The following is a 57,671-nucleotide window of genomic DNA, read 5'->3' as shown; positions in this document are numbered from 1 at the left end:
AAGGTACGCGAAATCGTTAACTACTAATTTAAATCTAAATTAAACGATAAAAAACGATGTGGGAGACATCCTGCATTAGATGAAAGAAAGGAAGTTTTCCCATGGCTTATACGTTCAAACTCCCTGAGCTTGGTGAAGGAATGGCCGAAGGTGAAATTTCTTCATGGCTTGTTAAAGAAGGAGACACTGTTAAGGAAGACGACACGTTAGTCGAAATCCAAAACGATAAGTCTGTTTCAGAATTACCATCACCAGTTAATGGTACTATTTCACAAATTGTTGCACAAGAAGGGGACACCGTTGAAATTGGCGACCCACTGATTGTGATTGATGACGGTTCAGATACGCCACCTGACTTAGGCAAGGGTGGGGATGAAGCCGCTGCTACTACTCCAGCTGAAGAAGCTGCTCCAGAACCAGCTGCTGCCCCAGCACCTGCTGCCGCGCCAGCTCCAGCCGCTGCACCTACTGGTGTTCCAGCTGCTTCTGACCCGAATAAGTTAGTTTTGGCAATGCCTTCCGTTCGTCAATACGCACGGGACAAGGGCGTTGACATTACTTTGGTTGCCCCAACCGGGAACCACGGTCAAATCTTGAAGGCTGACATCGATAACTTTAACGGTGCCGCCGCACCTGCCGCAGCCGCTGCTCCAGCTGCTGCCGCTCCTGAAGGCAAAGCCGTTGCTGGCCAAGCTGTCAAGCCTTGGAAGTCTGACCAACCAGATCTGGAAACTCGTGAACCAATGTCAGCTATGCGGAAGATCATTGCCAAGAGCATGCGGACTTCCAAAGACATTGCGCCACATGTTACCTCATTCGATGAAGTTGAAGTTTCTGCTTTGATGGCTAACCGGAAGAAGTACAAGCAAGCCGCTGCTGACAAGGGCATCCATTTGACCTTCTTGCCATACATGGTTAAGGCTTTGGTTGCTGTTATGAAGGAATTCCCTGAATTGAACGCATCTATCGATGACACGACTCAGGAAATTGTCTACAAGCACTACTACAACATTGGTATCGCTACCAACACTGATGATGGTCTTTACGTACCAAACATCAAGGCTGCCGATTCCAAGGGTATGTTTGAAATCGCTAAGGAAATTAGTGAAAACACCCAAGCTGCATACGACAAGAAGTTGAGTCCTGCTTCCATGGCTGGTGGTTCAATCACTATCAGTAACGTCGGCTCGATTGGTGGTGGCTGGTTTACCCCAGTTATCAACCAACCTGAAGTTGCTATCTTAGGTGTTGGCCGGATTGAAAAGGCACCTTACGTGAACGATGATGGTGACATTGTTGTTGGCCGGATGCTGAAACTTTCCTTGAGTTACGACCACCGTTTGATCGATGGTGCCTTAGCTCAGAATGTTTTGAACAAGTTCAAGGCATTGCTTCACGATCCAGAATTACTGTTAATGGAAGGGTAGGAAAAATATGGCAGATGTTGAAAAAAAGGACACCGTCATCATCGGTGCCGGACCCGGCGGCTACGTTGCCGCAATTCGGGCTTCTGAATTAGGCCAAAAGGTCACTTTAGTCGAAAAATCCGATACGCTTGGTGGTGTCTGCTTAAACGTTGGCTGTGTTCCTTCTAAGGCCTTAATTCAAGCGGGTCACCGGTTGGAACAAGCCAAAGACGGTTCGACTTACGGAATTTCTACGGAATCAGCCGTTATTGACTTTAAGAAGACGCAAGACTGGAAGCAGACTAAGGTTGTTGATCGGATGACCAGTGGCGTTAAGATGCTGATGAAGAAGCACCACGTTGACGTTGTTAACGGGGAAGCTGTCTTCTTAAGTGACACCCAATTACGGGTCATGCCTACGGGCGAAAAGCAATTCATGTCCACCGATACCGGTCAGACCTTCGAATTCAATAATATTATTATTGCATCCGGGTCGCACCCAATCGAAATCCCTGGCTTTAAGTTTGAAGGCCGGGTCATCGATTCTACTGGTGGTTTGAGCTTACCTGAAATTCCTAAAGAATTCGTTGTTATTGGTGGGGGTTATGTTGGGACCGAATTAGCTGGTGCTTACGCTAGCTTAGGCGCTCACGTAACGATCATTGAAGGAACGAAGTCAATTCTGCCTAACTTCGAAAAGGACATGGTTTCCGTTGTCTTGAAGAAGTTGAAGAAGAAGGGCGTTGATGTGATTACCAACGCGATGGCTAAGGGTTCTACCCAAGACGACAAGAGTGTTAGTGTCACTTATGCCGTTGACGGTAAGGAAACTACGATTAAGGCTGACTACTGCATGGTCACCGTTGGTCGTCGGCCAAACACCGATGACTTAGGCTTGGAATACACCAAGGTTAAGTTGAACGACCATGGTCAAATCGAAGTTGATAACCAAGGCCGGACTGCTTCAGAACACATCTGGGCAGTTGGTGACGCTGTTCCTGGTGCTGCATTGGCTCACAAGGCCTTTGCCGAAGCTAAGACTGCAGCTGGTGCCATTGCTGGTAAGAAGACGGCTAACGACTGGTTAAGTGTTCCAGCGGTTTGCTTCTCCGATCCTGAAATTGCAACGGTTGGTTACAGTGAAGCTGCTGCCAAGGACAAGGGTATCAAGGTCAAGACTGCGAAGTTCCCATTTGCTGGGAATGCACGGGCCGTTTCATTGGATGCCGCTGATGGGTTTGTTCGGTTCATCTACACGGATGACGACAACAAGAACATCGTTGGTGCCGAAGCGGTTGGCCCTGAAGCCAGCACCATGGCTGGTGAACTCTCAATCATCGTTAACGACGGCTTGAACGTTGAAGACGTTGCCTTGACGATTCACCCACACCCAACGTTAAACGAACCAATTCAAGAAGCTGCAGACATTGCGATGGGCTTCCCAACGCATCTCTAAAGCGACTACTGAATTTAAAAAAGGATCTCCGCTTGCGGGGGTCCTTTTAGTTTGGGCGACGAAAATGGTATGAGCTGGCTATTTCGAATTTAGGGCTCTTTGGTGCGACAAGGATGAGGATGGGACGCTGGCTGACTTTCCAGTAGACAGATTAAGCACTTCAAGTAATTTTTATGTTTATTCACAAAAAGACAATGTAGGCTGGAGGCAGTTAGATGTGGACTGACCCGATGTAGCCGTGTCTGAGCCCATAATTGACGGCCAGTAAGGCGAATTGAAGCACCATATCGCAGAACTAGGACCGAACAGAACCTTAAAGATAACGGTTACGGCTTGCTATCCCCAACCGTTCACTTATAATGGAGCTATGACGGTATTCGCGTGGGATTGAAGAGCGCGACGCACGTGGATATGACGCGGTATTTCAGTACAATTGTCAGTGGCTGAGGGACCCTCATTGGGGGTGGCCGCTGGTAAATTGGTGTGGAAAAAACAGGCTTTGGCTTGAAAGAGGAGGTCATCATGATGCCAACGTTACTGATTCAGGGAAACTTTGATCAGGCAAATCAACTACTGCAACAACTATTGGTAGCGGATCTACCGCTTGATTGCGTTATCATGCCGAATACGACTGATGATACGCCTCGTTACCAACCGTTAGTGGTGGCAAGTGCGGTGTGCCCTCGGTTAACGATTCGGGTAGGGACAACGGCGGACTATGGTCAAGCAACTTGGCTGGTCGTCTTGGACCGTGATTCGGCTGAGACGCCAGCTAATGAACGTGTGGCGGAACTCCGACTCCTGATGAATAGAATCGTCGAGAACGGTTTTGGGGGCCAATTGATTTTCTGTGGTCGTCAAGATGAGATCTTGACGTATTTTGCGTGGAAATTTTCTGGTTTTCCCCGCCAACAGATCTGGGGACTGGGCACGTATCCGTTGGCGCGCTTGATCACGGCGCGGTTAGCGGAACGCCTGCACGTTGGTCATTCAACGGTCCAAGCAACCGTTGTGGGGACGGCGAGTGCGCCAATCGTGGCCTGGAGTCGGACGTATATTGGCCCAACACCACTCTTGATGTATTTGGCCAATGCCGATGCTAAATTTGGTGCGGATGACCTGTCTAAGATGGGGACTTGGTTAGCGCGTGAGGCAGGGGAACAACAAGTGACGCTCCGTTTCTTGGCGTTGATTCATTTACTCCAAGCGGCCGTGGATAATCAACCGGTAATTGCGGCGGTAACGCACGTTTATCCCGAGGCGCTTGGCTTTGCGGCGGCTGCACCGGTGCTGGTGGCGAAGACGGGGGTCAAGGACCTTATGCCATTGGCCCTGTCGGAAGATGAGCAACAGGATTATGCGGCGCAAACGGCGGAATTGCGAACGACGATTCAAACGATTGAAAATCAACAGACGGAGGGAAAATAGTGATGGCAGAAGAAGACTATGCGTACCCATTGCGTGCGGATTGGACAACCTCAGAAATTGTGACGGTCACGACGTTTTATCAGCTGGTAGAGGCGGCCTATGAACGGTCACAGGGCGTCCAAGCGGTAGAGCTGATTGCAGCCTATCGGGAATTTCAGACGATTGTGCCACAAAAATTTGAAGAAAAGAACATTGACCAGGAGTTTGAAGAGGCTTCGGGCTATAGCATTTATCGCACCATGAAGCAGGCACGCCAACAAGACGGTCAGGTCAAGATGAAAGGGACGACAAGGTCATGAGTTTGGATTGGCAACAGTTGAATCAAGACGTTACGGCACTGTTGAAGGAAGCCCGGCAGCGAGTCCTAGAAAAAATGCAGGATCCCTTGACCGTCGATGAAAAAACGGGACGTAAAGATCTAGTCACCAATGTCGATAAGGGCAATGAGCAGTTTTTGATTACGGGTATTCGCCGAATCGACCCCGACGCTAAGGTGTTGGGTGAAGAAGGTTTCGGGGATCAGTTGACAGATATTAAAGGTCGCGTTTGGATCGTGGACCCGATTGATGGAACCATGAATTTTGTTAAACAACAAGATAATTTCGCGATTATGATCGGTATTTACCAGGATGGCGTTGGTCAGTTAGGCTATATCTACGATGTGATGAATGATGTCTTGTATCATGGCGGCCCGCAATTGGGTGGCGTTTGGGCCAATCAAGACCCGATTAAGGCGCCGACTAACTTAGCTTTACGCGACGGCCTGATTGGTGCTAGCGGGCCGTTAGTCATTCATGACGTGGCCCACATGCAGGCCATTGTCCATGCCAGTGCGGGGATGAGAATCTACGGCAGTGCCGGGATTGAAATGATCAATGTGATGCGGGGCAAGACCCTCGGTTACATTTCTCATCTCAAGCCGTGGGACTTTGCCGCCGGACAAGTTTTGCTGAATACCTTGGGTGTTCGGGTCTCAACTATTGACGGCCAGCCGCTGAATATGCTATCATCTAACCTTGTACTAGTAGCGACGGAAAAAGCGCAACGTGATATTCTCCAAATTGAAGAAGATGACGTCTCACTGTGACACCTGTCACAGTTTTTTTATGCGGCTGGCTGGTACGGATGGACTTTACCAGCTAGAAAAGCTACAATAAGCGTACTTACTGAGGTAAGCATGCCGTGATCCATCTAATTTCACCAAGCACGAAAGGAAGAAATACACTTGAAAATCAGAGATGATATCCGCAACATTGCCATCATTGCCCACGTTGACCACGGGAAGACGACCCTAGTTAACGAAATGTTAAAACAATCCGATACGTTGGATGAGCACGCGTCAATCGAGGACCGTGCCATGGATACAAACGCTATCGAAAAGGAACGGGGCATCACAATCTTGTCCAAGAACACCGCTGTGCGGTACGGTGACAAGCAAATTAACATCTTGGATACCCCAGGACACGCCGACTTCGGTGGTGAAGTTGAACGGATCATGCGCATGGTTGACGGCGTTTTATTAGTTGTCGATGCCTACGAAGGTACGATGCCTCAGACCCGTTTCGTTTTGAAGAAAGCCTTAGACCAACACTTAACGCCAATCGTTGTGATCAACAAGGTTGACCGTGAAGGCGCACGCCCTAGCGAGGTTGTTGACGAAGTCTTGGACCTCTTCATCGAATTAGGTGCTGACGAAGACCAATTGGACTTCCCAGTGGTTTACGCTTCTGCTATGAACGGGACTTCTAGCTACGAGCCAGAACTCGACACGCAGGACCACACGATGAAGCCGATCTTTGACACCATCGTTAAGCACATTCCAGCACCAATTGACAACACTGACGAACCTTTACAATTCCAAGTTGCCATGCTGGACTACAACGATTTCGTTGGTCGGATTGGGATCGGCCGGATTTTCCGGGGTAAGATCAAAGTCGGCGACAGCGTTACTGTTATGAAGCTTGACGGTTCCAAGCAAAACTTCCGGGTTACCAAGTTATTTGGTTTCTTCGGTTTGAAGCGTTTGGAAATCAAGGAAGCCAAGGCTGGGGACTTGATCGCTGTTTCTGGGATGGAAGAAATCAACGTTGGGGAAACTGTTGTTGCTCCTGACACGTTGGAACCACTACCAGTTCTGCGGATCGACGAACCTACGCTGCAAATGACTTTCCGGACCAACGACTCACCATTTGCTGGTCGTGAAGGTAAGTTTGTAACGTCTCGTCAAATCGAAGAACGGTTGAAGCGTGAACTTCATACCGATGTTTCTTTACGGGTTGACGACACTGACAACCCTGGTGCCTGGATCGTTTCTGGTCGTGGTGAACTTCACTTGTCCATCTTGATCGAAACGATGCGTCGTGAAGGCTTTGAATTACAAGCTTCCCGTCCAGAAGTTATCTACAGAACGATCGATAACGTTCGTTGCGAACCATTCGAATCTGTTCAAATCGATACGCCTGACGAATACACCGGTTCAATCATTGACACGCTTTCTCAACGGAAGGGTGAAATGAAGAACATGGAGGCCGTTGGTAACGGTCAAACTCGTCTGACTTTCTTGGCCCCATCTCGTGGGTTGATTGGTTACTCAACTGAATTCTTGTCATTAACTCGTGGGTACGGGATCATGAACCATACGTTCTCCAAGTACATGCCAGTTATCAAGAACTGGAACCCAGGTCGTCACAACGGGACTCTGGTTTCTATCAACTCTGGTAAGGTAACCACTTACGCTATCATGGCCGTTCAAGACCGTGGGATCGTGTTTACTGACGCCGGGACTGAAGTTTACGAAGGGATGATTATTGGCCAAAACAGCCGTGACAACGACATTTCTGTCAACATCACGCGTGGCCGTAACCAAACCAACGTCCGTGCCGCTGGTTCTGAAGATATTGCTAAGGTTAAGACACCATTGAAGATGTCTCTGGAAGAATCACTTGAATTCATCAACGAAGATGAATACTGTGAAATCACCCCAGACCATGTTCGTCTGCGGAAGCAAATCTTGAACACGAGCGAACGGGAAAAGGCTGCCAAGAAGCGGAAGACCGCTGCTCGGAAGTAATCCTAAATTTTAAATGAATCTTTACCGGCAGGGTAAGTGGGTTAACCACGTGTCCTGCCGGTTTTTTTGTCGTAAAATAGCTAGGGAGCTATGATATAATGAAATCATTCGATTATCGCCGTTAACGCGGTAGGCTTGGGGCGACTGAAACGTATGCAAAAGTTAAAATATTTAGATTACTGGCTATTGGTACCGTACTTGGTACTCAGCCTCTTTGGAATTGTCATGGTGTACTCGGCTAGTGCCGATATTGGGAGTCAAAATGGGGGCAGTCCTGGTAGCTACTTGGTCAAGCAGGCCATTTATGTGCTACTAGGAATGGTCATTGTGACCTTCATGTTCAAAATGAACTTGAGTAAGTTACGAGACAAAACAATCTTAAGGTACGCCGGGTATTTGGCCCTGGCAGCATTATTGCTCCTGTTAGTACGGGGACAGACCATTAACGGGGCCGCTGGTTGGTTCCGCTTAGGTCCGATTGGGATTCAACCCGCCGAGTTTGTTAAATTTTACCTGATTGTTTGGCTGGCCAATGCCATCGACCAGCGACAAGACGAGCTCATGGAAGATGGCTGGTGGGCAACGATGCTCCGGCCGGTTGCTATCTGTGCCGGAATCGTTGGGCTGATCTTTCTGCAACCCGACTTAGGTGGGGCCACAATCAATGGGGCAATTATTTTTGTGATGCTTTTGGCGAGTGGTTTTAATTGGCATCGGGCGGTTGCCTTCTTTGGCGGTGCGTTCTTGCTGGTTGTCGCGGTGATTTTTCCCTTGGTGGTTAAGGTGTCTGAGATGGGGTTTGCCAAGAACGTCTATCAGCTACAACGAATCGTGGCGTTCATCAATCCATTCAAACACTCACAGACGGTCGGTCAACAGCTGGTCAACTCCTACTATGCGCTGAGCAATGGCGGTATCTTTGGGGTTGGTTGGGGAAACAGTATTCAAAAGACAGGTTACCTGCCAGAGCCCAACACGGACTTTATCATGGCGATTCTCGCCGAGGAGTTGGGACTGATCACGGCATTAGGTGTGATCACACTACTCTTTTTGATCATCGTGCGGACGGTCCTGATTGGTATCCGCAGTGGATCAGCCTATCAGTCCTTGATTTGTTACGGGGCTGCGACTTACTTGACGGTCCAGACCCTGTTTAACTTGGGTGGGGTCTTGGGCATGCTGCCAATTACTGGGGTAACCTTTCCCTTTATCAGTTACGGGGGGTCCAGTACCTGGACGCTTGCGCTGGTGATGGGCGTCATCCTAAATATCAGTGCCCGGCAGAAACATTATCGGGCGACACATTAGGCGAGTCAACAGAATTTATTGAGGAGGTCAGCAAATGGCATTTGAAATTCAACCACGGCAGAGTTTGATCGTGTATACCTATAGCTTGAAACAGACACGGCAACTGAAACGCTACGGCACAGTGATGTATGTCTCAAAGAAGATGCGTTATGTGGTCTTGTATGTCAACAGTGACGCCGTTGCAGACCTAACTGAACAATTGAATCACTTACGATTTGTGAAACGCGTGGTGGCGTCAAAACGCCCAGAAATTAGTGAAACGTTCAACGGGGTTGCCGAAGAATTCGCCCCGACAACGGCAGCAGAGGATGATGACGAATGAGAATTGTAGCGGGAGATTTTGGTGGCCGACGGTTAAAGGCGGTTCCCGGAATGGCAACGCGGCCAACGACGGATAAAGTCAAGGAAGCACTTTTTAATATTATTGGGCCGTACTTTGATGGTGGGCGGAGTCTGGACTTGTTTGCGGGTTCCGGTGGCCTTAGCATCGAAGCCGTCTCACGGGGAATCGATCAAGCCGTTTTGATTGATCGGCAGTACGCCGCAATTCAAACGATCAAGGATAACGTGGCCGTGACGAAGGCACCGGAACGCTTTGATATTTTAAAGCGGGACGCCAATCGAGCACTAGACGAATTGGCACAGCGGGGTGATCAGTTCAACCTGGTTTTCTTTGATCCACCCTATGCCCAGCAGAAAATCGTTGATCAGATGACTAAGCTACGTGAGCTGAATCTCTTAGCTGCGGACGCCCGAATCGTTTGCGAAACGGATCAGAAGGCCCAATTGCCCGATGACGTTCCCGGTTTTTCATTTGTTGAACGGCGGGACTATGGTATTACCGAATTAACTATTTATGCATTAGGAAGTGAAATGGCATGACAATTGCAGTGTTTCCAGGAAGCTTTGACCCGTTAACCAACGGACATTTGGATCTAATTGCGCGAGCGAGCCGCATGTTTGACCAATTGGTCATCGCGGTCGGTCAGAATACGTCTAAGCAAGGGGTCTTTTCACCGGCAGAACGTGTGGCCTTTATTGAAGCTAGCGTGGCGACACTGCCTAATGTGAGCGTCCAGATTGAAAGTGGTCTGACCGTTGCTTTTATGCAAGCGATTCACGCGACGGTGTTGGTACGGGGACTGCGCAATAGTGTTGACTTCGAGTACGAACAGGGCATTGCGGGGATGAATCGCGCCTTGGACGCCAATATTGATACGGTTTGCTTGATGGCGGACCCCCAGTATCAATTCGTTTCTTCCAGTCTATTAAGGGAAGTGGCCCGCTTCGGTGGTGATTTGACGAAACTCGTGCCGCCCGTGGTCGCTCGTGCCCTCAATGATCGTCTAGAAAGCGAGGGGTAGCCATGCGCAGATGGATCCAATGGTCTTGGCGAGAGATTATCCTGACCGCCGCTATTGTGGTTGCAATCCTGGCCTTTTTCTTTCTGCCCTTGCCGAAGTATATCGAGGGACCGGGAGAAGCCAATGATTTAAAAACATTTGTGACGATCAAGGACCATCCCGATAAGGACAAGGGGAAGTTCATGATTACGTCCGTGGCGCTATCGCAGGCCCGACCAGCGACGTATTTGTATGCTAAATTTAATTCCTACTATAGCGTTGAGAGTGTGGATAGCGTCACGGGTGGCGAGAGTAATGCCACCTATGACCGGGTTCAGGACTTTTACATGCAGAGTGCCATCAATGAAGCCATCTACACGGCCTATCGAGCAGCCAACAAGCCGGTCAAACGACAATACTTGGGTATCTACGTGCTGAGTGTTGATGCCAAGTCACCATTTGCGAAGAAGCTGAAGGTGGGCGATACGGTTACCAAGGTCGACGGCCATCACTTTAACTCGATGACCGGTTATCAACGCTATATTCAAAAGCAACGGGTTGGGAAAAAGACGACGATCACCTATCAGCGTAATGGTCATGACCACCAAGCAACGGCCAAGCTGATGCGGTTACCAACGAAGAAGGCGGGAATTGGCATTATCTTGACCGACAACGTCAAGGTGACCGCTAAGCCGAAGGTCAAAGTTGACCCCGGTGAGATTGGCGGCCCGTCCGGTGGGTTGATGTTTAGCCTGCAGATCTACAATCAGGTGACGGGCAAGAACTTACGTCACGGCCAAAAGATTGCTGGAACCGGGACCGTTGACGGGGATGGTAACGTTGGTGAGATCGGTGGTATCGACAAGAAAATTATTGCTGCCAAGCGGGCTGGTGCGACCGTGTTCTTTGCGCCGTACGTGAAGCCGTCAAAACTGCTACTCAAGTATGAGGAGCACCACATGACCAACTACCAGTTGGCTAAGGCAACGGCGAAAAAGTATGCGCCGAACATGAAGGTCGTTCCAGTGGAGACGTTTAGCGACGCCGTGAAGTACCTGGAGACCCATAAATAAATTATCAAGAGAGAGTGAGACAAAAGGCGGTTAGTCAATGAGCATTAACGTTGATAGACGACTAATCCCGGTTTTGGATTGTTGGTCTATCGGGGTTAAGCGGAGTTGACTGCCTGTTGTCACACGTTTCCGCAATATACGTTCGGAGCGTAAAGAGGGTTTGGGACTGTTGTCCCAGACCCTCTTTTGCGTAAATTTGAAAAAACTTCACCATTAAAAAAATATTCGCCCAACTTTTACGGAGTTAAGCGTAAAGGGGGCAAATTCGGATGGAACGACTTATGGAATGGTGGCAAGAATTTTCGTGGCGACAGCGCATTTTGGTAGTCAGTGTGGGACTGGTCATTCTGAGCTTGGGGTGGTGGCTAGCGGTTGCCCGAGCGAGTCCGGAACCGGCGCCGGCAGCAATTCCCCCGGCAACGACCGTCAGTGCGTCTGCGAAGGGTGAAAGTCGGCTAGCCAGCGAGGCAGTTGGGTCCAGTAGTCAAGTCAGTTCGCATGATAACCGGGTCTTCGTCGATGTCCAGGGTGCCGTGAAACACCCCGGGCTCTACGAATTTGGGCCAGAGATGCGGGTGGCGGATGCAGTGAAGGCCGCTGGTGGTCTCAATACACATGCTGACCGCCAACAGGTCAATTTGGCGACGCGGCTGACGGATCAACAACAACTTTACATCCCGGCAAAAGGGGAGAAAGCAACGGAAACAGCATCCCCAACGAGTTCGGCCAAGACCGCTGGCAGTCAGTCGGCAAGTCAGGCAGCGGCAGTCGTGAACCTAAATACGGCGACGGTAGCGGATCTCCAGCAACTAACGGGTATCGGTGAGAAAAAAGCTCAAAAAATCGTCGCCTTTCGCACCGAACACGGGGCGTTTAAGACGGTCAATGACCTAACACAGGTCCCAGAATTTGGCGAGAAAACGGTTGCTAATTTACAGGACCAACTGACGACATAAAGCCGTGGTATACTTGAAAATAAATTTAGAAATGAGGGCGTTAGCATGAAACGAGAGAGAATTCCTTGGGATCAATACTTTATGTTGCAGGCACTAGTGATTTCGACGCGGAGCACTTGTAACCGGTTATCGGTCGGGGCGACGATTGTGCGGGACAAGCGGATCATCGCGGCCGGCTACAATGGTTCTGTTTCCGGCGATGATCATTGTTTGGATGAGGGGTGCTATCTGGTGGATGGCCACTGTGTTCGGACCATTCATGCCGAGATGAACGCCGTCTTACAATGTGCTAAGTTTGGCGAGGCAACGGATGGTGCCGAAATTTACGTCACGGATTTTCCTTGCCTGCAATGCACGAAGATGTTGCTACAAGCCGGTATCCGTAAGATTACTTACTTACGCAATTACCATAATGATCCATACGCGCAAAAACTGATTGAATTGAAGCACATCGAATTAAATCAGGTCGAAGTTGATCCTAAGTTGCTAACGACACTGTCATTTGATCAACCGCAACACGATTAGTGGCAGCAAACCACTTTTTCTTTATTAGCCTTAGCATTGCGGCCGTTAGTGTCAGTGTGGGCGGCCATCTTTGGGGCGGTCTAGTACTGCTAGCGGTGATGATCATGCGCATCATGCGGTTAGGCAATCGGGTGACCTTGATGATTGCGCTCGGGTGCTTGCTGATTTTTGGCGTACATTTATGGGGCAATGAGCAACGACTTATTCATCGTCAGCTACCGTTATTGGCCCCCGCCCAGGCGACCGAGCTGGCCGTGCGGGTCCAACCGGATGCGGTTATGAGTCGTGGTGCCATGTACTATTTGACTGCCACTAAGGTGAGCAACGGCGAGCGGGTGACGATTCACGGTCGGTTGACATCGGCGGGCCAACTACGGGAGTTACAACGAATTTCGCGGGCTGAAATCTGGCAGATTACAGGCCAACAGCAGCGGTTGTTGCCTGCGACGAACTTCAATCAATTCGATTCGGCGGCCTATTGGCGGCATCGCCAGGTAGTGACCGAAATTAAGGTGACCACTTTGACCAGTCGTATGCCGGCACCGCATCATTGGTGGCAATGGTTTAGCGATTGGTGGCATGCACGGCGGGCCCAATTGATTCGCTATTGTGAACAGTTGCCGGGAGCGCTAAAAGTTTATGCATTAGGCCTGTTACCGGGCGCCAAAGCAGCGGAGTCAATGCTGGAATTGCAGGGGATGCAACGACTGGGATTGCTGCATTTGTTTGCGATTTCTGGGCTTCACGTGGCGTTGTTATTGACGGCCGTGGAATGGGTATTAGTCCACTTACGGTTACAACGGGAACATTGGGAGTGGTTACTCCTGCTCAGTTTGCCGGGGTACTGGATCTTAGCTGGTGCGAGTAGTGGCGTCCTGCGTGCTTGTCTGATGCGCGGCCTACAGTTGGCGGGCAAACGGTGTGCGTTTCACCTGAGTACGTTAGATACGTGGGCAGTGGCCCTGGTGGTCGGCTTGTGGCTGAATCCAGGCCTCCTGTTTGAACTAGGCGGTCAGTTGAGTTATGGCTTGTCTCTAGCGCTTATTTTGCTCCGTACGGAGACTTGGTGGTGGCGTCAGGCAGGTTTGACCCTCCTCGGCTTACCCAGCCTGTTAACGGGTGTTTTTCAGTGGCACAGTCTGACGTTACTGGCAAATTGGATTGTGGTCCCTTTATTTCCAGTGGTTATTTTACCGGTCACTCTAATTGGGACAATCAGTTTTGCTTGGTTACCAGCACTTAGCCGAGGGTGTGCGCAGGTACTAGGTGGTATTGATACGGGGCTGCAGTGGGTCGGGCAGTTGCCGGGAAATGTGTTATTTGGGCGGCCAATGTGGTGGGTCGCATGGTTTTGGGTTGGGGGAACGTGGTGGTTGTTTAGTCGACCAGCAGGAAAAAGACGTCGGTGGTTACGGCTACTTGCGGTCAGTTATATGGTGATGTACGGCGCGATTCATTATCCCTTGACGGGGGAAGTTGCCTATTTTGACGTCGGTCAGGGCGACAGTATTTTGATTCGAGAACCGTTTAACCGTCACATCTCGCTGATTGACACGGGTGGGCGACTGGCCTTCCCCCAGCCGAAATGGGCCGTCGCGCCACCGACGACCTATAATGCAGAACGGACGAGCATTAATTACTTAAAGAGTCGTGGTATTGACCACGTGGATGACGTGTACCTGACCCACCACGATGCAGACCACATTGGCGACCTGCCGGCATTCTTGCGGGATCTGCGCGTGAAACGGATATTGGTTCCAGCAGGGATGGAGCAGGAACCGGGATGGGCGCGACTGTTAGCAAATAGTGCGACGCCGGTGCATGTTCAGCCGATTCAGGTTGGGAGTCCAGTTGGTCTGCGCGTCTTGCATCCGTTTACAGCTGGGCCGGCGGATAATTCTGGCTCACTAGCTCTGCAGGGAGCTTTCGGTCGCCTGAATTTTATGTTTATGGGTGATTTGGACCGGGCAGGCGAACAGAAAATTATGTCGGCGGCCCCGCAACTACGGACTGACGTGTTAAAATTAGGACATCATGGTAGCAAGACAGCTACGGCGCCGGCATTTGTTGCGCAATTACGGCCCCGCCTAGCGATAATTTCGGCTGGCCGGCAGAACCGGTATGGTCATCCGAATCCGGAGACCTTGGCAACACTTCACCAAGCGGCTGTGCCGGCAATGAACACTCAGATGAGTGGGATGATTCGCTATGTGTATACCAGTGGTCGATCAGGGATTTGGCAAACAAAATTAATTTCGAAGGGGTATGCTCGTGACAATCAATGAACTTTTAAAAACGTTAGCGACGGGCGGACACTTGGCTAACGTCTATCTGATCTTAGGTCAGGCGGATTATTTACAACGGCGGCTCAAGACGGGCTTCAAGGCTAGTGTACCGGTCGATGAACAGACGATGAACTTTGCGAGCTATGACATGGATACCGTGCCATTAGCGGTGGCCTTGGATGATGCCATGGCGGCACCGTTCTTTGGTGAGCGCCGCGTCGTTTGTATTGATAACCCCCAGTTTTTAACGGGGGAGACGAAGAAACAGAAGGTCGAACACGATATCGACAGCTTGCAGACGTACCTGGGGGCACCAATGGACAGCACGGTGCTGGTCTTCTTTGCACCGTATGAAAAGTTAGACGGTCGTAAAAAAGTGGTCAAGCAGCTGAAAAAGGTGGCGACTGCCATTGAAATCGGCAATTTTTCGGAACGTGACGTCCGCCAGTTCATTAATGATCAACTGAAGCAGGATGGATACAGTATGGCACCAGCGGCTTTAAATGAGCTGATTCAGCGCACTGATGCGAATCTGACCCTAATGATGAGTGAGCTGCCTAAGTTGGAATTATTTACCCATCCCGAAAAGACAATCGATATGGCGGCAGTCGCCGGTCTGGTGACGCAGACGTTGACGCAAAATGTTTTTGACCTGGTGAATAAGGTGTTGGCTAAGGATACGGCCGGTGCGGTGACGCTCTACAGGGAGCTCCTGCAGGCCAAAGAGGAACCATTGAAGATCAATGCCATCTTGCAGGGGCAATTCCGTCTGCTGATCCAAACCAAGGTGTTAGCCAAGCAGGGGTTCAGTCAAGGTCGCTTAGCAAGTGAGTTAAAGGTTCACCCGTATCGAATCAAGTTGGCGCTGCAGATGCATCGTCGTTTCAAATTGACCGACTTGAATCGGGCATATCTAGGTTTATTTCAGGTTGAGCGCCAGATGAAATCGACGGCGATGGCGCCTGAAATACTCTTTTCGTTGTTCATGACGCAGTTTGCGGGCTACCGGGTCCCGGCTTAAATTTAAAATGAGACAAAAAAGGGGGTCGACCAAATTCATGGTCGACCCCCTGATTGCATCATCTAATCGAGTTGATTAATTGATTACTTAGCTAAACGTGCAGCCATCCGTGACTTGTCACGAGCAGCCTTGTTGCGCTTGATTAAGCCCTTTGAAGCGGCCTTGTCAACTGCAGCACTAGCAGCGCGGAATAATTCTTCTGCGTTGTCGGCGCCAGCCGTCTTGGCTTGTTCGAAACGCTTAACGGCAGTACGCATCGTACTCAGTTGAGCTGAGTTACGTTCGTTTGCCTTGACGTTCGTCTTTGCACGTTCGATTGCTGATTTGATAATTGGCATGAAAATTTCACCTCCGAATGAGAAATCCTAGTACCGGAAATCTTAATTTCAACGTATGTTATTATACAGAAGCCACGGGGTGAATGCAATAGGTTAGCACGATAAATGTAAAGTAATTTTACTTGATAGGCAATGTAGCGAAAACACTTGCTATTTAAACGTGACTCCCGTATGATAGATAACTGTGCTAAGCACAAACCCTTAACTTAGTTTATCTGGCGGCCACCGCCGACTTACTCAGTTTCGGGCACTTATATTGAAGGGTGGTATATTTACCATGGCTATTAGTCAAGCAAAGAAAAACGAAATCATCAAGCAATACGCACGTCACGAAGGCGACACGGGTTCTACTGAAGTCCAAGTTGCTGTTTTGACCGCTGATATCAACGAAATCAACGTTCATATGCAACAACACCGGAAGGACTTCCATTCCCAACGTGGTTTGATGAAGAAGATCGGTCACCGTCGTAACTTGTTAGCTTACTTACGGAAGACTGACATCCAACGTTACCGTGAATTAATTAAGAGCTTGGGTCTGCGTCGTTAATTCGCCGCGCCACTCGGTCCATTTCCTTTATTGGAGATGGGCTTTTTTGTTTACCTCAAGCAAGCTTGCCATCTTGGTTCTTTAAAATGACAAAGTATGGTAAAATAAGAGGAGTTTAATCATGGACGAATCTAGGCTATTTGGCCTACAAGAAAACGCTGATCGACTACTGGTCAGAGATTGAATTGAAACTATCAAAATATACTTGAGGTGAACTTATGAGTGCAAAGATCAAGATTATCCCGTTTGGCGGTGTTCGCGAAAACGGTAAAAACATGTATGCCGTTGATGTTAACGGTGGAATTTATATTTTAGATTGTGGGTTGAAGTACCCGGAAAATGAGTTGTTGGGAATTGACGTTGTCATCCCAGATTGGGCCTACTTACGTGAGAACAAGGACCGAATCGTTGCGGTCTTCTTAACCCATGGTCATGCCGATGCTATTGGGGCACTCCCTTACTTTTTAAGTGAGTTCAACGTCCCCGTGTTCGGCTCAGAAATGACGATTGCCTTAGCGAAGATCGACGTTGCTGCCGAACCTAAGGTGAAAGATTACGATGATTTCCACGTGATCGATGAAAAGACGGAAATTGACTTCGGCGACGTGGTCGTTTCCTTCTTCTCTACGACCCACTCGATTCCAGAATCACTGGGGATCGACTTAAAGACCGATGAAGGCCAGATTATTTATACCGGGGACTTCAAATTTGATCAAACGGCTAAACCCGGCTACCAGACCGACTATGCCCGTTTAGGATCAATTGGTCAGGCTGGCGTCTTGGCGGTGTTAAGTGACTCCGCTAACGCCGAAAATCCAGCGATGAACGCCTCAGAACAAACAATTGCGGAATCTATTGAAGAAACATTCCATTACCGGGATGGCCGTGTTGTCGTTGCCTGTGTGGCCTCGAACATTCTACGGATTCAACAGGTTTTTGATGCTGCGGCTAAGACCGGACGGAAGGTTTGCTTGACCGGGCAGGACCTCGAAGCCATTGTGAATACGGCAATGAAACTCGGGAAATTGTCCTTTGATGACGACCTGTTAGTGACTACGGAACAATTAGACCAGTTGTCACCATCTGAAATCGTCATTTTACAAACGGGTAAGATGGGCGAACCAATCAAGGCAATTCAGCGGATGGCCAACAAGCAAGAAAAAGACCTGAACATCCAAGAGGGCGATTTGGTCTACATCACCACGACACCTTCACACGCTATGGACACCACGGTTGCCCAGACGCGGGACATGATCTACCGGGCTGGTGGAGAAGTTAAGGCCATTTCTGATGAACTGAATTCATCAGGACACGCCTATAAGCGCGACCTTCAGTTAATGCTGAACCTTTTAAAGCCTAAGTACCTGGTTCCTATTCAGGGGGAATACCGGTTGTTAAATGCGCATGCCAATGCGGCCATGGAATTAGGCATGGCGGCTGACCACATCTTTATCCTGGCTAAAGGCGATGTTTTGACCTATGCCAATGGTGAAATGGGTCTCGGTGAAGGTATCGACGTGAGTGACACCATGATCGATGGTATCGGTGTCGGTGACATTGGGAACATCGTGTTACGTGATCGGAAAGTTTTGGCGGACGACGGGATCTTTATCGCCGTTGTGACGATTGATCGGAAGAAGAAACAAATCGTGGCCGACCCTAAGATTACTTCGCGCGGCTTCGTCTACGTTAAGGCTAACAAGGACTTGATGCAGGAAAGCGCCCAGATTATTCGCAAGGCCGTTCAAAACAATCTGGATAATAAGGAATTTGATTGGGGTCACTTGAAGCAGGATGTGCGGGAACATTTGAGCCATTACCTGTTCGAGCAAACTCACAGACGGCCAGTGATCTTGCCGGTCATCATGGAAGTGAACCAGCATCATCGCCGGACGACTGGTAAGGAAAAGACGCCGGCTGAACCAGCGGCACCAACTAAGGCAAAGACTAAAGCACCAAAGTCTAAAGACAAGCCAGCCCCGAAGAAGGACGCTACTGATAAGCCAGCACACAAGCCCCACCGGAACCGAAAGCGTCGGCGGACGCCTAAACCAGCAACACCTGAAACTGATAAAGCATAATTAAATTTGACGGACCGAAAGCCATTTAGGCCTCGGTCCGTTTTGAGTCAAAGAAAAGGGGAGACGGCATGTCAGAATTCACGAGTCCAGCAGCCCGCGAAAAGGCTCTTGCGGCTGCACAGGCGGATTTTAACGCAAAAAACTGGTCGGCAGCCGCCGCGGGCTTTGAACGGCTGTATCAGGACCAGCAAACGGCTGATGTGAACCAATATTTGGTTGCTAGCCTGTATCATGATCAGCAATATACGGCGGCCGAACAGGTGGCTGCTGAACAGGATGGCATTTATTTACAGTCCGGTAAAACTTTTCAGCTACGGCTAGACGTGGCGTTAAAGAACCAACAATTTATTTTTGCTCGAGAATTTTGTGAACTTCCGACTGCTCAGGCATGGCGTGCCGGGGGACTAGCACAAATTGCAGCGGCCGAAGCGGCCAGTCAGACAGAGTTAGGGACCACACAACGGGTGATTGCCAAACAATTTTATCATTTAGGAGACGTGTCGTTTGCCGAACAGCGGCAACGATTAGAACGGGCACGCCAATTGCCACTGGCGCAGTTCATGCAGGGCGTCCAGTACTTGCTGGTCGATCCGTTCCTACACCCCTTAATGCGGGCGACCTTGCTTGAAGAATTATTACGATTACGGACCACCCAGTCAGTTCAGTTGCATTGGTTGGACGATCAGGTTTACACTGTACAGACGAAGGATCTGCGACCAGTAAATGCGAGTCAGGCGGCTGCTGAGATCCAGCATTTCCTACAAGACGAGTTGGGACAAACTGACCCGGTATTGGCGGCCAATGTCCAACAGGTGGTGACACTTCAATTGATGATGCTCTTTCCGTTCATCGACAAAGTTGTCACGCAACCGGTCTTGTGGGTTCGAATTTTAGCAGGGTTACCTTTGCCTGCCGAAGCGTCGTCGACAGAGTTAAATCGAATTTCTGACTGGCAGGAACGATTAAATCACTATTCGGCGGAACTTTTTGGGGCAATTGGGGACGAAAAACACGAAAAACCGTAAATTCAGCGATTTTTTAGTTTACAAATAATTCTGCAGCATATATACTGGTCAAGGATTCTTTTTTGGGAGGGTTCCAGCTTTCCCTTTCCGAAAAGAAGTAGTATAATTTTACGCAAAGGGTGATTAATTTTCGTTAGAAGGTTAATTGCGCTTGCGATAAAATACAGGAGGGTTTCATTAATGGCTGAAAAAGAACATTATGAAAGAACTAAACCCCATGTAAATATTGGTACTATTGGCCATATTGACCATGGGAAAACGACGTTGACTGCTGCAATCACTAAGGTACTTGCTAGCAAAGGTTTAGCAAAAGCCGAAGATTACGCTGACATTGATGCTGCTCCAGAAGAACGTGAACGTGGTATCACGATCAACACTGCCCACGTTGAATACGAAACTGAAAAGCGTCACTATGCGCATATCGATGCCCCAGGGCATGCTGACTACATCAAGAACATGATTACTGGTGCTGCCCAAATGGACGGTGCTATCTTGGTTGTTGCCGCTACTGATGGCCCTATGCCACAAACGCGTGAACACATTTTGCTTGCTCGCCAAGTTGGTGTTGAATACATCGTTGTCTTCTTAAACAAGACTGACCTTGTTGACGATGACGAATTGGTTGACTTAGTTGAAATGGAAGTTCGTGAGCTGTTGTCTGAATACGATTACCCTGGTGACGATATTCCAGTTATTCGCGGTTCAGCTTTGAAGGCTCTCGAAGGCGACGAAGAACAAGAAAAGGTTATCCTTCACTTGATGGATGTTGTTGATGATTACATCCCAACTCCAGTTCGTGAAAACGACAAGCCTTTCTTGATGCCAGTTGAAGACGTCTTCACGATCACTGGTCGTGGGACTGTTGCTTCTGGTCGTATCGACCGTGGGACTGTTAAAGTCGGTGACGAAGTTGAAGTCGTTGGTTTACATGACGACGTTTTGAAGACTACTGTTACTGGTCTTGAAATGTTCCGTAAGACGTTGGACCTTGGTGAAGCCGGGGATAACGTTGGTGCTTTACTCCGTGGGATCAACCGTGAACAAGTTGTTCGTGGACAAGTTCTGGCACAACCAGGCTCAATCCAAACGCACAAGGAATTCAAGGGTGAAGTCTACATCTTGAGTAAAGAAGAAGGTGGCCGTCATACGCCATTCTTCTCAAACTACCGTCCACAATTCTACTTCCACACCACTGATATCACTGGTGTTATTGAATTGCCTGATGGCGTTGAAATGGTTATGCCTGGTGACAACGTGACGTTCACTGTTGAACTGATCCAACCAGCTGCCATTGAAAAGGGTACGAAGTTCACTGTCCGTGAAGGTGGCCACACTGTTGGTGCCGGTACCGTTACGGAAATTGACGACTAATTAATCTAATTAATTAATTGTACCGCGAGGCCCGAAAAGCTCATCTTTTCGGGCCTTTTTGTTTACCATGATTCAGTTGTGATAAACGGGCCAGAATTTCTGAAACCGGGGTCGCTTTCATTTTCAGTCCATTTTAACTGGAAATTCGAAACAATCCCCCGTCATTCACGGACTTTCGGCAAAAACCATTTTACAATTTGGATAGCATAAGGTACACTAATACAGTATGCAATTGATAGAATTGTAAATAGTAATATCTTTCATTTCGGAGGGAAAATAATGGCTGCAAAGTGGGAAAAAAAGGGCACTAATCAAGGCGAACTGACCTTTGAAATTGCTCCTGATAAGATCAAAGAAGGCTTGGACAAAGCTTTCCAACAGACCAAGAAGAACCTGGCTGTTCCAGGATTCCGTAAGGGCCGTGTACCGCGTCAAATTTTCAACCAAATGTACGGTGAAGAAGCACTCTACCAAGATGCTTTAAACATTGTTTTACCAGAAGCTTACGATGCTGCTATTAAAGAAGCCGGCATCGAACCCGTTGACCAACCCCAAGTGGATGTTGAATCCATGGACAAGGGTAAGGCTTGGGTTCTGAAGGCCGTTGTTACGGTTAAGCCAGAAGTTAAGTTAGGCGACTACAAGGGCTTGAGCGTGACTAAGCAAAACACTCGAGTTTACCAAAAGGACATTGACGCTGAATTAGAAAAGCAACGTCAACAACAAGCCGAATTAGTTTTGAAGGAAGACGAAGCTGCTGCTAAGGGCGACACTGTTGTGATCGACTTTGACGGTTACGTTGACGGCAAACAATTCGACGGTGGTAAGGCTGACAACTACTCCTTGGAATTAGGTTCTAACTCCTTCATCCCTGGCTTTGAAGACCAATTAGTTGGTCACAAGGCTGGTGAAGATGTTGACGTTAAGGTGACCTTCCCTAAGGATTACCAAGCCGAAGACTTACGTGACAAGGAAGCAACCTTTAAGGTTACCATCCACGAAGTTAAGGAAAAGCAATTGCCTGAATTGGACGATGAATTCGCTAAGGATGTTGACGAAGAAGTTGACAGCTTAGAAGAATTACAAGCCAAGACTAAGGATAGCTTGAAGGAACAAAAGACGACTGCTGCCCACGACGCAATCGAAGACGAAGCCATCAGTGAAGCTGTTGACAACGCCGAAATTGCTGAAGTTCCAGAAGCCATGATCAAGGAAGATATCGATCGTCAAATGGACCAATACCTGGCTAACATGCAACAACAAGGTATCGAACCTAAGATGTACTTCCAATTAACTGGGACGACTCAAGACGACTTGCGTAAGCAATTCACTGACGGTGCTGAAAAGCGGGTTAAGACTAACCTGGTTCTTGAAGCCGTTGTTGAAGCCGAAAAGATCGAACCAACGGAAGACGAAGTTAGTGCTGAAGTCAAGGACTTGGCTGGCCAATACGGTATGGAAGAAAGTGCCGTACGGAGTGCCCTTTCTGATGACATGTTGAAGCACGATATCGCTATCAAGAGCGCTGTTGACTTGATTGCTGATTCCGCTAAGCAAGACAAGAAGAAAGATGCCGAAGACGACGAGTAATCGTTAACTGACGACAACTTGACCGGGATGACAGACGCCTGTTGTCCCGGTTTTTGTATAAAAAAGTTCAGATTACTGGTGCCGAGGCTAAATAATTTTCTCATAGCGTCAACTGTGGTATAGTACACGATTGATAGGTAATCTGGTTAGTTCGACGAGTTTACTGACCAAAGTAATGTGTAATTAATTAGGCTTAAGCCTGGAGAGAAAGGGTGAGTTTATTGTTTGAAAACACCGAAACGAATGACCCAGTAACTTGTTCGTTCTGTGGTAAATCACAGGATCAAGTGCAAAAGATCGTTGCCGGACCGGGTGTTTACATCTGTAATGAATGTATTGATCTGTGTAAGGAAATTATTGACGAAGATGTCAGCCAAGATACCGCTCAAGAAACTTTAGAGGTACCCAAGCCAGCTGATATCGTTAAAACACTTAATCAATACGTAATTGGCCAAACTGAAGCCAAGCGGACCCTTTCCGTTGCGGTTTATAACCACTACAAGCGGGTCAACGAAATGGCCGATGCTGACGATGAAGGTCCTGAGTTACAGAAGAGTAACATCGCCGTGATTGGACCAACTGGTTCTGGGAAGACTTACCTGGCACAGAGCCTGGCAAAGATTCTTAACGTCCCATTTGCTATTGCGGATGCCACAACGTTAACTGAAGCCGGCTATGTCGGTGAAGACGTCGAAAATATTCTTTTGAAGCTGCTCCAAAGCGCCGATTATGACGTTGACCGGGCCGAAAAGGGTATTATCTACATCGACGAAATCGATAAAATTGCTAAGAAGTCCGAAAACGTGTCGATTACTCGTGACGTTTCCGGCGAAGGGGTTCAACAAGCCCTGCTGAAGATCTTGGAAGGAACCATTGCTAACGTGCCGCCTCAGGGTGGTCGTAAGCACCCCCAACAAGAATTCATTCAAATTGATACCACTAACATCCTCTTCATCGTGGGTGGGGCGTTTGATGGTATTGAAGGCATCGTTAAGCGGCGTTTGGGCGACCAGACGATTGGTTTTGGTGCCGACACCAAGGAACAAAATGTGTTGGCTTCCGGCGATAGCTTGATGCAACACATCATTCCAGAAGACCTTCTGCAATTTGGGTTGATTCCTGAATTTATCGGGCGGTTGCCAATCTTGACGGCTTTGGAAAAGTTGGACGAAAACGACTTGGTTCGCATCTTAACGGAACCTAAGAACGCTTTGGTCAAGCAATACGAGAAGCTGTTGTCCTTGGATGGCGTGGAGCTCCAATTCCAGCCCGCTGCCTTGCGTGAAATGGCCAAATTGGCGATCTCACGGAACACCGGTGCTCGTGGGTTACGGTCGATCATTGAAGACGTCATGCGTGACATCATGTTTGATCTGCCAAGCCGTAACGACGTGGAAAAGGTCATCATTACCGCGCAAACGGTCACGGATCATGCCGAACCAGAATTGGTCTTAAAGGATCAAAAGGCGTCATAATTTTAGTGACGAAAAAAGATCAGCTGCGGCTGGTCTTTTTTTATTCGCAAATCGCAATTGAAATTGGGACACCACCCCCTGACAGTCGTTTTAGTCAATCTGGCTTTAGCCCTTTACAATTAATTTAAAAGCAATCAAAAGGCCGGACACACTGCTTTTGAACCGTTTTCCCAGCAAGTCATGGTCAAGAACAAGCTGCTGTCACCGGAAATTCTGTGTTAGAATGGTGAAAGATATTTTGGAGAGGATGGCACAACTAATGGAAGTAAATCACGTGGAATTAGTCATGAGTGCGGTTGATCCCGCGCAATATCCAACGACGGGGTACCCAGAGATCGCCTTTGTCGGGCGGTCGAATGTGGGGAAGTCGTCACTGACCAACGTCCTCATCAACCGGCGTTCATATGCCCGGACCTCGAGTCAACCGGGGAAGACGCAAACCCTTAACTTTTACAACGTAGAGGATAAACTCTATTTTGTCGACGTTCCTGGCTACGGTTACGCAAAGGTTTCCAAGTCAGAACGTGAAAAGTGGGGGCAAATGATCGAAACGTACCTGACACAACGCGACCAGTTGCGTGGGGTAGTCTCGTTAGTTGATGCTCGTCACGCGCCAACTGCGGATGATATTCAAATGTACCAATGGCTGGCCTACTACGACTTGCCAACGCTGATCGTTGCCACTAAGAGTGACAAAATCGCGCGTGGTAAGTGGAACCAGGCTGTTAGCCAGATTAAGAAGTCCATGGGCTTGCAGAACACCAACAACATCATTATGTTCTCGGCACCCAAAAAGATCGGCAAGGACGCCGTCTGGAATTGGATTGAAGATCAAGCCTTTGGGGAGGAATAAACGTGGAATTTAATGATTATCAAAAAGCTGCTAACCGGACACTGTACGGTAATGAGCAGGTTCTAACGAATTGTGCACTAGGTCTAGCTGGGGAATCCGGCCAAGTCGTTGAGCTGGTCAAACGCTATACCTTTCATGGTAAGGACCTCGATCACGATGCACTCGTCAAGGAAATGGGCGATGTGTTGTGGTATCTGAGTCAAATCGCCCAATGGGCCGACATTGACTTCGATGAGGTGGCTCAAGATAACATTAAACGACTGAATGAACGGTATCCACACGGATTTCAACCAACCCGCTAATTGAAATTGGGCAACATGGTGGTTTCAGCGCCTTACCGGCCAACGGATATGGGCTGGAACGGGGCGAACACAAGTTGAAGCCTCGAAGACCACGAGTCTTCAAGATTGGTTTTCTACTAAGCCGGCGAGAAACGCCAACTAAGTAGAACGACGCGCCTGAGCCCATATCCGCTGGCCTCTCGGCTGACACGTGGGTCCTTTGGTAATGATGACGGATGCTTCTAAGAGCGGCTACTGAGGTCACTTTTAAAGTCGGCCATGTTAATGTTGGTGTGGACGGTATTTCTGGTAGCCATCGCATAACTAATTTGAATGTATCGTAAAATTAAAAGGGACCCACGGCTATATTGTCGTGAGTCCCCTTTATTTAATCTGTCGCGTGGTCTTTGTCGAGTTTGGTCTGGTCTGACTTGGTTAGGCCTTTGGGCCGCTTGTCGTCCTTGTGGGCGTCTTGACGCTTGAGAAACTTGTCGCGCTTGACGTCGGTGGGGTCCATTTGAGCAAATTTGCCGAACATGGAGTCCAAGTCATCTTGTCGTTTAACTTTAAGTGCCAATTCAGCCACCTCCTTGCTTGTTTGCAGTTATCATAGCAGAATTACGGTCGTTTGTCATTTTTCAGTTCGATTTCGAAAGGTGGCCGGTTAAATTTGCGGCCGGCGTGCAGCTAGGTAGGTTAGGGAGTGAATTGCTTGCACCAAACACGCATTCGGCTTATACTTTATAAGCTAATTAATGGACGAAACGGGAGGGATGCGCCTTGGCATCAGAGTATCTAGAACACAAGCTGGCATTATTGCCGGGACTTCCCGGCTGCTACCTCATGAAAAATATTAACAGTCAAATCATTTACGTGGGGAAGGCTAAAAATTTAAAGAACCGGGTACGCTCTTACTTTAAGAGTAGTCATACCGGGAAGACCGCTCAGTTGGTCAGTGAAATCGTGGACTTCGAGACGATCATTACGTCGACCGACAAGGAAGCCTTTTTACTTGAAATTACGCTGATTCAAAAGCACCAACCTTACTTTAATATCAAGCTGAAGCGAGGAACCGGGTACCCCTACATCAAGATTACCAACGAACGCGACCCCCAACTCATCTTGGTCAGCAACATCAAGAAGGACGGGGCATATTACTTTGGGCCCTATCCTAATGTGTATGCCGCCGAAGAAACGATTCACTTTCTCCAGAAGGTCTATCCCTTACGGCGGTGTACCGGCTATCAAGGTCGGCCCTGTTTGTACTATCACATGGGCCAGTGCTTGGGCGCCTGCTTCAAGGAAGTTCCGGAAGAGGACTACGCCAAGCAGATTCGGAAGATCAAGTCCTTCTTAAATGGAAACGTCGGGCGGGCCGAGAAAGAATTGACGACGCGGATGAACAAGGCCGCAGCCGATATGGAATATGAGCGGGCTGCGGACCTGCGCGACCAGATTCGCTACATTGAAGCCACGGTCGAAAAGCAGAAGATCATTTCTAATGACAGCACGCCGCGAGATATCTTTAATTTCTATCTGGACAAGGGCTGGTTGTCGATTCAAGTCTTCTTCATTCGTCAAGCACGGTTGATGAAGCGCGAAAAACGGCTCTTTCCCATCGTGAATACGGCCGAGGAAGAATTGGCCAGCTTTATCGTGCAATTCTATCAGCGTAAGAATACGGTCCTCCCGCGGGAGATTTTAGTGCCCAGCAGTATCGATGGGGATGTCATTGAAGAGATCCTGCACGTGCCAGTCCGGACGCCACAGCGGGGAACCAAGCGTGACTTGCTCGAAATGGCCGGGAAAAATTCGCGGCTCGTTTTGGAAGAGAAATTCCGCTTGCTTGAGTTAGATGAGAGCAAAACCACCGGGGCCATGAAAGAAATTACGGATGCCCTGGGAATTGCGCCCGGGCATAAGATTGAAGCCTTTGACCACTCACACATTCAAGGGGCTGATTTAGTCTCGGCAATGGTGGTCTTCGTGGATGGTCAACCCAATAAGAAGTTGTACCGTAAGTATAAATTGCGGACAGTCGACCATGCCGATGAAACAGCCAGCACCTTAGAGGTTATTCGTCGGCGGTATACCCGCTTACTGAAGGAACACGGCCAGATGCCAGACCTGATTTTGATGGATGGTGGGGACATTCAGATGAACGCGGTCAAGGAAGTGCTCGAAGACGAGTTGGATCTACACATTCCGGTCGCCGGGATGGTCAAGAATGATCACCATAAGACGGCCGACCTGTTATTTGGCCCAGACGATCACCATATTCAATTGGACCCTAAGAGTCAGGGCTTCTACCTGGTTCAACGGATTCAAGATGAGGTCCACCGGTTCGCGATTACCTTCCACCGGCAAGTTCATTCGAAGCATTCATTGAGCTCACGACTGGATCTGATCCCTGGCGTTGGGCCCAAGACCCGGAATAAATTGTTACGTAAGTTTGGTTCTACTAAGAAAATCAGTGAGGCCAGTATTGACGATTTACGGGGCCTGGGCATCAGTAAAGAGGTCGCGCAGACCATTCACATTACGTTAGCGGCGGAGACGGCGGAGATCAAAAGTCCGCGAACCCCATCCCAACTTTGACGTAACAGCCATTTGTCGGTATACTAGCAGGAGTCGAATTGAGAAAGCAGCGTAGGCTGGTTTAGAAAACGAGGAATAAAAAATATGTTTGTAGATCAAGTTAAAATTAGCGTTAAGGCCGGTAACGGTGGTGACGGAATGGTTGCCTTCCGCCGGGAAAAATTCGTGCCCAATGGTGGCCCAGCCGGTGGTGACGGTGGTCGCGGTGGGAACATCGTTTTCGCCGTTGATGAAGGCTTACGGACACTGATGGACTTTCGGTACCAACGGAAATTCAAAGCCAAGCACGGTGGCAACGGGGGCATCAAGCAGATGACCGGCCGTGGTGCCGAAGACACGATTATTCACGTGCCCCAAGGAACGACCATCATTAACGCCGAGACGGAACAGGTCATGGGTGACTTAGTTGCCCCCGACGACTCCGTAATCATCGCTCATGGTGGGCGTGGTGGCCGTGGGAATATCCACTTCGCCTCTCCAAAGAACCCCGCACCAGAAATTGCTGAAAACGGGGAACCGGGACAAGAGTTTGAAATTCGTTTGGAATTAAAGGTCTTGGCCGATGTTGGTCTGGTTGGGTTCCCATCCGTTGGGAAGTCAACGTTATTGGCAACGGTCACGAGTGCCAAACCAAAGATTGCGGAATACCACTTTACAACGTTGGTCCCTAACCTGGGGATGGTGCGTTTGCCAGATGGCCGCGACTTTGTGATGGCCGATCTCCCTGGATTGATCGAAGGAGCCGCTGCCGGTGTCGGATTGGGTTTCCAATTCTTACGACACGTTGAACGGACCCGGGTCATCCTCCATTTGATCGATATGAGTGGACTGGAAGGCCGAGATCCTTACGAAGACTTTGAAAAAATCAATCAAGAATTGATGACGTATGATCCAGATATCCTCAAGCGGCCCCAAATCGTGGTGGCGAATAAGATGGATATGCCGGATTCTGAAGATAATTTGGCCAAATTCAAGGAAGACTTGAAGCAAGACGACTTATTAGCTCAGGCACCAGAAATTTATGCCGTGTCAGCATTGACGCACAAGGGGTTGACTCCCTTGCTACAACGAACGGCCGACATGTTAGCCGAAACGCCACAATTCCCAGTTAAGCAGCCAGAAGTAGCTACGAAGGCTGAGTATGACTTTAAGCCAGAACCTGAATTTACCATTACGCAGGATGCGAATGGGACTTGGGTCTTGGGTGGCGAGAAGCTCTTGAAGCTGTTTAAGATGACCGATATCAACCATGATGAAAGTCTGCTGCGGTTCACGCGTCAGATGCGTGGTATGGGGATCGACAACAGCTTACGGGACCACGGTGCCAAGAACGGCGACCTGGTTCAAATCGACGACTTCACCTTCGAGTACATGGCTTAACACTTTATATGGCTGTTAGGCTGGTAGGGGCTGGTCGCACTGCGGCTGCCAGGGACTACGCCTGCTGTGGGGAACGGCTTCAGACGAAGGGCGGTCTTCCGCCTCGTTTTGCAGCCGTAAAGAACGCACGTCTTCAAAGTCGTCCCGTGCTGTAAGCTGACAAAAACGTCAGCTAACACCACTTTCACGGCTGGCTCCGTCCCTGGCCTCCTCCGGCTTAGACTGTTTTGTGCCAAAAGGGTAGCGGGAACCGTGCAGTCGGTGACTATCACACAGTGTATTGGTGCTGTGTTATCACGGCCGAGTGCTTAAAGATTATTGAATGATGCAACGAAAAAAGACGTTTCCAATCTGCCAGTTGGCAAAAGCGGAAACGTCTTTTTCTATGTGTGTGAAGTTTGATGGAAGTTATTTAGGCTAGTTAAGCTAAGAAACACGGTTGATCTCTTTGGTTGAGTGATCAATTTTATAACTTTCGAGAGCACAGGGTAAATTCAGATTATCATGAGGTAACTTGAAATTTACGGTCATGACGGTCTCGAATGGTTGTAATGGTAATGCACAATCGTAGTCGGAGGAGGCCAGGGATGCAGCCAGCTGTGGTAATATTGGTAGCTGGCCTAGGCTAGCTACCAATATGGGCGATTTTTAAGACACGTGAATTTCGTGGCTTAAAAACGAGCGAGAAGCCCGCTTCACAGGCTGAAGCGTCCCCACAGCAGGCGGAATCCCTGGAATCCGCAGTGCGGCAATTAAAGATTCAGTTTAAGCCAGCCAGTAGGTTTCACAATCTGCTTCTGGTTGGCGTAGGAGCCAGCGAAGGCAATCTTAACGCTACTGAAGGTAGGCTTGGCCTTTTCACTAGCCAATCCGGTGGCAAAGGTGGCGAGCTTGTCATTGGCGGGAATCGTCTTGCCGGCACTGGCATCGCTCAGCTGATTAGAGGCGTTCAGCTGCTGACTGGCCGATAAACGGATGGCTTTAATACCATCAGTGGTTAAAGCCTGTTTTCCCCGGTTATAAATGGTAAACTTAACTTGGATTGTGTAATAGGGACTGTCAAGGTGGGCTAAGTTCAGTGCCTGTGCGGCCATTCGTTTGGCAGCGGCAGTTTCGGCGGTATTCTTGATTACACGTACCGTGGTGACCTTATACGTCAGCTTACCGCTACGAATTGTGGTCTGGGGATGGGTGACTTGGTTCAAGGTGAGTTTGGTGCCGACCTTGTCATAGGTGTACTGGCCGTTACGGGTGAGGTTACCGGACTTGACGTAGCTGGCACTTCTGGTCTGTGCGGTGTCTGGACGATACGTCTGGGCTTCCTTTGAAGAGGAGGCGGCCGTCACCGCAGCATCGGGGTCAGCTGCCTTGTAGTGGCTGGATTGACTGCTACTATCCTTGAAGCTGGCCGTACTCTTTTGGGCGCCGGATTGACAACCGGTGAGTCCTAAGGTCAGTAAACTCAGTCCCAGAACGAATGAAATTTTAAATAATCGCATGAAAAACACTCCTTTTAACCGAGTAAAATTTTATGAGAAATCAGCCGGTAACCGTATAACCGCAAGGGCTCGGTATCGCCGGCCATAAATAAATTAGTTTGCGGATCTACTTGTTGGCAACGTGTGCGGAACTGGTCTAATGTGAGCGCTGGCCCGTCGCCTGACAGCAGGCATAACTGGTGGGTATCAGCACCGACTTGCAGGTCCGTAATGGGGAGGGGCGTGGTGCTCTCCCAATAGAGCTTTAGTGCGGGATGTAGGTCGATCGTCGAAAGATTAAAATCAATGAGTCGCATGCCGAAGCCTCCCTAGTCAAGTCGTCACCTCGATTATACCGAACTTTGTCGTGGAACCCTAATGATATTCACGCGCAAGTTGACTAAGATGCTAGTTGCGGTTTGCACGAAAATCCCCTAAAATAGTGGACGGACTCTAATTATAGAATAGGAACGAAAAAATATGGAAATTGAATTTTTAGGAACGGGCGCCGGTTCACCAGGAAAGTTTCGAAATGTGACCAGTACTGCGTTACGTCTGCTAGATGAACGTAACTCGGTTTGGCTATTCGATGTTGGTGAAGCCACGCAGCACCAAATTTTACGGACGACGTTGAAGCCCCGTAAGATCGACAAAATCTTCATTACACATTTGCACGGTGACCATATTTTTGGCTTACCCGGTTTATTGAGTAGCCGATCATTTCAAGGGGGCAACGCGCCACTGACCATCTATGGTCCCAAGGGCATTCGGGACTTCGTTGAAGTGAGCCTGCGTGTCTCCGAGACCAAGTTATCCTATAAGATTCATTACCAAGAACTAACCAATGATGGCTTGATCTTTGAGGACCCTAAGTTTCGGGTCTATGCCCAACATTTGGATCACCGGATCGAGTGTTTTGGGTACCGTATCGTGGAGAAGGACCATCCTGGCGAGCTACAGGTTGAAAAATTACGGGCCGCGCAGATTCCGTCCGGGCCCGTTTATGGTCAGTTGAAAGCTGGTCAAACGGTGACCTTGCCAGATGGCCGTACCGTTAATGGGCAAGACTTCCTCGGCCCCGCACAAAAGGGCCGCGTGGTTGCCATTTTGGGCGATACCCGGCAAACACAGAATGCATCTCGGTTAACGCAGGACGCCGACGTCTTGGTGCACGAGAGCACGTTTGCGAAGGGTGAGAGCAAGTTGGCACGGTCTTACTATCACTCCACCAACATTCAGGCCGCCGAGTTAGCCAAGCGGACGCACGTTAAGATGCTGTTGCTGAACCACATTTCGGCGCGGTATACGGGCAAGATGGCCGTTGAGCTGCAGCAACAGGCACGGGAAATCTTCAAGAACACCCGTGTGGTGAAGGATTTTGATTTAGTAACGATTCCGTTTCAAAAAATGATTCCAGAGGATGCGAAGTAGCATGAAAAATCAATGGCGAATTGTGGTTACCCTGTTGTTAGTCATCGTGGTGGCGGTCTTTGCCATCTTAAACGTGGAAAGTGTGCCAGTTTCGTTTGGCTTTACGACGGTCCGCTGGCCGTTGATCTTACTGTTACTGGTCTCCATTTTAATTGGGGCCGTCCTCATGATCTTATTTTCAACGATCACGACCTTTCGGCACAATCAGGCCTATAAGGAACTGGAAAAGACCACCGATGAGCAGTTGCAGAAACGCAATGCGGAAATCGACCGATTGACGAAACGGCTACAGAATTCAAATACGAAACAAGAAGTTGGCCAACAGGCAAAACGGATTCAGGAGTTGGAGGCGCAAGTCGCCGACCTCCAAAGTCAGTTAACAACTAAATAGATGTAGAAGGAGAAGAGTGGCGCGTGACGTACCGCTCTTCAATCATTTTAGAGAGGATGGTTTGCTGGTGATTGCTGCACAATATCAATGGAATATTAAAAACGTTGACCAGCCGTCAGCCGAGGCCCAGCAAGTGGCTCAGGCGGTCGGTATCTCACCGATTGTGGCCCAGATTCTGTGGAATCGAGGCGTGCGGACCGAAGCGGACGTGACGGCCTTCTTGACTCCTGGCCCGGAACAGTTACACGATCCTAGCCTGTTACATGATATGGCTAAAGGGGTGGACCGCATCGAGGAAGCCATCGGCGCTGACCAGCAGATTACGATCTACGGGGACTACGATGCCGATGGGGTGACCAGTACGTCCATTCTGTACGAAACGTTGAACGAGATGGGGGCTAAGGTCAACTACTATATCCCCAACCGGTTCAGTGATGGATACGGGCCCAACGTGGCTGCCTTTCAGAAATTGATTGCGGCTGGCACACAGCTATTTGTGACTGTGGATAACGGGGTGTCGGGTAACGAAGCCATTGCGGCCGCCAATGAGGCCGGGGTGGACGTGGTCGTCACGGATCACCACGAATTGCCGCAAGAATTGCCCGCTGCGTACGCGATTATCCATCCCCGGTATCCAGGTGCCGAATATCCTTTCGGGGGCTTGTCGGGTGCCGGAGTGGCGTTTAAAGTCGCCCAGGCTTTGCGTGAGGAAATTCCGCAGGATGTCTTGGATTTGGCCGCTATTGGGACGGTTGCCGATCTGGTACCGCTGGTCGATGAGAATCGGGTGTTGGTCTACTTTGGCTTACAACTGCTGAAGCAAGACGAACGGCCGGGCTTACGTTCGCTAATGGCGGGCGCCGGTATCAAGCCGGAAGAGCTTACCGAACAGTCGATCGGCTTTGGCATTGCCCCCCGGCTAAATGCACTGGGTCGACTGGACGATGCTAGTCCAGCGGTCGAATTGCTGACGACCGTCGATGATAGTCGGGCAAGCGAGTTGGCCCAGCAGACGGAACAGAAAAATCGGCAACGACAGGAACTGGTCCAACAGATCAGTGCGGCCGCTTTAGCGCAAGCCACGGATGACCAGCACAAGGAGCGGCCAACCCTGATCATTAGTGGTCAGAACTGGCACGAGGGCGTGCTGGGAATCGTTGCCAGCAAGATCGTGGAAGCAACGGGCAAGCCAACCCTGGTGCTGAACGTCAATGAAGATGGTCGCGCCAAGGGGTCTGGTCGTAGCGTCGATGCATTTAACCTATTTACCGCTTTAGATGGTCACAGGGACCTAATGACGGCTTTTGGTGGTCATCACATGGCAGTTGGGCTAACGGCACCAGCGGACCAATTAGACGCCTTAGCGACAGCCATGGACCAAGAGGCGGTCGCCCAGAAGTTGACGGAGAGTGGTCCTAGCGAATTACCGGTAGCGGCGTCGCTTAAAGTGGGGGCCGTCACACCGAAACTCTATCAAGAATTGGCTAAGTTGGCCCCATTTGGGACGGATAACGGGCAACCACTGTTTGCCTTTGAAACGGCCACGTTGGCTCAGGTCAAGACGATCGGTCAGGACCACAGTCATTTGAAATTCCAACTTCAAGAAGACGGATCCAGTTTAAACGCCATTCAGTTCGGTGCCGGGAAGTTCGCCTCACAGTTGACGGCAGCACCGGAACAGGCCGCCGTACTGGGAGCCATCGAAGACAACGTTTGGCAAGGGCGGCATTCCTTACAGCTAATGGTCAAGGATCTGCGGCTGACGGAAGAGCCAATCACGGATGCCAGAACGATGCAGCTCCATCAGGCCATGTTTAGCCAGCCCGGAACGTACGTCTTTTTCCATCAAAAGATTTATCAGCAGTTAGTTCAGCAACTGCCCGCAACGGCAAAGGCGGTCGTTTACGATGGCTCAGCCTTAACGCCACTAGACGGTGAAACACCACTGTTTATCGTGGATTGCCCGGATACGACCGGTGATCTGACCGCCGTTTTACAGCAATTACGGCCGCAAAAAGTGACGGCTTATCTCTATAAGAAAGAAAGTCTTTCGCAATTAGGGATGCCAACTCGCGCGCAATATGCTAAACTGTTTAAGTTCGTTGCTACACATCAACAAGTCGATGTGGGACACCAGCTGACGCAACTCGCAACCTTTTTGCAAATTCCACGGACGCAATTAGTCTTCATGATCCAGGTCTTCTTCGAAAGTGGGTTTATCACGATCGAACATGGGGTGATGAACGGTGTGGCGCACCCGGAGCACAAGGAACTTTCTGCGGCACCGAGTTACCAATTACGACAACAACAGATGCAGACGGAGCAGGACCTCCTGTTCTGCACGTCCGCAGAGTTGATTCAGCGTCTGCATGCCCCATTGAACTAATATAAAGGAGCTACTTAAACTTATGGCAACTGATTTTACGAAATACATTGCAAGCGTTCCTGACTATCCTGAAAAGGGAATCATGTTCAGAGACATCTCCCCATTAATGGCTGACGGCCAAGCCTTCCATGACGCGACTGACGAAATCGTCAAGTACGCCAAGGGCATGGGTGTTGAAATGGTCGTAGGGCCAGAAGCTCGGGGCTTCATCGTTGGCTGTCCGGTCGCCTATGATATGGGAATTGGGTTTGCTCCAGCCCGGAAGCAAGGGAAGCTCCCTCGCGAAACGGTCAAGGCAACCTATGACTTGGAGTACGGCACGTCCGCACTTTACATGCACAAGGATGCCATCAAGCCGGGCCAAAAGGTCTTGGTCACTGATGATTTATTGGCAACTGGTGGGACCATTGGCGCCACGATTCAGTTGGTTGAGGACTTGGGCGGTATCGTTGTGGGTACGGCCTTCCTGATCGAACTGAGCGAGCTACACGGCCGCGACAAGCTGAAGGGTTACGATATCTTTAGTTTGATGAAATATTAAAAAATAAAGCGATTGTTTCCTGTATCCGTTAAACGGATGGGGAGACAATCGCTTTTTGATTTGGGTGGTGAAATTACCATATTCTGGCTGACACGTTTATGACGGCCGTTGAGAACGGTTTTGGGCCTAACCTTTTTCGGTTGTCCAACCGATTGTTTCCAACAGCTGGGCAAGCAGGCGATTTCTCAGGTAGTTTCCTGCCGTACCTGGTCCTTGAAGTACTGGTAGGCCTGATTGACGATGTCGGCGGGTGACTGATGATAGACCAACCGGATGTCAGGACGTGAGTTAATCTGACTCTTGGTTAACGTTTCCAATACGGCGTGGGACAGACCTTCGCTCATGAGAAAGGTGAGGTCCGTCTGCTGGCCAGTTGCTTGTTGCGTGATCCAGGGGATACTCTTTTCGTGATTGTTCACGATGATTGGCGAGACGCCGAATGTGCGCAGCGCCTGATTTAACGTCTGCGTTTGTTGCCAGGTCACAATCAGAATCTTTTTACCGGCTAAAATGGTCTTGCCATCGGCTGGCAACCAATTGGTGAAATTCATGGGGTGGGAACGCTGGTGTAGCCGGCGAAGCTTGTCACGGGTTAGGTCATGGGGCGTCACTTCACGATACATCTGCGTGAGGAGTACGCCCTGATTTCCAGTTAACACGCCGGCATAGATAACATCCAAGCGCGGTTCAGCGCCGTAAGCCAAGTCGTAATTAGAGAGGACCTGATCGTCAATAGTCTTGAAGGCAAAGTGGGTGTTGACCTTGATGAAGTAGCCATAGGTCTGCGTTCTTTGCCGGATGACCAATTCATCGAGCCGGAGCTGACGGTAACGCTCGGCAAAATCGGGGAGCCAGCGAATCTGGTGAAAATCGTTGGGGTTCAATAGCGCATCGAGCCGGTATTTCAAATTTTGTGATGAGTCGTTACGTAAAAAATCGATCTTACGGTTCAACTCATGGATTGTTTCCTGGTGAGCAGAGAGAGTTTGATTGAGGGTGGCAACTTGATTTTTTAGGACGTGTTGCTTTTTTTCACTAGCATTTGCACGGGCTCTCTCGACAGGAAGCTGGGCGAGTTGTTTGCGTTGCTCACGAGACAATGGTTGGGGATGCGGCTGTTGCCGAAGCTGACGAATGGCCTGGAGGCGGGTTTCAGCCGTATGTAACAGGTTGGCAGCTTGAAGGAGATAGGTCCGCACGTAGTTGAGCTGGCGTTGGCTGGTCGCGGCGTCGGCTTGAAGAGTTTGGTTACGTTGCGTGAGGTCAATGTTTTCTTTGATGAGCGTCTGGTTTTGCCGAGTTAGTGCGCGATTGGCCTTTTTAAATTGTTCTTGGGACCGTTGCGTAACGCGTAACTTTTCTCGAAGTTCAGGGGCCTGGTTGTGGTTCTGCTCTCGCTGTAGTTGATGGCGTAGGCGCCGAACTTCAGCTTTCAGTGCGGCGTTAGCATCGGAACGGTCCTTGGAGTTGGTCTGAACCGTGGGTTGAAGCTGTTGTTCGTGTTGGCGGTAGCGTTCTAAGAGTTCCGATTTCATATCATGGGCGCGTCGTTTATCCCGTTGCGATTGTTTTTTGAAATTGAATTGCTGGTTAACCATGATGATCACCACCTCTAGTAGAGTTAGATTAAGTTTACTCTAAATGGTAGTCGGCGTGGCAAGATTTGTTCAATAAACGGACTCGGTTAGTTTTGTCACAAATGTACGTAAAAAAAGGCCTGCATACTTCAAAATTTCTCGGACGACTAAGCGAATGAGAAGTTTTGAAGTATGCAGAGCCAATGAAAAAGGAGCATTAGTAAGCCGCCATATGCCAAATATTTTAACAGCGCGGGTGGTCGCGTTATTCCGCAATCATTCCGCGGTGTTGAATCACGAAACCGGTGAGGGTCAGACCGACTGCAAATAGGGCCAGTAACCAGATGACCAGCGTCCAGGAGTGCATAAACTGTTGGAGGTACCCGAAGAGAATGGGACCCACCGCAGCCAGGAGATAGCCTGCCGACTGGGCCATGCCGGAGATGGCAGCCGTTTGAATCGGATTCGTCGTCTTTTCCGTGAAGAAGAGAACGGCTAGGTTAAAGGCAACCCCGGCGCCCATACCGGCAAGCACGCACAGGATGGTTAGGAAAATTAGTGAGTGGATCGGCAGGATGAAGGTCAGCGGCGCCACAACGTAACCTAAGGTCATTACACTCAGTAGAATAGTGACGCCATGCTTTTTGCTGAAGAGATAGGGCACCATAAATGATAGTGGGAGCCCACTCAGTTGGAGTAAGGTGAGCAGATTACTAGCGCTTAACGTCGAGACGCCATGGGTGATTAGAATGCTGGGCATCCAGGTAATCAGTGCGTAGTACACGAGCGACTGCAGGCCGAAGAAAAGGGTGATCAGCCACCCTAACGATTGATGCCAGACACTTTGGTAATGGGGAACGGGGGCCTTCTGGGCAGTCCGTCCGGTTTGTCGTTTCAATTTCAAATTGGGTAGCCACGTCAGTAAGGCCAGAACGCTCGGAATGGAGAGAATGCTCATGGTCGCGCCGAGACTGATGTGGGAGATCAGCAGGCCGGCCAGTGCCGTCCCCAGCGCACCAATAAGCAGCATGGACAGCGTGTACAGGCTAGTACCGAGCCGCAAATTGTTCGCCATGTGGTCCTTGATCAGTGCGGGCACAAGGACGTTGCCGCTGTCGATTCCGATGCCGATGAGAAAGGTCCCAACGAACAGGGCTGGTACGGAGGGGATGACCCGCAGGTAGCTACCGACAATCAGCAGGAAGAAGAGCAGAAAAACGGTTAATTCATTTCCCCAATGTTGGGCTAACCGCACAATGATCGGTGAAAAAATGGCAAAGGTGATGAGCGGAATCGACGTGAGCAGGCCCGCCATGGAGCTGGATAGGGCAAATGTTTTTTCGATGTGCGTCAATAGTGGGGGAATGAAGGTGATGGGCAGCCGTAAGTTGGCGGCGATCATCATCATGCTAAAGAGAAACCACTGACGGTGAGGCTGTGTGTCGGTCAAAAGAAAATCCTCCTAAATAAGTCAATACTTCATTATAGACTGCCAAGTTGCGTTTTGAAAAGGGCACAAAAAAACAGAGTGACCGGGATCACTCTGTTTCAGACAATTAAGCTGTACGTGTTTTCGGGGGGATAAATCAGGTTAAATGCGCGTGGTCGAGGCAGTGGGGATGAGGGCCCTCACCGAGGATGGTCGACCAGCAATAGAATCCATAGTGGTGGCGGGCGACTCAAGCGGACTGAGCCGTCAGGGACGGACAATGTGAATCTGAAAAAAGTGAGAGGCACCGGTGGAATCATTAACGTCCATGGTAACACCCCCATAATTATTAACTAATAATATTGATTAGTTAATAATTGAATTATGCCTGAATTTAGTCTGATGTGCAATCAATATGCCTATGGATAAAAAGAGTGTGACAAAAGGCGATTAGTCAATGAGCATTAACGTCGATAGACGAATAATCCTGGTCTTGGATTAGTTGTCTATCGGGGTTAAGCGGAGTTGACTACCTTTTGGCACACGTTTCGACCATGTATAATTGGCACACAATAAGGACCTGAGACTTTGCCCCAGGCCCTGTCTCGCTATTGTCCCTTACGTGAAAGGTAATAGCTGTAGAGGGCAATCATCAAAGCGACGGCGATGATTGCCAGTAAAATGATGCGCAAGATAGTGACCTTCCTTCATTCATAGAAAAATTAGTTGGTATGAGCAAGTAATCTAGGGACGGTGACCGAGATAGTGAAAGTCAGGATCTCGTCCGTTTTTGTAACAGGCAAATGATTTGGTCAATTCGTTGTGAAAGGTAACGAGGATGGCCGGTGTGGCCCATGTCGAGGCGGCCCAAAAGACGGCGTCGTCGGGCTCGCGATTGTCGTTAGGATAGCGGTAATAGCCAAGCTGGTCGTCCCAAATGGTGCCTTGCGTATTGAGCCAATCTTCGGCGAGTCCCGCTTGAACGACCGCAATAACGTCATGGTTGTCGCGGATGAGGGCAGAGAGTGCGTCCCAGTCAAGTTGCCAGTCGTGAAGTTTGGGGGCCTGCTGACGAGTACCTAAAGGCGTATGCCGTAATGCAATGGGGGTTAAGTCGATAAAATCCATGTGTGTCTGACCTTCTTTAGGATTATACTAACATTAGTGTAACCGATTACAGAATGAGCTTGCAACTATCTTAGTGGCTCTCAGAGAATGAACCGATTTTGAAACTAACAAACGGGACTTTCGTAGAGTGAAACAGGGCTATTAGTCGGTGACTGGGCAGATAATAGAGAGTAACCAGTCGTTGTTTTTTTGCCTATATTAGTATGGTTATATAGTATTCATAAGAAATAAATCTATTTGTAATGGCTTTGTCTTATTAAGAGTCTACACTAGGGCTAACTTAAATTAGAGAGGAGTTTGACCCATGAGCGATCTTTTTATCAGTTACCAGTCTGCCGACCCGCTGGCTCATTCGTTTCAGGTTCAACTCCAGGAGTGGGCACAGCGGGAGTGGGAGTTTCCAACTATCAGTTTCCATGAGCAGCAGCCACCAGTTAAGTTCAATGGCCGACAGTCAGGACGCCTGCGTCGAGAAATCCATCGAGAAATTAAGCAATCGCACCAAATTTTGATCGTGATTAGTCGCGGAACGTGGCAATCGGAGTGGACCGATTGGGAAATTTTAATGGCCCGCAAAGAAGACAAGCAAGTTTTGGCCGCCAAATTGGATAGTACAAACATGATGCCACTGGCGTTGATGGACAGTCAGCCCATCTGGATCGACCCGTTTCGGCCAGAAGATTTGGTGCAGCGGATTATTTAATTTATTCAGGCCTTGCATTTATAGTCATTATTGGTAGAATATATAGAGTAATGACTTGGAGAGTTGGCAGAGTGGTAATGCAACGGACTCGAAATCCGTCGAACCGGCTAATACCGGCGCGCAGGTTCAAATCCTGTACTCTCCTTATTAGATTAGACCTCGTAGGAACGATAGAACAGGAATCCCGTTAGAGTAACTTAACGTGGTTCCTTTTTTTTCAGAATCTGCTAGAAAATAGGGTGAAATTCAAAACAGTTTGCGCATATCTTGCGCGTAAATTGCTTAAATGTTGTTTATGAGGTTATTCAATAGATTGGTAAACTTGGTATTCTTGTTCAAGCCAATCGGATTCATTTTAAGGGGGAAAAGTAAATGTTTACATTACCTATTACACGAGACGATTACGACCTATTGAATCGGCTTGATAAAGAGGCGTTAATTGATGCAGAATGGGTGAAAATTCAAGGCGAGTCTGTCCGCGTGCACTTTAAAGACTTTGAATCATTTGATTCTTTTATGGCAATTTTAAATGATATGGAAGCAACTTTGGGGATGGACAAGGAGCAAGAGAATTTGACACCTATAGGCGTACGATTACAGAACTTGTACGATAAGGCCTATTATCTTGAAGAGGATGAAGAATAACTTGGTACGTTAGCCACACGTAAACATCGTAAATTGAAATAATTCAGAATAGTTTAGATGGGTTTAAGCGTTGCCGATATGCAGAAGGGATGATGAATATTGATGGAACTGGACAATATTGATCCGTATTCTGATAGGCTTCAGGCACTAGAGCAATTGCGACTCGAAATTGAAATTCATATGGATATTCAAATTAAGATTAATAATACTGAATGGTATATAGGATGGCCTAAGGGATCACTGCTTATCTCAAAGAATAACGGTGAATTTGAACATGATTTTAAGAGTGGTGATTCCAAAGAGGTCTTGGATTATGTTGTCGACGGTAAAAAAATTCGTGATCAATGGCGTGACATCGTTATCGTCGCAATGTAGAAATAAAAATTGAATCTATAATTCGTATTTTTTGTTGAGCGCAACAATAATTGCCAAAAAAATATCGCCTATTTATTTTGTCTAAGATTCTGTGTGATGCGGTTTGCTATCCTTCGAATTATCGTAAAACATACTGTGGCCATGCTTAGTTTGGTAGATGAATTTGTCATATAGTGCGAAGCAAATAGCAATTATTAAACCTGTTAATATCAGATGGTGGAGAATCCATAATCCAAGATCGAATATGATTGCTATAGGGAGTAGCCACAAAATCCAATTGCTGAATAACTTGTAAGTTAGCAGACAAATTAGAATCATTAGTAAAAGTAGCACTTCATCACCCCCTAAGAATGGTTATCCAAAATATAAGTCAAACTGGTTATAACTGCCGAATGATGCTTAATGAACCAATCCCCCAACCAACTCTGAATACTAGAGAGGGATAGCTTGGTTGTATTTACGTTTAGTTCTCATTATGAAATACGTTATTAAAATTGAGTTTTGATTCTACAACAGTTATATCAGTTGTAATTTTACTCTACTTAAAGTTGGATGGGAATATTGACAATTATATTCTGCTAAAGCGACAACCTAAGCTTACTTCACCCAAGGACTCTCAATAGACTTCGAAATACCCTTAGCCTGTTTAATTGCTTCTGCTAAGGCCTTAGAAACTTCAGCAGGGGTCTTATCGGTCAAATCCTGTTGCTTGAGCCATTCGTAAGCGGAAGCCTCGTAAATATCGTCTGGAAAACTCATGTGCGTTCACCACCTTTAGTTTGATTATAGCAAATTCCATCAAAAAACCACCAGCCAAATTCGACTGGTGGTTCATTATTTACAAGTTGTTTACTTCTTAGCCGTAGCGGGGACCTTTTGGTGAGCGGCTACCGCCAGTTCTGGGAACCAAATCGCAATTTCGTGGTGCGCGTTTTCTCTGCTATCTGAGGTGTGCACGATGTTGCGGAGAATGCCATCTGGATAGTCATGCGCGAAGTCGCCCCGGATGGTACCAGGTTGGGCATCGTTTGGATGCGTCTTGCCCGCGAGGTTGTGGACGGCCTTAACGACGTCCGTTCCACTGACGATGATGGCAACCAGTGGGCCTTCCATCATGTACGTCTTGATTTCCTCGTAGTATGGCATCTCTGCTTGGTACCTGTAATGTTGATCTAATTGGGCTGAAGTTGCGTTTAGCACCTTTAAAGCCGTAATTTGATAGCGCTTACTTTCAAACCGTGAAATAATTTCGCCAATGTGACCCTCTGCGACCCCATCGGGTTTTACCAATACTAAAGTCTTTTCTGAATTTGCCATGAGTGAAACCTCCTTGTGATTTTTGGGTAAATCGTAAATCAAGGACCTGTTGTTCAATGCATAACAAGTTGCTACCTTAAATTGTAGATTAAACGGTTTCTAACGTCAATTAAATTATTAAAAAAACACCAATCGGATTTATCGATTGGTGTTCATGAACGGGATTAAGCAGGATCGCCCATAATCATCCATAGAATCAAGTAGGCAATGATCCCGGGGAAGGCAGGTGTAATCGCAAGCACGACGAACAGCACACGGGCAATTCCCACGTTCCAGTCAAAGTGTTCGGCTAGGCCGCCAATGACCCCAGCGAAGACTCGGTTTGAAGCGGAGCGATGAATATTCTTCATAATGGCTTCCTCCTTAAGTGATTAAGATTGAAAATCAATTTTATTGAAGAAGTCGACGTGGATGTCATCATCGGTGATTTCGAGCTTGGTGATACTCCCATTGATGGTGGCAATGCCTTCATCCAGTTCGGGCGCATAGCGGTCAACGATGGAGCGAATCGTCATCCCGTGGGAGACAACTAGCACCTGGTCGCCATCCTTGGAATTGTCGCGTAGCTTGTTGAATCCGCGGTCGAGACGTTCCCAGAACATATCATTGCTTTCAGCTTCACCATAGAGGTCGGCTTGGTGGATCAAGTCGCGGGCCTTTTCCAGGCCGTACGTCTTGAGCACGTCGGACTCCGAGGTCAGTTTGACCTGTGCCCCAACGAATTGCCACATCTGGTTTAAGTCGTTACCTTCAAAATAACCGTGGCACTGTTCCCGGAATTCGGGGTACTGATAGGACACGATATTCATGTTTTCTGGATTTTCGTGAAGGGCAATGCTGGCGGTTTCAATGGCCCGACCGGAGTCACTACTGTAAGCAGCGGCAAACGGAATGTTCTTAAGTTGTTCACCGGCACGTTTAGCATCGGCACGACCCTTTTCGGTTAGAGGTGAGTCGATCCAGCCTTGAACCTTGTTATAGTGGTTCAACATCGTTTGACCATGACGCACGAAATAAGCGGTAATTTTCTTCATCTTTCGAAACTCCTTCGTCAACTTCGTAAGTGGTTACATCCTCAGTATAGCAAGCAATCGGAGGGAACGCTAAGATTTTGCTACGGGAAATTCAAATCCCTTAAATTTTTTTGATAAATCAAGGGACGAGGGAGAAAAAGCGTGCTATCTTTAAGGCATAGGAGATGATGCGCATGAGTACTGAAAGCAGTTATCGTTACACGGGGGAGTCACCCGTTGATCTAAGCCAACTGGCGACACGGGTCAGTCGTGTTCCAGAGCAGGCCGTCATTACGACCGCATTAGAGGCAAACGTTGCGACCCTGAGCGATTTGCAGGCAAAATTGTATTCTCAACGGCAAAATGGCATCATTATTATTCTGCAAGGGATGGATACTGCTGGGAAAGATGGTCTGATTCGCCACGTCTTTAGCGGTCTGAATCCGTCCGGAACTAGTGTCGTGAGCTTTAAACAGCCAACGCATCTGCAGTTGGACCATGATTTCCTCTGGCGAATCAATCAAGCCTTACCGCAGCGGGGCCAGATTCGTATTTTCAACCGGTCCCAGTATGAGGACGTCCTGATCAGTCGCGTACATCCGGAAATGCTATTGAGTCAGAATCTGCCTGGCGTGAACACCCTTGATGATGTCGACGATGCCTTTTTCGACAAGCGGTACCATGATCTTCGCCATTTTGAAAAATACTTACGACATCAAGGCTTCATTACCATTAAGTTCTTCCTCCATCTGTCACGCGAGGAGCAAACGCATCGGTTCGAGCGGCGAATCGAGGTGCCTAGCAAAAACTGGAAGTTCTCCCCAAGTGATATGCAGGAGCGGGCTTTCTGGCAGGACTATCAACAGGCCTACACCCAGATGTTGGAAAATACTGCGACCAAGAAACAGCCGTGGTACTTGATTCCGGCAGACGATAAGGGCGTGGCGCGATTGATTGTTTCCAATATTTTGGTCAAGCGGCTACAAGATTTGAATCCGGCTTACCCAACGGTTGACCCAGCCGTCCAACAGAAGTTAAAGACCACCCTGAAACAGCTACAAGAGGGCGAGTTGTAATTAGCAAAAAGGGAAGAGACAGCACGTCTCCTCCTTTTTTAATGGCGACATTTGTATAATACAAGTCAATAAGATTTGCTAGCTATCGGCCTAAAATGGTATGGTTAGCGTAGAATTTTAACGGGAAACGTACAGGAGGAATTAGGTCATGACGGTAGTAGGAATTGATAAGATTGGGTTTTACACCCCCGGAATGTATGTCGATATGGCGGAGCTTGCCACCGCACGTGGGGAAGATCCGAATAAATACTTGATTGGCATTGGCCAGTCCAAACAGGCCGTGATTCCACCAACGCAAGACGTGGTCACGATGGCGGCCAATGCGGCAGAACAATTTTTGACACCAGCCCTTAAATCAGAAATTGGGATGGTATTGTTCGGCACCGAATCGGGAATCGATAACTCCAAGGCAACGGCCGTTTATCTGGCCCACCTGTTGGACCTGCCACAAAACACGCGGGCCATTGAGTTGAAGCAGGCTTGTTACGGGGCCACGGCTGGACTACAATTGGCAGCCGACTATGTGCGGGTCCACCCGCAGGCCAAAGTGTTGGTCATTGGCGCGGACATTGCCCGTTATGGCTTACGCACGGCTGGCGAGGTCACACAGGGTGGCGGGGCCGTTGCCATGTTGGTCACCGCCGATCCGACTATTTTGGCGTTGGACGATGTCAGCAGTTACCACACAGAAGACGTCATGGACTTCTGGCGGCCGACTTACCGGACGGAGGCCTTAGTTGATGGTAAATATTCGACCAACGTTTACCTGGATTTCTTTAAGACGGTCTGGGCAGATTATCAGCAGCAGACGGAACGGACGATCGCCGACTTTGCGGCGTTTGCCTTCCACCTGCCATTTACTAAAATGGGGCGGAAGGGGCTCCGGCAGATTTTACCGGAAGCCACACCCGAACAACAGGCCAGCTTGACCGCGGCTTTTGAAGCCAGTCAAGAGGACAATCGCAACGTGGGCAACTTGTATACCGGCTCACTTTACCTGAGCTTCTTGTCATTACTGCGGCATGGACAATTAGCCGCCAACAATCGCATCGGGTTCTTTAGTTACGGATCCGGCGCGGAAGGTGAGTTCTTCAGCGGGGTCTTGCAGCCGAACTATCGTGATGGCTTTGACGAAGAAAAGTTAGCTAAGCAACTTGCAGACCGGCAACGGGTCTCCGTGGCGGAGTATGAGCAAGTTTATGCCAGCCAACTCAGTAACGATAGCCGCGATGTGCAGCTCGCAGTGGGTGAAGAGACGGCGACCTACTACCTAGCAGGTCGGCAACACGAACAGCGACAATACCGCAAACAATAAATAAAAGGTGTCTGGATCTCCGTAAAGGAAATTCGGACACCTTTTTTTAATGCTAGGCCTTAGGATGCGACTTGGGTGGTGTTGCCAAACCACTTTTCAGTGCGGCACCGATTGCCGGAATTTGGCCGAGGTCGGCAATGTGGTCGTTTGGGACCACAACGACATTGGCGGGAGACTTGGCGAGGTCGCTGAAGGCCGTGATCGATTGGTTCTCGAAGAACCCTGGTTGGGCGTTGCCTAAACTTGAGTTGACGGTGTCGATACGGTATTTTTCGGCATCGGCCCGTGTACGAGTGGCGGTGGCTTCGGCGGTCGCTGTGGCCATCAAGGCATCGTTCTTCGCTTTCGTTGTCAGTTCAATGGACTTGGCTTCACCTTCGGCCTGGGCGATGGTGGCGATACGCTCGCGGTCGGCGGTCAATTGCTTGTCCATGGCGGACTGAATGGCCTTGGAAGGCGTCAATTCGTCGATGTTGGTCCGGTCAACGTTGATGCCATAGGTGTCGGTCAGATCGCCGATGGCCGTGGCCAACTCCTGGTTGATCTTGGCGGTTGAGCCCAAGGCTTCGTTTAAATCCATCCGGCCAATGATGTCTCGCAGATGGCCCCGAACCAGTTGGGCCATGGATTCCACGGAGTCCGTGTTTTCGTATTGGTATTTGACAGAGTTGGTGACGTGGTAGTTTAGCGTCAGACTAGCCGAGACGTCGGCGTTGTCCTTCGTGATCACGGAATAATTAGGTAGGGCCAGCGGCGTCATGGCCAAGCTGACCGTACGAATCTTTTGAATCAGTGGCAGGTAGAAATGAATCCCGGAAGTGACGCTGCGCTTGTATTTCCCCAACGTTTCAACTAAGCCTTCATTATTTTGACGAACGATTCTAATTCCGAGCATTCCGATTCCCCCTAGATTTTCTTGAGTGTTAAAATATTGCCGTTACTCTCCGTGATGGTATAGCTGGCGGTGGGATCGGGCTTCTCAGGCGATTCGAGAAGGTACCGATAGTAAATTCCAGCAACTAACACGAGACCGGACTTGGTGTCGAGCTCCTTACCGGACAGAGAGCGACCAATCAACTGGCGCTGCTCCCAAGTCCCATGCGGTGCTGCCTGAGAGAGTAACTTAACGATGTAGGCGTTGATGCTCCGGCCATCGGCGTCAGCAGCGTTAGATAGGCGTTCGAACAGGCTGTCGTCCATTCGCAGTAAAAAACGTTTTTGTTTGTCTTTTGCCATAATCCTTGCCTCCTGATGATAGCTTAATGATATCACTTTGATATTATTGCGACCATTTAAATGCTTGGTGTCATGCCTGTCGCCTTGCTGGCTGATGCTGGTGATTTCTGTAAGCATAAGCAGGGAACAAACAAGGTGAAATTTTCAACACTGTTTTTGTTAGCAATTACAATTAATTGTGACCAGAGCATTGGAAATTGGCGTTTATTTTAGTCTGTAGATCATGGCGAAGGTCAACTGTGTCGTTGCAAAGAAAAAAGCCTAGACATTATCCGCCTAAGCTCACTGACACTATTCGAAACTATTTTTGATGATGTAGCCATCCTTAAAAATCAACACGGGGGCCTGATTACCGACCCTAATCTTGAAGGTGTAGCCGTTCCCCAGTGATTTCTTCAAAGACGCACTGGTCTTGGCGAAGCCATTGGTGAATTGGGGCCACTTCGCCTTCTTTGCTTGACTGGGGTCTTGTTTCAGGGCCGCAATCGTTTTCTTGAGGTTCGTGTCAGTCACGGTAACCACGTAGGTCTTTGACTGGTGGTCGAAGGTGACCGTGCCCATCTTGTTCAGCGATTCTTGTAATTGCTGCTGAATCTTCTTTTCGGTACTGCGGCGATTGGTGGTCGTCGTGCTAGAACCAAAGGCCTGACCAGATTGTGACGTTAACTTGGCCTTCTTCACGGTATGACTGGTGGCTGGCGCTGCTGATTCGTGTGACCAATAGGGTAACTTCCAGACAGAGATGCCGGTTAGGAGTAGGGCAATCGCCAGGACTAGCCCCGGGCCAACCTTAGACTCGTGTCGTTGAATCGCAAGTGTTAATGAAAAAATGGCAATGATGGTAATTAAGCCACAGATAATGGCAAAGCCAAGAACCATAGATGTCCCTCCCCATGGGTAGATGTTACGAATTTTTTTGACCAATCTAAAAGGGCCAAACTTGTTTTCATTAGTATAGCATGAATTAGTTATAGAATAAATCGGTGACAATCGGTTACTGAAATAGTCGAACATTAGGTCAGATTAGGGTGAAAACGCTTAAATTATCATTTTATAACCGAATATTAATTAAAAATATGTCGTAAAAAGTTAAGCTTTCCAGTATAATAAAGTCATCCCGTTAGATCGCAAGCTTATGGATTTTGGCGGCTACGGACAATGCACAGAAATGAGGAGATTAGTGTGACCAACGTTTACCTAGCAGGACCGTTTTTTGATGATGAACAGATTTCCCGAATTGAACGCGTAGAAAAGGCCTTAGCCGCTAATCCGCGGGTTGACAATGTTTTCAGCCCCCGGTTAGGCGAGATTCCCGGCTTGACTGTCGGCACGCCTGAATGGGCCACGCAAACCTTCCAAATGGATATCCACGAGATTGAACAGGCCGACGTGGTGGTTGCCTTGGTGGACTTTGTAGACGACCAAGTGGATTCCGGGACAGCCTTTGAAATTGGGTACGCCTTCCATCTGAAGAAACCCGTCGTGATCCTTCACGAAAAGGATACCATTCTAAACCTGATGATTGCCGAAGGCCTGCACGCTTATCTACGCGAGGCCGAGGCCTTGGCAGCGTACGATTTCAGCACGCTTCCTGAAAGTCATTATCACGGTAAAGTTATTTAAGTCAAACTAGCAAAAAGAGGGGCCGGGGAAAATTTCCCGGTCCCTCATTCGTTTTCAGTGATTAGTGAACATCGTCGCGGAATAGGCCAACGACCTTACCTAAGATGCTAACGTGGTTCAAGATGATTGGTGCCATAGTGTCGTTCTCGGGTTGCAGACGGAAATGGTCGGCTTCCTTGAAGAATCGTTTGCACGTGGCCTCATTCTCTTCAGTCATCGCGATAACAATATCACCGTTATCGGCGGATTGTTGCCGACGTACAATGACCTGATCACCATTCAAGATACCAATGTTGATCATACTTTCGCCACGAATCGTCAACATGAAGAGGTCATCTTCATCGTGATCGAATTCAGGAGGAACGGGGAAGTAGTCCGTGGCTTCCTGAACGGCTAAGATTGGTTCACCAGCGGTAACGGTGCCCAGAACAGGAATCTGCGTTTGTTTTTCGTGGACGCCTAATTCTTCCAAGCCGGCCGGTGTGATCTCCAATGCGCGGGGCTTGGTGGGGTCCTTAGTCAGCAAGCCTTTCTTGGTCAGGCGGGCGATGTGACCGTGAACCGTAGAAGTTGAGGATAGGGCAACGGCCTCGCCGATTTCGCGGACAGTTGGCGGATACCCTTTTTCATTGACCCGTTCCCAAATGAAGCGAAGAACGGCGATTTGTTTACTTTCAGAAGCTTTGCTCATATTTTTTGCCACCTCGTTCGTCATTCGTAGTATAGTTTAGACTTAGTGTAGCATAGGTTGCCGTCATTTTCAAACAGATGTTCGGGTAAATGAGTTGAATTCTGAAAATAACCCTGATATGATGGACTGTGACTTGAAAACGGGGAGAATTCCCCGGTTGTTGTCGGTCGGGGGAATCGGCTGACAATCCGCAGTGTCATGCGGGCCGACGTGACCGTGCCGGCAACGAACACAATTAAATACTTTAAAGGAGGATCGTTCATGGCAGAACCAACAATGGACACCCTATTAGCAAGAATCAATGAACTGGCCCACAAGGCCAAAGCAGAAGGCTTAACCGATGATGAGACCGCAGAACGGGATCATTTGCGGAAGCAATATCTGAAGTTGTTCCGTGAAAGCTTCAAGAGTCAGGTTGAAATGCTACAGGTTTACGACAAAAACGGGAAAGAAGTTACCCCCGAAAAGGTCCGCGAAATTCAACGGAAAAAGGGGTTGCGTGACAATTAATTACGGAAGCGCGTCTTTTTCCGGGATTCGCGCTTTTAATTTGTCTTAAATTTGTGTAGAATTGTTAAATGAATGACTTCAATGAAGGAGGGGAAATCGTCTTGGCAACTTGGATCTGGATCTTAATCGTCATCGTTGTCGGCTTAGCTTGTGCGGCCGGTGGCTTTTATGGCGCACGCAAGTACATGGAGAAATACCTGAAAGACAATCCGCCAATTAACGAAGACCAATTACGTGCGATGATGTTGCAGATGGGGCAAAAGCCATCCCAACGGAAATTACATCAAATGATGAACGCCATGCAACAAAACGCGTCCTCACCACGTAAGAAATAATCGTCTTGGTTTTTTCAGACTCGCTTCCAGTTTTCTTGGAAGCGAGTTTTTTTAGTTGCATTTTATTTAAATTTCGGTAAAATTAAAAAGTCTGTGTTATATTTTAATCATATTCTAATTTTAGGAGGGGTGTTCGTGAGTATCTTTCACAAATTGTCGTGGTATTTCCGACTCGAATGGCGGCGATACCTGACTGGAATCATTGGCTTATTGTTAACAGCCCTAATTGCCATTATTCCCCCGCGGATCATTGGTAACATGGTGGACGGCATTCACGGGCAATCAATGACCGGGCGCTTATTACTCATTGATCTCGGTTTGATTACGTTCGCTGCGCTGGCTCAATATGGCACGCGTTATATTTGGCGGAATGCCATCTGGGGCGGGGCAGCCCACCTGGAACAATTGTTACGGAACCGGTTATTTAACCACTTCATGCGTATGGATCGGGTCTTCTACCAGAAGTACCGGACGGGTGACTTGATGGCGCACGCAACTAACGACTTGGAAGCCGTTCAACGGGTTGCCGGTGGCGGGATCTTGCAGTTTGCGGATGCCATTATTACCGGTGGGACCACGCTGATTGCCATGATGACGTTGATCGATTGGCGGTTGACGTTGCTGGCAATTATTCCGTTTCCATTCCTAGCCGTTATTTCCTGGTATTTGGGACAAAAGATTCACCGGGCCTTTGGTGAGTCCCAAGCGGCCTTTTCTCGACTGAACAACAAGGCCCAGGAAAGCATTAGCGGCATCAAGGTCATCAAAGCTCTCGGCCAGGATGATGCCGACGTGGCGGACTTCGATTCACAGGTGGATCGAACCATCAACATCAACCGGCGGGTCAACCGCTTGGATTCGCTGTTTGACCCATCGATCACGTTGATCATTTCTATTTCCTATGTGGCAACCATCGTCTTGGGTGGGCTCTTTGTGGTCCACAACGTGATTACAATTGGGAACCTGGTTTCCTTCATTAGCTATTTGGCGATGATGGTGTGGCCGATGTTTGCCGTGGGGATGCTCTTTAACACCATGGAACGTGGGAATGCCAGCTATGATCGGGTCATGGAGCTCTTGGAACAGAAGACGCACATCATTGACCAGACGAATGGAATTACCGAACGGCCACAGGGGACGCTGGACTATCACGTGTCTCAGTTCGATTATCCAGATGATGCCGGCGCCAGTCTTAAACGAATCGACTTTACCTTGCCAGCCGGACACACACTGGGAATCGTGGGGCGGGTCGGTGCCGGAAAATCAACGATTATGAAATTGATTCTGCGGGAATTCGACAATTACGATGGCGACATCGTCTTTGGCGGGCACAACATTAAGGACTATGCGCTGGACAGCTACTTGCCAGCTATTGGTTACGTTCCGCAAGAAAGTTTCCTGTTCTCAACTAATATTTTTGAAAATATTCGCTTTGCGCGTCCCGAGGCAACGAAGGAAGAGGTCGAGACGGCCGCGGCCAAGAGTGACCTCGCTGGGCAGATTGATAGTTTACCCGCTGGTTATGACACGCAGGTCGGTGAAGAAGGAATTTCACTGTCTGGGGGTCAACGGCAACGGTTGGCGATTGCCAGAGCGCTATTGATCAATCCGGAATTACTGATTTTGGATGATGCGTTATCCGCGGTCGATGCCGAAACGGAAGCCGAAATTCTGGCGAACTTGAAAGCCGAACGAGCCAACAAGACGACCATTATTTCCGCTCACCGGTTGAGTTCCGTCATGAATGCCGATGAGATCATCGTGCTGGACGACGGCCAAGTGGTCGAACGCGGGACGCATGACGAGTTGATGGCTGCCCACGGGTGGTATCAACGGATGTTTAACCAGCAACAGCTGGAAACACAAGTGAAGGGAGGCGTTCAATAATGGCAGATAAGCCTTACGAATCAGCGTGGGCCCATAGCATGACCACCAAGGAACAGATGACGGTGATCGGGCGACTGTTTAAGTTCGCTGCGCCTTACAAATGGTTCTTCATCGTGTCGGTCATTCTCTCGGCCACCATCAGTGCGGTCAACGTCTTCTTACCGTGGCTACTTCAAATGTACATGGACCATTATCTGCGGACCAGCAACGCGACCATTGCCATCATGTGGATGTTCGCCGGCCTGTACTTCCTGGGGATGCTGACGCGGGCCATCATGCAATTCTGGCAGAACTATACGAGTACCATGGGCGCCGAGTACATGCTCGAAAATGTCCGGCGTAAATTATTCAGTCAGCTTCATAAAAAAGGGATGCGCTACTTCGACCAAACGCCGGGTGGCTCGATTCTCTCACGGTTGATGAACGATACCATGACGTTCTCCAACTTCTGGGCTTTACTAAATACGTTAATGCTGGCGATCTTTGCGGTCATCTCGTCGTTCATTGCGATGGCCGTGACCGATATGACGGTGGCGCTGTGGACGCTGGTGTTGGTGCCATTTCTGGCGATTACCATTTGGTATTACCAGCACTATAGTTCCAAGGTCTATCGCCGAATGCGGGAACGCTTGAGTGAGCTGAATACAAAACTTGCCGAAGCCATTACGGGAATCAGTGTGATTCAGGAATTCCGGCAAGAAAAACGGACGGCGACGAACTTTGAAAAGACCAACGAGGCCTATTACGATACGCGTAAGGCCATGATTCGGACGAACTCCTTACTGTTGAGTCCCATCATTAACTTGTTTTATGCGTTAGGAACAGTCATTGTCCTGAGCATTTTCGGGATTCGCGGGTTACACGAGGTTGTGGCTGCCGGGGTGATTTACGCGTTCATTACCTACCTCAACAATTTCTACAGCCCCATGAGCAACATGATGGATAGTCTGAGTGACTTCCAAAACGGGATGGTTGCCGGGTCACGGGTGTTAAAGGTCGTTGACGACCAAACGCTCGCGCCAGCTCAACACCCAGTGGCGGATGCGAAAATCACGGAAGGAAAAGTTGAATTCCGACACGTGACGTTTGCTTACGACCAGGAGCATCCGGTGTTAAAGGATGTGTCGTTCGTTGCCGAACCCGGTCAAACGGTGGCTTTAGTGGGCCAAACGGGATCCGGGAAGACGTCGACCATCAACGTGCTGATGCGATTCTACGAATTTCAGTCCGGTGAAGTCTTGATCGATGGTCGCGACATTCGGGAGTACCCCGCCGAAGAACTCCGGTCAAAGATGGGCTTAGTCCTGCAGGAACCGCAGCTCTTTTACGGGGATATCCAAACTAATATTCGGATGTTCAACCCGACCATTTCGGATGATCAGGTCCAACAGGCGGCGCACTTTGTTCAAGCCGATGAATTCATCGAACGGTTGCCGAAGGGCTACGCGACACCCGTATTGGAACGGGGGACGGAATACTCTGCTGGTCAACGGCAGTTGATTACATTTGCCCGGACAGTGGTGACCGATCCGAAGATCCTGATTCTCGATGAAGCCACGGCCAACGTGGACACCGAAACCGAAACGATGATTCAAAACGGGTTGGACCGGATTCAAGAGAACCGGACGACCATTGCCATTGCCCACCGACTCTCCACGATTCAAAACGCCGATTTGATTCTGGTCTTGAACCAGGGAAAAATCGTTGAACGTGGGACGAACGATGAGCTGATGGCCCAACACGGCTACTACTACGACATGATCCAGCTGCAGAACGCGGCACATGAAGATTAGTTAGATTGTGTTGAAGTGGCCGCACTGCGGCTGCATCCCTGGCTGCCTCCGGCTCTGACTGAGCTTTCTGGCGGCGGTGGCGCCGAGTTCAGCGGCTGAATATGTTAGGAGTTGACAATTTTTTCTGTGGTTGTTAGTTGTGAGGAGCTATCAAATTATCTTTTTGGTAGTACTCCCATGATAAACTTGGCAGTTAGCTCATACGTTTCTTAACATCCGAAGTCAAAAAAGCCTCATCGGTTAATCCCTAAATTGGGGGTAATCGGTGAGGCCTTTCTTATAGGTTAAGCTGAGATTAGTCTTTTTTGCCGGTGACGTCGATGTAATGGAAATTCGGATCGATTTCCTTGTCGAGTTTGTCGAACGCGGCTTGCATCTGTTTTTCGATTTGCGCTTGGCCCTCTTCGTTGAGCTTTAGCTTACGGTCGATGGTGATCGGCGTTCCAAAGGCCACGGTGACTTTTTTGTGCGAAAATAGGCGTTTGAACGTCAGCGGACCTTGGTAAACGGCGGGAACTAAGGGGACACCGGCCATTTTGGCAATGACGGCGGCGCCACCCTTGAGCTCGGCGGAGTGCCGTGAGCCAGATGGAAACATGATCAGTGACAGGTCGCCTTGGCGTAGGATTCGGACGGGTGTTTTGATTGCGGATGGTCCCGGATGGTCGCGATTTACCGAAAAACCATTGACATGGTAGAGCAGCCATCGGAAAATGGGGTTCTGGAACAACTCTTCTTTTGCCATGAAGCTAAACTTTCTGGGACTTGCGGCTAACGCAAAGTAGACAGGATCAAACCACGTCCGGTGAGGTCCCACCAAGACGTAAGGTCCGTCCGGTAAGTCTTCACGGTGTAAGTAAGTGGCGCGGCCGTTGACCAGAAATAAGATGGCCCGGATCAAGCCACGTAGAAATGAATAAAACATGTGTCGCACTCCTCTCGCAACGTTGGTATTTAATCCAGTATGCAAAAAAAGCGGCGCGGTTGCAAGTTATCTGAAAAATATTTGAAAAGGAAGTGGTGATTGTGACGACATTAAGACCCGGCGAACGCATCGATCAATTGTACAGTCAAGATATCCAAATCATTCAAAGCCCAGAGGTGTTCGCATTTTCATTAGATGCCGTATTGCTTGCTAATTTTGCGAAATTACCACTGCGCGCGACTAGTCAAACGGTCGATCTGTGTGCGGGTAATGGAGCGGTCGGCCTGTTCATGAGTCATCAGACTAGAGGAAAAATTGCCGAGGTCGAGCTCCAACCCCGGCTGGCAGATATGGCCCGGCGAAGTGTCGCGCTGAACGGCTTGGAAGATCAACTGACCGTTTATGAGGGAGACTTGGCAACGGTCAATCAGTGGATTCCCAAGGATTCCGTGGACGTGGTCACCTGCAATCCACCGTATTTTGCCGATCTGCCGCAGAGCCAGAAGAACCCGAATCCCTATCTGGCGATTGCCCGTCATGAAATCACAACGGATCTCGCGACCATCGTGGCCACAACGAGTGGTCTTCTCAAAATGAACGGGAAGGCCTACTTTGTCCACCGACCGGACCGCCTGTTGCAGCTGTTAGAGTTGATGACGGCGAACCGGTTAGCGCCTAAACGTGTCCGGTTGGTCCACCCCAAGCCGGGCAAGGAGGCCAATATGGTCTTGGTCGAGGCCATCAAGGATGGCAAGCCCGGGGGTCTACGTTTCCCAGCACCGTTAGTCGTTTACGATGAAAACGGGGAGTATTCGGCCGAAGTGGGGGCGTTACTCTATGGCGAACACTAAGGCCTACTATTTCTACGTGTTGCTCTGTGCGGACCAGTCGCTATACGGCGGGTTCACGACCGATGTGGCCAAACGATTTGCCACCCATCTTGCGGGTAAGGGCGCCAAGTATACCAAGGTCCACCGCCCGCTGAAAGTCCTGTACAGCGAGGCATTTACCAGTAAACACGATGCCTTGCACGCCGAATGGGCCTTCAAACACCAAAGTCGAGCAAAGAAGCTTGCTTTCTTAGCTGAACGGGGTATCTCCATAACTGGGTAAGCATTTGACTAAGCAAACACTGACGTCTATGGTACACTCAATCCGTATAACCAACTAAGATAGTTCAGCACCCTAAGGAGGAGCTTATTGTGAAAATTATTGCCTATGGAATTCGAGACGATGAACAGCCTTACTTAGAACAGTGGTCACAGCAACAAGGTATCGAGGTCAAGGCCGTTAAGGAACTCTTAGACGACCAGACCGTTGACCTGGCAAAGGGATACGATGGCGCTGTCGTTTATCAACAGAAACCGTACACGGCGGCCGTTCTCGACCGCTTGGCTGAAAATGGGATCACTAACCTTTCCCTGCGTAACGTGGGGGTCGATAACGTGGATGCGGATGCGGTCAAACGGAACGGCTTCAAGGTCACCAACGTGCCGGCCTACTCGCCAGAGGCCATTGCCGAACTGACCGTGACCCAACTGATGCGATTGCTGCGGCGGACGCCAACGTTTGACCGGAAGCAAGCCAACGGGGACCTGACCTGGGCACCGGACATCGCGGATGAACTGAACAAGATGACGGTCGGGGTCGTTGCCACGGGTCGAATTGGTCGCGCGGCAATGAAAATCTACCAAGGCTTCGGGGCTAAGGTGATTGCCTACGATGTCTTCCACAATCCAGAGTTGGAGAAGCAGGGCATCTACGTGGATACGCTGGATGACCTGTACGCTCAAGCCGACGTGATCTCCTTACACGCACCAGCAACCAAGGACAATAACAAGATGCTCAACGATGAGGCCTTTGCGAAGATGAAGGATCACGTGTGGATCTTGAATCCGGCTCGGGGCGCGCTGATCGACACGGACGCCCTGATTCGCGCACTGGACAGCGGCAAGGTTGCCGGGGCGGCGTTAGACGTCTACGAGGACGAAGTTGGTATTTTCAACACGGACTTCGGCAGCTTTGACGCCATTCCGGACGAACGGTTGAAGAACCTGATGAAGCGCGAAAACGTGCTGGTTACGCCGCACATTGCCTTCTACACCAAGACGGCCGTGAAAAACATGGTCCAATACGCGTTAAACAACAATAAACAACTGATCGAAACTGGTCAGGCCGAAAATGAAGTTGTGTTTTAACTAAAATGGCAGTGGTACTTTCCTGGTGGGGAGTATCACTGCTTTTTTGATGTGGCGATTAGAAAATGAAAGGCCTCAATAGTCCACTTATCAGGTGCAAGTGGGGATGAGAAAATCGGACAATGAAGTTTTAGAGACGCGGATAAGAATAGTTGTAGCGAAAGACGCAATGAAAGTTGAACGCAAATTACAAGAACAAGTTAGTCACTAGGACTAAATACTGATGTCAAGGGATTCTCATTGGTTGGAGTTTAGTAT

59 protein-coding genes and 1 tRNA gene (1 of these 60 running past the window's edge) are annotated in these 57,671 nt (G+C 49.1%); 44 read left to right on the top strand and 16 right to left on the bottom strand.

The window, feature by feature from the left end; genetic code table 11:
• The 16 genes from JUF10_RS09125 to holA all read left to right on the top strand — a co-directional run.
• Positions 1–27: the 3' end of an alpha-ketoacid dehydrogenase subunit beta gene (locus JUF10_RS09125; RefSeq protein ID WP_143463726.1), read on the top strand. 951 nt of this gene lie to the left of the window's left edge; the window shows 27 of its 978 coding nt (coding positions 952–978); its start codon lies beyond the left edge, outside the window; it ends in the stop codon at positions 25–27.
• 74 nt (positions 28–101) lie between these two features.
• Complete coding sequence (locus JUF10_RS09120) at positions 102–1,427, top strand: 2-oxo acid dehydrogenase subunit E2 (protein ID WP_203641873.1); 1,326 nt, start codon at positions 102–104, stop codon at positions 1,425–1,427.
• Between the two features lie 7 nt (positions 1,428–1,434).
• Entirely contained in the window at positions 1,435–2,862 is a 1,428-nt protein-coding gene (gene lpdA / locus JUF10_RS09115) for a dihydrolipoyl dehydrogenase (protein WP_203641872.1), read from the top strand.
• A 522-nt stretch (positions 2,863–3,384) separates the two neighbouring features.
• Positions 3,385–4,290, top strand: coding sequence for a Rossmann-fold NAD(P)-binding domain-containing protein (locus JUF10_RS09110; protein ID WP_203641871.1), 906 nt, complete (start codon positions 3,385–3,387; stop codon positions 4,288–4,290).
• 2 nt (positions 4,291–4,292) lie between these two features.
• Positions 4,293–4,589 (top strand): UPF0223 family protein, encoded by a 297-nt coding sequence (locus JUF10_RS09105; RefSeq protein WP_203641870.1) that lies wholly within the window; start codon positions 4,293–4,295, stop codon positions 4,587–4,589.
• Positions 4,586–5,377 carry an inositol monophosphatase family protein gene (locus JUF10_RS09100; RefSeq protein ID WP_203641869.1) on the top strand — a complete coding sequence of 264 codons (792 nt, stop codon included), beginning with the start codon at positions 4,586–4,588 and terminating at the stop codon, positions 5,375–5,377. Before JUF10_RS09105 ends, JUF10_RS09100 begins: the two co-directional genes overlap by 4 nt.
• A gap of 138 nt (positions 5,378–5,515) precedes the next feature.
• Positions 5,516–7,360, top strand: coding sequence for a translational GTPase TypA (typA, locus tag JUF10_RS09095; protein WP_203641868.1), 1,845 nt, complete (start codon positions 5,516–5,518; stop codon positions 7,358–7,360).
• Positions 7,361–7,513: 153 nt separating this feature from the next.
• Positions 7,514–8,668: an FtsW/RodA/SpoVE family cell cycle protein gene (locus JUF10_RS09090; RefSeq protein ID WP_203641867.1), complete on the top strand. Its 1,155-nt coding sequence runs from the start codon at positions 7,514–7,516 to the stop codon at positions 8,666–8,668.
• 34 nt (positions 8,669–8,702) lie between these two features.
• Complete coding sequence (locus tag JUF10_RS09085; RefSeq protein ID WP_203641866.1) at positions 8,703–8,990, top strand: YlbG family protein; 288 nt, start codon at positions 8,703–8,705, stop codon at positions 8,988–8,990.
• Positions 8,987–9,550, top strand: coding sequence for a 16S rRNA (guanine(966)-N(2))-methyltransferase RsmD (gene rsmD / locus JUF10_RS09080; RefSeq protein WP_203641865.1), 564 nt, complete (start codon positions 8,987–8,989; stop codon positions 9,548–9,550). Before JUF10_RS09085 ends, rsmD begins: the two co-directional genes overlap by 4 nt.
• Positions 9,547–10,032 (top strand): pantetheine-phosphate adenylyltransferase, encoded by a 486-nt coding sequence (gene coaD / locus JUF10_RS09075; RefSeq protein WP_203641864.1) that lies wholly within the window; start codon positions 9,547–9,549, stop codon positions 10,030–10,032. The genes rsmD and coaD overlap by 4 nt, the downstream gene beginning before the upstream one ends.
• A gap of 2 nt (positions 10,033–10,034) precedes the next feature.
• Positions 10,035–11,084 (top strand): SepM family pheromone-processing serine protease, encoded by a 1,050-nt coding sequence (locus JUF10_RS09070; RefSeq protein ID WP_203641863.1) that lies wholly within the window; start codon positions 10,035–10,037, stop codon positions 11,082–11,084.
• 269 nt (positions 11,085–11,353) lie between these two features.
• Positions 11,354–12,040 (top strand): helix-hairpin-helix domain-containing protein, encoded by a 687-nt coding sequence (locus tag JUF10_RS09065; RefSeq protein WP_203641862.1) that lies wholly within the window; start codon positions 11,354–11,356, stop codon positions 12,038–12,040.
• Between the two features lie 45 nt (positions 12,041–12,085).
• The gene (locus JUF10_RS09060) at positions 12,086–12,565 is read left to right on the top strand and encodes a ComE operon protein 2 (RefSeq protein ID WP_203641861.1); all 480 of its coding nucleotides are present in this window, start codon (positions 12,086–12,088) and stop codon (positions 12,563–12,565) included.
• Complete coding sequence (locus JUF10_RS09055) at positions 12,565–14,850, top strand: DNA internalization-related competence protein ComEC/Rec2 (protein WP_203641860.1); 2,286 nt, start codon at positions 12,565–12,567, stop codon at positions 14,848–14,850. Before JUF10_RS09060 ends, JUF10_RS09055 begins: the two co-directional genes overlap by 1 nt.
• Positions 14,837–15,871, top strand: coding sequence for a DNA polymerase III subunit delta (holA, locus tag JUF10_RS09050; protein ID WP_373301321.1), 1,035 nt, complete (start codon positions 14,837–14,839; stop codon positions 15,869–15,871). The genes JUF10_RS09055 and holA overlap by 14 nt, the downstream gene beginning before the upstream one ends.
• A gap of 83 nt (positions 15,872–15,954) precedes the next feature.
• Here the strand turns inward: holA and rpsT are convergent, their stop codons facing one another.
• Positions 15,955–16,209: a 30S ribosomal protein S20 gene (gene rpsT / locus JUF10_RS09045; RefSeq protein WP_203641858.1), complete on the bottom strand. Its 255-nt coding sequence runs from the start codon at positions 16,207–16,209 to the stop codon at positions 15,955–15,957.
• Positions 16,210–16,486: 277 nt separating this feature from the next.
• On the opposite strand from rpsT, the gene rpsO reads away from it, so the two are divergent.
• The 8 genes from rpsO (at position 16,487) to JUF10_RS09005 (ending at position 25,453) form a co-directional block, all read left to right on the top strand.
• Positions 16,487–16,756 carry a 30S ribosomal protein S15 gene (gene rpsO, locus JUF10_RS09040; protein ID WP_048735866.1) on the top strand — a complete coding sequence of 90 codons (270 nt, stop codon included), beginning with the start codon at positions 16,487–16,489 and terminating at the stop codon, positions 16,754–16,756.
• A gap of 218 nt (positions 16,757–16,974) precedes the next feature.
• A complete protein-coding gene (locus JUF10_RS09035; protein WP_203641857.1) occupies positions 16,975–18,837 on the top strand; it encodes a ribonuclease J in 1,863 nt (620 codons plus the stop codon).
• Positions 18,838–18,905: 68 nt separating this feature from the next.
• On the top strand, positions 18,906–19,862 hold the full coding sequence (locus JUF10_RS09030; RefSeq protein WP_203641856.1) for a hypothetical protein: 957 nt from the start codon (positions 18,906–18,908) through the stop codon (positions 19,860–19,862).
• A gap of 180 nt (positions 19,863–20,042) precedes the next feature.
• Positions 20,043–21,233 carry an elongation factor Tu gene (gene tuf, locus JUF10_RS09025; protein ID WP_203641855.1) on the top strand — a complete coding sequence of 397 codons (1,191 nt, stop codon included), beginning with the start codon at positions 20,043–20,045 and terminating at the stop codon, positions 21,231–21,233.
• Between the two features lie 279 nt (positions 21,234–21,512).
• Positions 21,513–22,823 (top strand): trigger factor, encoded by a 1,311-nt coding sequence (gene tig / locus JUF10_RS09020; protein ID WP_203641854.1) that lies wholly within the window; start codon positions 21,513–21,515, stop codon positions 22,821–22,823.
• 221 nt (positions 22,824–23,044) lie between these two features.
• Positions 23,045–24,298 carry an ATP-dependent Clp protease ATP-binding subunit ClpX gene (gene clpX, locus JUF10_RS09015; protein WP_203641928.1) on the top strand — a complete coding sequence of 418 codons (1,254 nt, stop codon included), beginning with the start codon at positions 23,045–23,047 and terminating at the stop codon, positions 24,296–24,298.
• A 259-nt stretch (positions 24,299–24,557) separates the two neighbouring features.
• Positions 24,558–25,151, top strand: coding sequence for a ribosome biogenesis GTP-binding protein YihA/YsxC (gene yihA / locus JUF10_RS09010; protein ID WP_048735872.1), 594 nt, complete (start codon positions 24,558–24,560; stop codon positions 25,149–25,151).
• Positions 25,152–25,153: 2 nt separating this feature from the next.
• Positions 25,154–25,453, top strand: coding sequence for a nucleoside triphosphate pyrophosphohydrolase family protein (locus tag JUF10_RS09005; RefSeq protein ID WP_048735873.1), 300 nt, complete (start codon positions 25,154–25,156; stop codon positions 25,451–25,453).
• Positions 25,454–25,820: 367 nt separating this feature from the next.
• Here JUF10_RS09005 and JUF10_RS09000 read toward each other — a convergent pair whose 3' ends face one another.
• Complete coding sequence (locus JUF10_RS09000) at positions 25,821–26,009, bottom strand: SPJ_0845 family protein (protein ID WP_203641853.1); 189 nt, start codon at positions 26,007–26,009, stop codon at positions 25,821–25,823.
• Positions 26,010–26,212: 203 nt separating this feature from the next.
• On the opposite strand from JUF10_RS09000, the gene uvrC reads away from it, so the two are divergent.
• Entirely contained in the window at positions 26,213–28,030 is a 1,818-nt protein-coding gene (gene uvrC, locus JUF10_RS08995) for an excinuclease ABC subunit UvrC (RefSeq protein WP_203641852.1), read from the top strand.
• 84 nt (positions 28,031–28,114) lie between these two features.
• Entirely contained in the window at positions 28,115–29,410 is a 1,296-nt protein-coding gene (gene obgE, locus JUF10_RS08990) for a GTPase ObgE (RefSeq protein ID WP_203641851.1), read from the top strand.
• Between the two features lie 752 nt (positions 29,411–30,162).
• Here the strand turns inward: obgE and JUF10_RS08985 are convergent.
• Entirely contained in the window at positions 30,163–30,909 is a 747-nt protein-coding gene (locus tag JUF10_RS08985; protein WP_203641850.1) for a hypothetical protein, read from the bottom strand.
• A 14-nt stretch (positions 30,910–30,923) separates the two neighbouring features.
• A complete protein-coding gene (locus JUF10_RS08980; RefSeq protein WP_203641849.1) occupies positions 30,924–31,205 on the bottom strand; it encodes a hypothetical protein in 282 nt (93 codons plus the stop codon).
• A 163-nt stretch (positions 31,206–31,368) separates the two neighbouring features.
• On the opposite strand from JUF10_RS08980, the gene rnz reads away from it, so the two are divergent.
• The 4 genes from rnz to JUF10_RS08960 all read left to right on the top strand — a co-directional run bounded on the left by rnz (position 31,369) and on the right by JUF10_RS08960 (position 35,637).
• Positions 31,369–32,319: a ribonuclease Z gene (gene rnz / locus JUF10_RS08975; RefSeq protein WP_203641848.1), complete on the top strand. Its 951-nt coding sequence runs from the start codon at positions 31,369–31,371 to the stop codon at positions 32,317–32,319.
• A 1-nt stretch (position 32,320) separates the two neighbouring features.
• The gene (locus JUF10_RS08970) at positions 32,321–32,710 is read left to right on the top strand and encodes a lipopolysaccharide assembly protein LapA domain-containing protein (protein WP_203641847.1); all 390 of its coding nucleotides are present in this window, start codon (positions 32,321–32,323) and stop codon (positions 32,708–32,710) included.
• Positions 32,711–32,777: 67 nt separating this feature from the next.
• Positions 32,778–35,096 (top strand): single-stranded-DNA-specific exonuclease RecJ, encoded by a 2,319-nt coding sequence (gene recJ / locus JUF10_RS08965; protein ID WP_203641846.1) that lies wholly within the window; start codon positions 32,778–32,780, stop codon positions 35,094–35,096.
• Between the two features lie 22 nt (positions 35,097–35,118).
• Positions 35,119–35,637 carry an adenine phosphoribosyltransferase gene (locus tag JUF10_RS08960; protein ID WP_203641845.1) on the top strand — a complete coding sequence of 173 codons (519 nt, stop codon included), beginning with the start codon at positions 35,119–35,121 and terminating at the stop codon, positions 35,635–35,637.
• 185 nt (positions 35,638–35,822) lie between these two features.
• Here JUF10_RS08960 and JUF10_RS08955 read toward each other — a convergent pair whose 3' ends face one another.
• The 3 genes from JUF10_RS08955 to JUF10_RS08945 form a co-directional block, all read right to left on the bottom strand.
• Entirely contained in the window at positions 35,823–37,235 is a 1,413-nt protein-coding gene (locus JUF10_RS08955; protein WP_203641844.1) for a coiled-coil domain-containing protein, read from the bottom strand.
• Between the two features lie 244 nt (positions 37,236–37,479).
• A complete protein-coding gene (locus JUF10_RS08950; protein WP_236008197.1) occupies positions 37,480–38,664 on the bottom strand; it encodes an MFS transporter in 1,185 nt (394 codons plus the stop codon).
• A 723-nt stretch (positions 38,665–39,387) separates the two neighbouring features.
• Complete coding sequence (locus tag JUF10_RS08945) at positions 39,388–39,771, bottom strand: hypothetical protein (RefSeq protein ID WP_203641843.1); 384 nt, start codon at positions 39,769–39,771, stop codon at positions 39,388–39,390.
• Between the two features lie 304 nt (positions 39,772–40,075).
• On the opposite strand from JUF10_RS08945, the gene JUF10_RS08940 reads away from it, so the two are divergent.
• The 4 genes from JUF10_RS08940 (at position 40,076) to JUF10_RS08925 (ending at position 41,494) form a co-directional block, all read left to right on the top strand.
• Complete coding sequence (locus JUF10_RS08940) at positions 40,076–40,474, top strand: TIR domain-containing protein (protein ID WP_203641842.1); 399 nt, start codon at positions 40,076–40,078, stop codon at positions 40,472–40,474.
• Between the two features lie 57 nt (positions 40,475–40,531).
• Positions 40,532–40,619: transfer RNA gene (locus JUF10_RS08935), tRNA-Ser, on the top strand.
• 227 nt (positions 40,620–40,846) lie between these two features.
• A complete protein-coding gene (locus JUF10_RS08930) occupies positions 40,847–41,119 on the top strand; it encodes a hypothetical protein (protein ID WP_203641841.1) in 273 nt (90 codons plus the stop codon).
• Positions 41,120–41,221: 102 nt separating this feature from the next.
• A complete protein-coding gene (locus tag JUF10_RS08925) occupies positions 41,222–41,494 on the top strand; it encodes a hypothetical protein (RefSeq protein ID WP_236008196.1) in 273 nt (90 codons plus the stop codon).
• A 597-nt stretch (positions 41,495–42,091) separates the two neighbouring features.
• Here the strand turns inward: JUF10_RS08925 and JUF10_RS08920 are convergent.
• The 4 genes from JUF10_RS08920 to JUF10_RS08905 all read right to left on the bottom strand — a co-directional run bounded on the left by JUF10_RS08920 (position 42,092) and on the right by JUF10_RS08905 (position 43,845).
• On the bottom strand, positions 42,092–42,253 hold the full coding sequence (locus tag JUF10_RS08920; protein WP_203641840.1) for a hypothetical protein: 162 nt from the start codon (positions 42,251–42,253) through the stop codon (positions 42,092–42,094).
• A gap of 90 nt (positions 42,254–42,343) precedes the next feature.
• Complete coding sequence (gene ndk, locus JUF10_RS08915; RefSeq protein ID WP_203641839.1) at positions 42,344–42,811, bottom strand: nucleoside-diphosphate kinase; 468 nt, start codon at positions 42,809–42,811, stop codon at positions 42,344–42,346.
• A 164-nt stretch (positions 42,812–42,975) separates the two neighbouring features.
• Positions 42,976–43,161 carry a PspC domain-containing protein gene (locus JUF10_RS08910; protein WP_203641838.1) on the bottom strand — a complete coding sequence of 62 codons (186 nt, stop codon included), beginning with the start codon at positions 43,159–43,161 and terminating at the stop codon, positions 42,976–42,978.
• Between the two features lie 21 nt (positions 43,162–43,182).
• Positions 43,183–43,845, bottom strand: a complete 663-nt coding sequence (locus JUF10_RS08905) for a histidine phosphatase family protein (protein WP_203641837.1) — start codon at positions 43,843–43,845, stop codon at positions 43,183–43,185.
• 173 nt (positions 43,846–44,018) lie between these two features.
• On the opposite strand from JUF10_RS08905, the gene JUF10_RS08900 reads away from it, so the two are divergent.
• Together JUF10_RS08900 and JUF10_RS08895 are read left to right on the top strand one after the other, a co-directional pair.
• Positions 44,019–44,900 (top strand): PPK2 family polyphosphate kinase, encoded by an 882-nt coding sequence (locus JUF10_RS08900; RefSeq protein ID WP_203641836.1) that lies wholly within the window; start codon positions 44,019–44,021, stop codon positions 44,898–44,900.
• Between the two features lie 148 nt (positions 44,901–45,048).
• Positions 45,049–46,215 (top strand): hydroxymethylglutaryl-CoA synthase, encoded by a 1,167-nt coding sequence (locus JUF10_RS08895; protein ID WP_203641835.1) that lies wholly within the window; start codon positions 45,049–45,051, stop codon positions 46,213–46,215.
• 52 nt (positions 46,216–46,267) lie between these two features.
• On the opposite strand, the gene JUF10_RS08890 is transcribed toward JUF10_RS08895, so the two are convergent.
• From JUF10_RS08890 to JUF10_RS08880, 3 genes are all read right to left on the bottom strand, one after another.
• Positions 46,268–47,110 (bottom strand): SPFH domain-containing protein, encoded by an 843-nt coding sequence (locus JUF10_RS08890; RefSeq protein ID WP_203641834.1) that lies wholly within the window; start codon positions 47,108–47,110, stop codon positions 46,268–46,270.
• A gap of 11 nt (positions 47,111–47,121) precedes the next feature.
• A complete protein-coding gene (locus JUF10_RS08885; protein WP_203641833.1) occupies positions 47,122–47,451 on the bottom strand; it encodes a toxin-antitoxin system HicB family antitoxin in 330 nt (109 codons plus the stop codon).
• Between the two features lie 291 nt (positions 47,452–47,742).
• Positions 47,743–48,330 carry a hypothetical protein gene (locus JUF10_RS08880; protein ID WP_203641832.1) on the bottom strand — a complete coding sequence of 196 codons (588 nt, stop codon included), beginning with the start codon at positions 48,328–48,330 and terminating at the stop codon, positions 47,743–47,745.
• A gap of 303 nt (positions 48,331–48,633) precedes the next feature.
• Here JUF10_RS08880 and JUF10_RS08875 point away from each other — a divergent pair, with 303 nt between their 5' ends.
• On the top strand, positions 48,634–49,074 hold the full coding sequence (locus JUF10_RS08875) for a nucleoside 2-deoxyribosyltransferase (RefSeq protein WP_203641831.1): 441 nt from the start codon (positions 48,634–48,636) through the stop codon (positions 49,072–49,074).
• A gap of 61 nt (positions 49,075–49,135) precedes the next feature.
• On the opposite strand, the gene lexA is transcribed toward JUF10_RS08875, so the two are convergent.
• Positions 49,136–49,765, bottom strand: coding sequence for a transcriptional repressor LexA (gene lexA / locus JUF10_RS08870; protein WP_125685715.1), 630 nt, complete (start codon positions 49,763–49,765; stop codon positions 49,136–49,138).
• 261 nt (positions 49,766–50,026) lie between these two features.
• On the opposite strand from lexA, the gene JUF10_RS08865 reads away from it, so the two are divergent.
• From JUF10_RS08865 to JUF10_RS08850, 4 genes are all read left to right on the top strand, one after another.
• The gene (locus JUF10_RS08865; RefSeq protein WP_203641830.1) at positions 50,027–50,275 is read left to right on the top strand and encodes a DUF896 domain-containing protein; all 249 of its coding nucleotides are present in this window, start codon (positions 50,027–50,029) and stop codon (positions 50,273–50,275) included.
• Positions 50,276–50,376: 101 nt separating this feature from the next.
• The gene (locus JUF10_RS08860; RefSeq protein ID WP_203641829.1) at positions 50,377–50,610 is read left to right on the top strand and encodes a YneF family protein; all 234 of its coding nucleotides are present in this window, start codon (positions 50,377–50,379) and stop codon (positions 50,608–50,610) included.
• 135 nt (positions 50,611–50,745) lie between these two features.
• Positions 50,746–52,497 carry an ABC transporter ATP-binding protein gene (locus JUF10_RS08855; protein ID WP_203641828.1) on the top strand — a complete coding sequence of 584 codons (1,752 nt, stop codon included), beginning with the start codon at positions 50,746–50,748 and terminating at the stop codon, positions 52,495–52,497.
• Complete coding sequence (locus JUF10_RS08850) at positions 52,497–54,290, top strand: ABC transporter ATP-binding protein (protein ID WP_203641827.1); 1,794 nt, start codon at positions 52,497–52,499, stop codon at positions 54,288–54,290. The genes JUF10_RS08855 and JUF10_RS08850 overlap by 1 nt, the downstream gene beginning before the upstream one ends.
• A 295-nt stretch (positions 54,291–54,585) precedes the next feature.
• Here the strand turns inward: JUF10_RS08850 and JUF10_RS08845 are convergent, their stop codons facing one another.
• Complete coding sequence (locus JUF10_RS08845) at positions 54,586–55,215, bottom strand: lysophospholipid acyltransferase family protein (RefSeq protein WP_203641826.1); 630 nt, start codon at positions 55,213–55,215, stop codon at positions 54,586–54,588.
• A gap of 95 nt (positions 55,216–55,310) precedes the next feature.
• On the opposite strand from JUF10_RS08845, the gene JUF10_RS08840 reads away from it, so the two are divergent.
• The 3 genes from JUF10_RS08840 to JUF10_RS08830 all read left to right on the top strand — a co-directional run bounded on the left by JUF10_RS08840 (position 55,311) and on the right by JUF10_RS08830 (position 57,413).
• Positions 55,311–56,066 carry a tRNA1(Val) (adenine(37)-N6)-methyltransferase gene (locus JUF10_RS08840; RefSeq protein ID WP_373301319.1) on the top strand — a complete coding sequence of 252 codons (756 nt, stop codon included), beginning with the start codon at positions 55,311–55,313 and terminating at the stop codon, positions 56,064–56,066.
• Entirely contained in the window at positions 56,053–56,328 is a 276-nt protein-coding gene (locus JUF10_RS08835) for a GIY-YIG nuclease family protein (RefSeq protein WP_203641824.1), read from the top strand. Before JUF10_RS08840 ends, JUF10_RS08835 begins: the two co-directional genes overlap by 14 nt.
• Before the next feature lie 89 nt (positions 56,329–56,417).
• Positions 56,418–57,413 (top strand): D-2-hydroxyacid dehydrogenase, encoded by a 996-nt coding sequence (locus tag JUF10_RS08830; RefSeq protein ID WP_203641823.1) that lies wholly within the window; start codon positions 56,418–56,420, stop codon positions 57,411–57,413.
• Positions 57,414–57,671 lie beyond the last annotated feature (258 nt).

Origin of the sequence: Levilactobacillus andaensis (assembly GCF_016861695.1) — a bacterium.
GTDB classification, from domain to species: Bacteria; Bacillota; Bacilli; order Lactobacillales; family Lactobacillaceae; genus Levilactobacillus; species Levilactobacillus andaensis.
Note: the sequence above shows the minus strand (reverse complement) of the source record. Positions and strands in the feature narration are given on the sequence as shown.

Excerpts from the sequence above, each read along its gene's own strand:
- tig (WP_203641854.1), top strand. The coding sequence starts at position 21,513 with ATGGCTGCAAAGTGGGAAAAAAAGGGCACTAATCAAGGCGAACTGACC.
- JUF10_RS09085 (WP_203641866.1), top strand. The coding sequence starts at position 8,703 with ATGGCATTTGAAATTCAACCACGGCAGAGTTTGATCGTGTATACCTAT.
- JUF10_RS08980 (WP_203641849.1), bottom strand. The coding sequence starts at position 31,205 with ATGCGACTCATTGATTTTAATCTTTCGACGATCGACCTACATCCCGCA.
- JUF10_RS09065 (WP_203641862.1), top strand. The coding sequence starts at position 11,354 with ATGGAACGACTTATGGAATGGTGGCAAGAATTTTCGTGGCGACAGCGC.
- rnz (WP_203641848.1), top strand. The coding sequence starts at position 31,369 with ATGGAAATTGAATTTTTAGGAACGGGCGCCGGTTCACCAGGAAAGTTT.
- JUF10_RS09090 (WP_203641867.1), top strand. The coding sequence starts at position 7,514 with ATGCAAAAGTTAAAATATTTAGATTACTGGCTATTGGTACCGTACTTG.
- JUF10_RS08940 (WP_203641842.1), top strand. The coding sequence starts at position 40,076 with ATGAGCGATCTTTTTATCAGTTACCAGTCTGCCGACCCGCTGGCTCAT.
- JUF10_RS08885 (WP_203641833.1), bottom strand. The coding sequence starts at position 47,451 with ATGGCAAAAGACAAACAAAAACGTTTTTTACTGCGAATGGACGACAGC.
- JUF10_RS08985 (WP_203641850.1), bottom strand. The coding sequence starts at position 30,909 with ATGCGATTATTTAAAATTTCATTCGTTCTGGGACTGAGTTTACTGACC.
- JUF10_RS08895 (WP_203641835.1), top strand. The coding sequence starts at position 45,049 with ATGACGGTAGTAGGAATTGATAAGATTGGGTTTTACACCCCCGGAATG.
- JUF10_RS08960 (WP_203641845.1), top strand. The coding sequence starts at position 35,119 with ATGGCAACTGATTTTACGAAATACATTGCAAGCGTTCCTGACTATCCT.
- JUF10_RS08845 (WP_203641826.1), bottom strand. The coding sequence starts at position 55,215 with ATGTTTTATTCATTTCTACGTGGCTTGATCCGGGCCATCTTATTTCTG.
- lpdA (WP_203641872.1), top strand. The coding sequence starts at position 1,435 with ATGGCAGATGTTGAAAAAAAGGACACCGTCATCATCGGTGCCGGACCC.
- ndk (WP_203641839.1), bottom strand. The coding sequence starts at position 42,811 with ATGGCAAATTCAGAAAAGACTTTAGTATTGGTAAAACCCGATGGGGTC.
- yihA (WP_048735872.1), top strand. The coding sequence starts at position 24,558 with ATGGAAGTAAATCACGTGGAATTAGTCATGAGTGCGGTTGATCCCGCG.
- JUF10_RS08900 (WP_203641836.1), top strand. The coding sequence starts at position 44,019 with ATGAGTACTGAAAGCAGTTATCGTTACACGGGGGAGTCACCCGTTGAT.
- JUF10_RS08920 (WP_203641840.1), bottom strand. The coding sequence starts at position 42,253 with ATGAGTTTTCCAGACGATATTTACGAGGCTTCCGCTTACGAATGGCTC.
- rpsO (WP_048735866.1), top strand. The coding sequence starts at position 16,487 with ATGGCTATTAGTCAAGCAAAGAAAAACGAAATCATCAAGCAATACGCA.
- JUF10_RS09070 (WP_203641863.1), top strand. The coding sequence starts at position 10,035 with ATGCGCAGATGGATCCAATGGTCTTGGCGAGAGATTATCCTGACCGCC.
- JUF10_RS09100 (WP_203641869.1), top strand. The coding sequence starts at position 4,586 with ATGAGTTTGGATTGGCAACAGTTGAATCAAGACGTTACGGCACTGTTG.
- JUF10_RS09030 (WP_203641856.1), top strand. The coding sequence starts at position 18,906 with ATGTCAGAATTCACGAGTCCAGCAGCCCGCGAAAAGGCTCTTGCGGCT.
- JUF10_RS09060 (WP_203641861.1), top strand. The coding sequence starts at position 12,086 with ATGAAACGAGAGAGAATTCCTTGGGATCAATACTTTATGTTGCAGGCA.
- JUF10_RS08880 (WP_203641832.1), bottom strand. The coding sequence starts at position 48,330 with ATGGTTCTTGGCTTTGCCATTATCTGTGGCTTAATTACCATCATTGCC.
- tuf (WP_203641855.1), top strand. The coding sequence starts at position 20,043 with ATGGCTGAAAAAGAACATTATGAAAGAACTAAACCCCATGTAAATATT.
- JUF10_RS08945 (WP_203641843.1), bottom strand. The coding sequence starts at position 39,771 with ATGGATTTTATCGACTTAACCCCCATTGCATTACGGCATACGCCTTTA.
- rpsT (WP_203641858.1), bottom strand. The coding sequence starts at position 16,209 with ATGCCAATTATCAAATCAGCAATCGAACGTGCAAAGACGAACGTCAAG.
- rsmD (WP_203641865.1), top strand. The coding sequence starts at position 8,987 with ATGAGAATTGTAGCGGGAGATTTTGGTGGCCGACGGTTAAAGGCGGTT.
- JUF10_RS08905 (WP_203641837.1), bottom strand. The coding sequence starts at position 43,845 with ATGAAGAAAATTACCGCTTATTTCGTGCGTCATGGTCAAACGATGTTG.
- JUF10_RS08955 (WP_203641844.1), bottom strand. The coding sequence starts at position 37,235 with ATGGTTAACCAGCAATTCAATTTCAAAAAACAATCGCAACGGGATAAA.
- obgE (WP_203641851.1), top strand. The coding sequence starts at position 28,115 with ATGTTTGTAGATCAAGTTAAAATTAGCGTTAAGGCCGGTAACGGTGGT.
- JUF10_RS08890 (WP_203641834.1), bottom strand. The coding sequence starts at position 47,110 with ATGCTCGGAATTAGAATCGTTCGTCAAAATAATGAAGGCTTAGTTGAA.
- JUF10_RS08925 (WP_236008196.1), top strand. The coding sequence starts at position 41,222 with ATGGAACTGGACAATATTGATCCGTATTCTGATAGGCTTCAGGCACTA.
- coaD (WP_203641864.1), top strand. The coding sequence starts at position 9,547 with ATGACAATTGCAGTGTTTCCAGGAAGCTTTGACCCGTTAACCAACGGA.
- JUF10_RS08865 (WP_203641830.1), top strand. The coding sequence starts at position 50,027 with ATGGCAGAACCAACAATGGACACCCTATTAGCAAGAATCAATGAACTG.
- JUF10_RS08850 (WP_203641827.1), top strand. The coding sequence starts at position 52,497 with ATGGCAGATAAGCCTTACGAATCAGCGTGGGCCCATAGCATGACCACC.
- JUF10_RS08970 (WP_203641847.1), top strand. The coding sequence starts at position 32,321 with ATGAAAAATCAATGGCGAATTGTGGTTACCCTGTTGTTAGTCATCGTG.
- JUF10_RS08835 (WP_203641824.1), top strand. The coding sequence starts at position 56,053 with ATGGCGAACACTAAGGCCTACTATTTCTACGTGTTGCTCTGTGCGGAC.
- lexA (WP_125685715.1), bottom strand. The coding sequence starts at position 49,765 with ATGAGCAAAGCTTCTGAAAGTAAACAAATCGCCGTTCTTCGCTTCATT.
- JUF10_RS09120 (WP_203641873.1), top strand. The coding sequence starts at position 102 with ATGGCTTATACGTTCAAACTCCCTGAGCTTGGTGAAGGAATGGCCGAA.
- JUF10_RS09105 (WP_203641870.1), top strand. The coding sequence starts at position 4,293 with ATGGCAGAAGAAGACTATGCGTACCCATTGCGTGCGGATTGGACAACC.
- JUF10_RS09035 (WP_203641857.1), top strand. The coding sequence starts at position 16,975 with ATGAGTGCAAAGATCAAGATTATCCCGTTTGGCGGTGTTCGCGAAAAC.
- JUF10_RS09110 (WP_203641871.1), top strand. The coding sequence starts at position 3,385 with ATGATGCCAACGTTACTGATTCAGGGAAACTTTGATCAGGCAAATCAA.
- JUF10_RS08910 (WP_203641838.1), bottom strand. The coding sequence starts at position 43,161 with ATGAAGAATATTCATCGCTCCGCTTCAAACCGAGTCTTCGCTGGGGTC.
- JUF10_RS08930 (WP_203641841.1), top strand. The coding sequence starts at position 40,847 with ATGTTTACATTACCTATTACACGAGACGATTACGACCTATTGAATCGG.